At 34.0% G+C, this 57671-nt stretch carries 44 protein-coding genes, 1 other RNA gene, 1 pseudogene and 1 riboswitch (1 of these 47 running past the window's edge); of the genes and pseudogenes, 23 read left to right on the top strand and 23 right to left on the bottom strand.

Annotated elements, in window-relative coordinates; genetic code table 11:
- The first annotated feature begins 311 nt into the window (after positions 1–311).
- From ACIQXF_RS08250 to ACIQXF_RS08270, 5 genes are all read left to right on the top strand, one after another.
- Complete coding sequence (locus ACIQXF_RS08250; protein WP_402781305.1) at positions 312–752, top strand: cell wall hydrolase; 441 nt, start codon at positions 312–314, stop codon at positions 750–752.
- 546 nt (positions 753–1298) lie between these two features.
- A riboswitch (SAM riboswitch) is annotated at positions 1299–1406 on the top strand.
- Between the two features lie 109 nt (positions 1407–1515).
- Entirely contained in the window at positions 1516–2796 is a 1281-nt protein-coding gene (locus tag ACIQXF_RS08255; RefSeq protein ID WP_402781308.1) for a Na+/H+ antiporter NhaC family protein, read from the top strand.
- Between the two features lie 368 nt (positions 2797–3164).
- Positions 3165–3845, top strand: a complete 681-nt coding sequence (bshB2, locus tag ACIQXF_RS08260; RefSeq protein ID WP_402781311.1) for a bacillithiol biosynthesis deacetylase BshB2 — start codon at positions 3165–3167, stop codon at positions 3843–3845.
- A 193-nt stretch (positions 3846–4038) separates the two neighbouring features.
- Positions 4039–4677 carry a GntR family transcriptional regulator gene (locus tag ACIQXF_RS08265; RefSeq protein WP_402781314.1) on the top strand — a complete coding sequence of 213 codons (639 nt, stop codon included), beginning with the start codon at positions 4039–4041 and terminating at the stop codon, positions 4675–4677.
- 20 nt (positions 4678–4697) lie between these two features.
- Positions 4698–5747 carry a 2,3-butanediol dehydrogenase gene (locus ACIQXF_RS08270; RefSeq protein WP_402781317.1) on the top strand — a complete coding sequence of 350 codons (1050 nt, stop codon included), beginning with the start codon at positions 4698–4700 and terminating at the stop codon, positions 5745–5747.
- A 195-nt stretch (positions 5748–5942) separates the two neighbouring features.
- Here the strand turns inward: ACIQXF_RS08270 and ACIQXF_RS08275 are convergent, their stop codons facing one another.
- A complete protein-coding gene (locus ACIQXF_RS08275) occupies positions 5943–9677 on the bottom strand; it encodes a S8 family serine peptidase (protein WP_402781320.1) in 3735 nt (1244 codons plus the stop codon).
- Positions 9678–9989: 312 nt separating this feature from the next.
- Here ACIQXF_RS08275 and ACIQXF_RS08280 point away from each other — a divergent pair.
- From ACIQXF_RS08280 to ACIQXF_RS08290, 3 genes and pseudogenes are all read left to right on the top strand, one after another.
- Positions 9990–10145 (top strand): annotated as a pseudogene (locus ACIQXF_RS08280) (IS3 family transposase); the annotation flags it as partial.
- Between the two features lie 210 nt (positions 10146–10355).
- Complete coding sequence (locus tag ACIQXF_RS08285; RefSeq protein ID WP_402781323.1) at positions 10356–11372, top strand: hypothetical protein; 1017 nt, start codon at positions 10356–10358, stop codon at positions 11370–11372.
- Positions 11373–11656: 284 nt separating this feature from the next.
- Entirely contained in the window at positions 11657–12952 is a 1296-nt protein-coding gene (locus tag ACIQXF_RS08290) for an S-layer homology domain-containing protein (protein WP_402781326.1), read from the top strand.
- A 393-nt stretch (positions 12953–13345) separates the two neighbouring features.
- Here the strand turns inward: ACIQXF_RS08290 and ACIQXF_RS08295 are convergent, their stop codons facing one another.
- The 8 genes from ACIQXF_RS08295 to ACIQXF_RS08330 all read right to left on the bottom strand — a co-directional run bounded on the left by ACIQXF_RS08295 (position 13346) and on the right by ACIQXF_RS08330 (position 21869).
- Complete coding sequence (locus ACIQXF_RS08295; RefSeq protein ID WP_402781329.1) at positions 13346–14641, bottom strand: S-layer homology domain-containing protein; 1296 nt, start codon at positions 14639–14641, stop codon at positions 13346–13348.
- A gap of 804 nt (positions 14642–15445) precedes the next feature.
- Positions 15446–17413: a 7-cyano-7-deazaguanine synthase gene (locus ACIQXF_RS08300; protein WP_402781332.1), complete on the bottom strand. Its 1968-nt coding sequence runs from the start codon at positions 17411–17413 to the stop codon at positions 15446–15448.
- On the bottom strand, positions 17403–17759 hold the full coding sequence (locus ACIQXF_RS08305; protein ID WP_096364866.1) for a hypothetical protein: 357 nt from the start codon (positions 17757–17759) through the stop codon (positions 17403–17405). Before ACIQXF_RS08305 ends, ACIQXF_RS08300 begins: the two co-directional genes overlap by 11 nt.
- A gap of 619 nt (positions 17760–18378) precedes the next feature.
- Positions 18379–19353 (bottom strand): hypothetical protein, encoded by a 975-nt coding sequence (locus tag ACIQXF_RS08310; RefSeq protein WP_402781337.1) that lies wholly within the window; start codon positions 19351–19353, stop codon positions 18379–18381.
- A 380-nt stretch (positions 19354–19733) separates the two neighbouring features.
- Positions 19734–19859: a hypothetical protein gene (locus tag ACIQXF_RS08315; RefSeq protein ID WP_255250348.1), complete on the bottom strand. Its 126-nt coding sequence runs from the start codon at positions 19857–19859 to the stop codon at positions 19734–19736.
- Positions 19860–19879: 20 nt separating this feature from the next.
- A complete protein-coding gene (locus ACIQXF_RS08320; RefSeq protein ID WP_107925230.1) occupies positions 19880–20248 on the bottom strand; it encodes a hypothetical protein in 369 nt (122 codons plus the stop codon).
- A gap of 144 nt (positions 20249–20392) precedes the next feature.
- Positions 20393–20959, bottom strand: a complete 567-nt coding sequence (locus ACIQXF_RS08325) for an ArsR family transcriptional regulator (protein WP_096364860.1) — start codon at positions 20957–20959, stop codon at positions 20393–20395.
- A gap of 64 nt (positions 20960–21023) precedes the next feature.
- Entirely contained in the window at positions 21024–21869 is an 846-nt protein-coding gene (locus ACIQXF_RS08330; RefSeq protein ID WP_402781344.1) for an ATP-binding protein, read from the bottom strand.
- A gap of 1500 nt (positions 21870–23369) precedes the next feature.
- Between ACIQXF_RS08330 and ACIQXF_RS08335 the strand changes: the two genes are divergently transcribed.
- Both ACIQXF_RS08335 and ACIQXF_RS08340 read left to right on the top strand, forming a co-directional pair.
- Positions 23370–24368: a tyrosine-type recombinase/integrase gene (locus ACIQXF_RS08335; RefSeq protein WP_402781347.1), complete on the top strand. Its 999-nt coding sequence runs from the start codon at positions 23370–23372 to the stop codon at positions 24366–24368.
- A 63-nt stretch (positions 24369–24431) separates the two neighbouring features.
- On the top strand, positions 24432–24851 hold the full coding sequence (locus ACIQXF_RS08340) for a hypothetical protein (RefSeq protein WP_402781350.1): 420 nt from the start codon (positions 24432–24434) through the stop codon (positions 24849–24851).
- A 157-nt stretch (positions 24852–25008) separates the two neighbouring features.
- On the opposite strand, the gene ACIQXF_RS08345 is transcribed toward ACIQXF_RS08340, so the two are convergent.
- The 3 genes from ACIQXF_RS08345 to ACIQXF_RS08355 form a co-directional block, all read right to left on the bottom strand.
- Positions 25009–25986 carry a hypothetical protein gene (locus ACIQXF_RS08345; RefSeq protein WP_402781353.1) on the bottom strand — a complete coding sequence of 326 codons (978 nt, stop codon included), beginning with the start codon at positions 25984–25986 and terminating at the stop codon, positions 25009–25011.
- Positions 25987–26094: 108 nt separating this feature from the next.
- Entirely contained in the window at positions 26095–26394 is a 300-nt protein-coding gene (locus tag ACIQXF_RS08350) for a hypothetical protein (RefSeq protein WP_391539356.1), read from the bottom strand.
- Positions 26378–26689, bottom strand: coding sequence for a hypothetical protein (locus ACIQXF_RS08355; protein WP_259949745.1), 312 nt, complete (start codon positions 26687–26689; stop codon positions 26378–26380). The genes ACIQXF_RS08350 and ACIQXF_RS08355 overlap by 17 nt, the downstream gene beginning before the upstream one ends.
- Positions 26690–26808: 119 nt before the next feature.
- Here ACIQXF_RS08355 and ACIQXF_RS08360 point away from each other — a divergent pair, with 119 nt between their 5' ends.
- Positions 26809–27162 (top strand): helix-turn-helix domain-containing protein, encoded by a 354-nt coding sequence (locus tag ACIQXF_RS08360; RefSeq protein ID WP_391539357.1) that lies wholly within the window; start codon positions 26809–26811, stop codon positions 27160–27162.
- Between the two features lie 213 nt (positions 27163–27375).
- On the opposite strand, the gene ACIQXF_RS08365 is transcribed toward ACIQXF_RS08360, so the two are convergent.
- The 3 genes from ACIQXF_RS08365 to ACIQXF_RS08375 form a co-directional block, all read right to left on the bottom strand.
- Positions 27376–28203 (bottom strand): hypothetical protein, encoded by an 828-nt coding sequence (locus ACIQXF_RS08365; protein ID WP_391539358.1) that lies wholly within the window; start codon positions 28201–28203, stop codon positions 27376–27378.
- 287 nt (positions 28204–28490) lie between these two features.
- The gene (locus tag ACIQXF_RS08370; protein ID WP_312128506.1) at positions 28491–28829 is read right to left on the bottom strand and encodes a nucleotide pyrophosphohydrolase; all 339 of its coding nucleotides are present in this window, start codon (positions 28827–28829) and stop codon (positions 28491–28493) included.
- A gap of 1 nt (position 28830) precedes the next feature.
- Positions 28831–30468 (bottom strand): DNA/RNA helicase domain-containing protein, encoded by a 1638-nt coding sequence (locus ACIQXF_RS08375; protein WP_402781362.1) that lies wholly within the window; start codon positions 30466–30468, stop codon positions 28831–28833.
- 475 nt (positions 30469–30943) lie between these two features.
- Between ACIQXF_RS08375 and ACIQXF_RS08380 the strand changes: the two genes are divergently transcribed.
- The 4 genes from ACIQXF_RS08380 to ACIQXF_RS08395 all read left to right on the top strand — a co-directional run bounded on the left by ACIQXF_RS08380 (position 30944) and on the right by ACIQXF_RS08395 (position 35758).
- On the top strand, positions 30944–31102 hold the full coding sequence (locus ACIQXF_RS08380; protein ID WP_402781365.1) for a hypothetical protein: 159 nt from the start codon (positions 30944–30946) through the stop codon (positions 31100–31102).
- A 570-nt stretch (positions 31103–31672) separates the two neighbouring features.
- Positions 31673–33340 (top strand): hypothetical protein, encoded by a 1668-nt coding sequence (locus ACIQXF_RS08385; RefSeq protein ID WP_402781368.1) that lies wholly within the window; start codon positions 31673–31675, stop codon positions 33338–33340.
- A 1033-nt stretch (positions 33341–34373) separates the two neighbouring features.
- The gene (locus ACIQXF_RS08390) at positions 34374–34622 is read left to right on the top strand and encodes a helix-turn-helix domain-containing protein (protein WP_036145623.1); all 249 of its coding nucleotides are present in this window, start codon (positions 34374–34376) and stop codon (positions 34620–34622) included.
- Between the two features lie 17 nt (positions 34623–34639).
- The gene (locus ACIQXF_RS08395) at positions 34640–35758 is read left to right on the top strand and encodes a tyrosine-type recombinase/integrase (protein WP_402781371.1); all 1119 of its coding nucleotides are present in this window, start codon (positions 34640–34642) and stop codon (positions 35756–35758) included.
- A 164-nt stretch (positions 35759–35922) separates the two neighbouring features.
- Here the strand turns inward: ACIQXF_RS08395 and ACIQXF_RS08400 are convergent, their stop codons facing one another.
- On the bottom strand, positions 35923–39813 hold the full coding sequence (locus ACIQXF_RS08400; RefSeq protein ID WP_402781374.1) for an nSTAND3 domain-containing NTPase: 3891 nt from the start codon (positions 39811–39813) through the stop codon (positions 35923–35925).
- Between the two features lie 465 nt (positions 39814–40278).
- Here ACIQXF_RS08400 and ACIQXF_RS08405 point away from each other — a divergent pair, with 465 nt between their 5' ends.
- Positions 40279–41442, top strand: a complete 1164-nt coding sequence (locus ACIQXF_RS08405; protein WP_402781377.1) for a tyrosine-type recombinase/integrase — start codon at positions 40279–40281, stop codon at positions 41440–41442.
- Positions 41443–41588: 146 nt separating this feature from the next.
- Here ACIQXF_RS08405 and ssrA read toward each other — a convergent pair.
- The 6 genes from ssrA to secG form a co-directional block, all read right to left on the bottom strand.
- Positions 41589–41944: a transfer-messenger RNA gene (gene ssrA / locus ACIQXF_RS08410) on the bottom strand.
- A gap of 632 nt (positions 41945–42576) precedes the next feature.
- Positions 42577–42708: a hypothetical protein gene (locus ACIQXF_RS08415; RefSeq protein WP_402781380.1), complete on the bottom strand. Its 132-nt coding sequence runs from the start codon at positions 42706–42708 to the stop codon at positions 42577–42579.
- A 129-nt stretch (positions 42709–42837) separates the two neighbouring features.
- Complete coding sequence (gene smpB, locus ACIQXF_RS08420) at positions 42838–43302, bottom strand: SsrA-binding protein SmpB (RefSeq protein ID WP_289419470.1); 465 nt, start codon at positions 43300–43302, stop codon at positions 42838–42840.
- 116 nt (positions 43303–43418) lie between these two features.
- Positions 43419–45974 carry a ribonuclease R gene (gene rnr, locus ACIQXF_RS08425; protein ID WP_402781384.1) on the bottom strand — a complete coding sequence of 852 codons (2556 nt, stop codon included), beginning with the start codon at positions 45972–45974 and terminating at the stop codon, positions 43419–43421.
- A 36-nt stretch (positions 45975–46010) separates the two neighbouring features.
- Positions 46011–46757, bottom strand: a complete 747-nt coding sequence (locus ACIQXF_RS08430) for an alpha/beta hydrolase (RefSeq protein WP_402781387.1) — start codon at positions 46755–46757, stop codon at positions 46011–46013.
- A 485-nt stretch (positions 46758–47242) separates the two neighbouring features.
- On the bottom strand, positions 47243–47470 hold the full coding sequence (gene secG, locus ACIQXF_RS08435; RefSeq protein ID WP_402781390.1) for a preprotein translocase subunit SecG: 228 nt from the start codon (positions 47468–47470) through the stop codon (positions 47243–47245).
- A 190-nt stretch (positions 47471–47660) separates the two neighbouring features.
- Here secG and ACIQXF_RS08440 point away from each other — a divergent pair, with 190 nt between their 5' ends.
- From ACIQXF_RS08440 to dltD, 7 genes are all read left to right on the top strand, one after another.
- A complete protein-coding gene (locus ACIQXF_RS08440) occupies positions 47661–48896 on the top strand; it encodes a transglutaminase domain-containing protein (protein ID WP_402781393.1) in 1236 nt (411 codons plus the stop codon).
- Positions 48897–49030: 134 nt separating this feature from the next.
- Complete coding sequence (locus ACIQXF_RS08445; RefSeq protein ID WP_402781396.1) at positions 49031–50677, top strand: alkaline phosphatase; 1647 nt, start codon at positions 49031–49033, stop codon at positions 50675–50677.
- A gap of 595 nt (positions 50678–51272) precedes the next feature.
- Positions 51273–51410 carry a teichoic acid D-Ala incorporation-associated protein DltX gene (locus ACIQXF_RS08450; RefSeq protein WP_054770455.1) on the top strand — a complete coding sequence of 46 codons (138 nt, stop codon included), beginning with the start codon at positions 51273–51275 and terminating at the stop codon, positions 51408–51410.
- Between the two features lie 24 nt (positions 51411–51434).
- Entirely contained in the window at positions 51435–52907 is a 1473-nt protein-coding gene (gene dltA / locus ACIQXF_RS08455; protein ID WP_402781401.1) for a D-alanine--poly(phosphoribitol) ligase subunit DltA, read from the top strand.
- A complete protein-coding gene (dltB, locus tag ACIQXF_RS08460) occupies positions 52904–54067 on the top strand; it encodes a D-alanyl-lipoteichoic acid biosynthesis protein DltB (RefSeq protein WP_402781404.1) in 1164 nt (387 codons plus the stop codon). Before dltA ends, dltB begins: the two co-directional genes overlap by 4 nt.
- Before the next feature lie 86 nt (positions 54068–54153).
- Positions 54154–54387, top strand: a complete 234-nt coding sequence (gene dltC, locus ACIQXF_RS08465) for a D-alanine--poly(phosphoribitol) ligase subunit 2 (RefSeq protein ID WP_402781407.1) — start codon at positions 54154–54156, stop codon at positions 54385–54387.
- Complete coding sequence (gene dltD, locus ACIQXF_RS08470; protein WP_402781410.1) at positions 54384–55562, top strand: D-alanyl-lipoteichoic acid biosynthesis protein DltD; 1179 nt, start codon at positions 54384–54386, stop codon at positions 55560–55562. The genes dltC and dltD overlap by 4 nt, the downstream gene beginning before the upstream one ends.
- A gap of 935 nt (positions 55563–56497) precedes the next feature.
- On the opposite strand, the gene eno is transcribed toward dltD, so the two are convergent.
- On the bottom strand, positions 56498–57671 hold the 3' portion of the coding sequence (gene eno, locus ACIQXF_RS08475) for a phosphopyruvate hydratase (protein ID WP_402781413.1). 119 nt of this gene lie beyond the right edge of the window; the window shows 1174 of its 1293 coding nt (coding positions 120–1293); its start codon lies beyond the right edge, outside the window — the gene reads right to left on this strand; the stop codon is at positions 56498–56500.

The following is a 57671-nucleotide window of genomic DNA, read 5'->3' on the forward strand; positions in this document are numbered from 1 at the left end:
GAAGTTTTATTTCTAAATCTAGCGGTAAAACAACTTGATTCATGTTATAATTTTTAAACATAAGGACACTTCTTTCTGATTGGTTATGGTTTGGTCACTTTAATTTTATCAGAAGATGTCCTTTTCTTTTTATCAAAATTTTTATGTTTAAATACAAAGCCCGAGAAATTTTACTGTTCGTAAAATTTCTCGGGCTTCTTTGTTAATTATTGAGGTTTTGTCCCAGCCTCTTTTAAGTTGTTGCTGCGGTTAAAAGTTCAAATGGCAATAATGCAGGCTTTTTTTTCATACTATATCTTGGAGGTGAAAAAATGCCAAGAGTAAAATACATTGATAATGACATTTCCTTAGTGGCAAGGATGATGAGAGCTGAAGCGGTAGGTGAAGGAAACCAAGGAATGCTATATGTTGGCAATGTCATTGTGAATCGTGTTATAGCAGATTGTCCAGACTTTAAAGATTTAAGAACGATTAATGATGTCATTTATCAGGTACAGGGAGGAAATTATTCTTTTGAAGCTGTTCAAAAAGGGAATTTATTTTACCAAAGAGCTCGATCTTCCGAAAGAAGATTAGCCAAACTGACTTTGGATTATTGGAGACAGCATCCAGCGAAATATGCATTATGGTATTTCAATCCATACGCACCATGTCCTCCAACATGGTACGGTCAACCTTTTACTGGTCAATTTAAAAATCATTGCTTCTATGAACCAGCACCTGATACATGTGAAAGTGTTTATACTGGATAGGGAGCCATTTTGCATTTTTGGTAATAACCTTTATTAAAAGAGAAACTTATATTCTAGTCACTTTCCTTTCTTAAATAGAGGCTTGAACAATCTCTATTGTAGAACTGAAAGTGACTTTTTTTGTAAAGCAGCTAGGGCGTTTTCTTAGTTATATTGTAAGTTGAAATGAAATAAGTAGCTAACTATCATGCTTGTTGCATCCTCTTTTTATTTATAGGACCCACCCCCCTTTGTGAAGAACACTAATATAACAGACAAATGCTTCTATATCAGCATTTGTCTGTTATTTATTATCTCTAAATAAAAAAGGAAAGTATTAAAAATATCGTGCTTTGAGAAAAATTTATTGAACAGTATATTTACTCTAAGTCTTTCTCTTTTTTAACGCTATATTTAGTACTCCATGGATCGGTCCTCTCTTTTTTTCAGTGATGGCCTTAACGAGGACCTTTTTGTGAATTTTTTTACGGTTTACTTAAAACACATTGCAAATATAGATTATTTATTATAGGATAATACTATTGTGCAAAAAAATAATAGTTTTTCTTCTTATCAAGAGAGATGGAGGGACTGGCCCTACGAAATCTCGGCAGCGGAACTTAGTGACTAAGTTACTGTGCCAAATCCAGCAAGCAATGGCTTGATAGATAAGAGGAGTGTTTTATAGATATAAGACCTCTTCTTGTTGTTTCAAGATGAGGTCTTTTTTTAGAAAAAAATGGACAAACTATGCTGTCCATTTTTATTTTTTGGAGGTAGAACAATGAAGAAAGAGAATCCATGGGCGCTGATCCCATTTGTTGTTTTTTTAATTTTATTTATTGGTTCAGGGGTTATTACAGGTGATTTTTACGCCTTCCCCGTCATTGTTGCTATTGCCATTTCGGGCGCTGTAGCTCTGTCGATGAATCGAAAAGAATCGTTTTCGCGAAAGGTTGATATTTTTTGTAAAGGCGCAGGAAATTTAAATGTCATGCTGATGGTTGTTATTTTTCTCTTGGCTGGGGCCTTTTCAGAGGTAGCAAAAGGCATGGGGGCAGTGGACTCCACTGTTAACTTTGCTTTATCAGCCGTTCCGCCAAACCTGCTTGTCGTAGGCTTATTCATCATTGCCTGCTTTATCTCCCTGTCGATGGGGACATCGGTAGGAACGATAGTTGCGCTGGCGCCAATTGGAGTTGGGATAAGCGAATATACCGAATTTTCCATGGCTTTAGTAATGGCAGGGATTGTTGGTGGTTCAATGTTTGGCGATAATTTATCCTTTATATCAGATACAACCATTACTGCCGTTCGTTCACAAGGCGCACAAATGAAAGATAAATTTAAGATGAATTTTTGGATTGTGTTGCCTGCTGCGATTGTAACAAGCATTATTTTGGGGCTTATTACAATGGGTGGAACGGCACAAGTAGAACATTTAAGCTATAGTTGGATAAAAATTGTTCCCTATGTTTTCGTGATTGTTTTTGCGCTAGCAGGAATGAATGTTTTCCTTGTTCTGGCATTTGGCATTGTGCTAGCCGGGGTTGTTGGCTTAGCGGATGGTAGCTATCAATTAATGAGCCTTTTGCAAAAGATTGGCGAAGGAATGTCAGGTATGTATGAAATGGCATTTCTTGCAATATTAATAGCTGGCATGGTGGAAGTTATTAAGTTTAACGGAGGAATTGACTTCCTGCTTCGCCTTGCAACACGAAGAATTAAATCGAAAAAAGGTGCTGAATTTAGCATTGCCGGCCTTGTTGGCCTAACAAATTTATCTACGGCCAATAATACCATTGCTATTTTAATTGCTGGTCCGCTTGCAAAAAATATTGCTGACCAGTATGGAATTGAGCCAAGAAAGTCCGCAAGTATATTAGATATTTTCTCCTGCACGATCCAAGGTCTTCTACCATATGGAGCCCAATTCCTGGCAGCCGCAAGCGTAGCCGGAATATCGCCAGTGAGCATGTTGCAATACTCATTCTATCCAATCTTGATAGGAATTTGCGGAGTCATCGCCATTCTTATTGGATATCCGGCAAAAAAAACTGCATGAAATTACTGATTTTACATTGAAATAATCCAATTGTTTTGAAATGAAGATTTATCAAAACGATTGGATTTTTTATTTGAGATTATTCATTTTTTGTAAATATTAGTTAAATGGTTGGTAAAAGAATTGAATAAATGGATGATGATAAAATTAGGAGACCTATTATAATAATAATACACACCTTAATTTTCATTTGATGAAAATCTATAAGGGATGAACAAAAACAATGGATGCCGATTTTCAGTTTAAGGTGCTGAAAATCGTGTAGTGAAATGAATACAAGTTCATTTTGCTATTTTAGAAAAATTATAATTTATAGAGACAATGGAAAATAAAGAATCTAAGTTGAATGTATGTAGGAGTTGATATTAATGAAAAAAGAACGCCATGTCCTTGTTATATTCCCTCATCCTGATGATGAGTCATATTGTGTACCTGGTACTATTTCGTCCTATATTGAAAATGGAACCCCTCTTACCTATGTGTGCTTAACACTTGGTGAAATGGGACGTGGTCTGGGGAATCCTCCTTTTGCTACACGTGAATCTCTAAGTACCATTCGGGAACAAGAGTTGAAAGAAGCTGTCAAAATTTTAGGAATTAAAGATGTCCGTATGATGGGATATCGAGATAAGACCCTTGAATTTGAAACACCTGGAAAACTAAAAAAAATGGTACAACAACTTATAGAAGAATTGAATCCTACATTAATCATCTCTTTTTACCCTGGTTATGCCGTTCACCCGGATCATAATGCAACAGGTGAAGCAGTCGTAGAAGCACTAGCGGATATGCCAACAAGTAAACGACCAACGTTTCATGCATTTGCCTTCTCCAATAACCATGAAGCAGAGATTGGTCCTCCCGACATTTTAAATTCAGTCAAAAAATACGCTTCACGAAAACTTGATGCGCTTGGTGCACATGCATCTCAGTTTGGTGTAGCAGTTAAGGAGATGGAGAGAAAGTACCTAGAAGGTGTGCCTGAAATTGTAGAATGGTTAGAAATCGAGCCGTTATGGATATATCCATTTAAGGATGCTAATGAGTAACCGTGACTGCTATTCTCATGTACTGTTAAATTGTTGGAACTGGCAAACTAAAGCAAAATAATTGAAAGCAACGAAATTTCATATTAAAATAACATATAGATTATCGATAATCTATAATATATAACATTTTTACTAGCCACTCTATACACCCAGCTATTAAAATAAAGAGATATAAATTTATTGGAGTGGTTTGATGGGATTTAGTGAAAATTCAATTTCAAAAAAAACAATTGCAGAACAAATAGCAGAGCAATTATTATTTCGCATATTTTCAGGTCATTATGTACAAGGTCAGCGTTTGATAGAATCGGAAATCGCAAAAGAGCTACAAGTAAGTCATGCACCTGTCCGAGAGGCTCTATATCTTTTACAAAAAGATGGTGTAGTTGAAAAAATACAGCATAAAGGTGTAAGTGTTAAAATCATTTCGGATCAGGAATTGAAGGATTATTTAGAGACGCTTTATCACTTGTTGGATATTGCACTTACAAAGTGTGAACCAAAATGGAATGCCGATTTACAAAATGAACTATTACTTCGTTTTGAAACCATGAAACAAAGAAAGTCCGTTGAAAATATTTACGAATATGTTGTATCGTTTGCCCACTTGTTAGAATTGTTTTTTGTTATTACAGAAAATATTGCGATGTTACGTTTCTTTAAAGAAACCATATTTGTTACAAATGTAGCAGCACAAACTAAATGGAAAATGAATCTAGTTGAATCCTATCATATGTCCATTCATACGTTTATCAAGTGTATAGAAGCCTCGAATTTTGAACATGCACGAACGGCTATTAAAGGTGTTATTTTATGGCATCATTTTAATTAAATTGTTTGGGGGCAAGGTATATGAAAGCAGCAGTTTGGCATGGTGTAAAAGATATTAGAGTTGAAGATGTTGAATTACGAGCTTTAAGAGAAGATGAAGTGAAAGTAAAAGTAGCATGGGCCGGTATTTGTGGAAGTGATTTACATGAATATCAAGAAGGACCAGTATTCATACCTGTTGATCAAAAAGCGGATTTAACTAAAGAAATTGCACCGCTGACAATGGGGCATGAATTTGCTGGTGTAATCGAAGAAGTTGGTTCTATGGTTACAAACTATAAAGTAGGAGACCGTGTGGTAATCAATCCTACATTAACATATAGAAAGAAACATGAAGATCTAGATCGCTATGATGGATTTAATTTCATCGGATTACATGGAGATGGTGGGTTTGCAACATATGCTAACGTACCTGAATCAAATGTACATCGTTTAGCTGACAACCTAACATTACAAGATGGTGCTTTAGTAGAACCGATGGCTGTAGCTGTACAAGCTGTTAAAGATGCTGGAGTTACTTTAGGAGATTCAGTTGCAGTTTTCGGTGCTGGACCAATTGGATTATTAACAGTAATCGCTGCTAAAGCATCTGGTGCAAGTAAAGTCATCGTGTTGGATTTATCTGATGATCGATTAGAAAAAGCGAAAGAATTAGGTGCAACCCATATTATTAACTCTGGTAAAGAAGATCCTGTACAAGCAGTTCGAGCTATTGTACCAGATGGGGTGGATGTGTCCTTTGAAGTTGCTGGAGTTGCGCCTACTTTTAAACAAGCTATTGATGTAACAAAAGCACGTGGTAATATGATGATTATTTCTATTTTTGCGAGACCAATCGAGTGGAATCCAATTCATCTTACAAACACTGGAGTGAATGTCTTATCTTCAATTGTTTATACACCAACAATGTTCCAAAGAACAATTGATGCAATGAGCACTGGTCAACTAAATCCACAAGGAATAATCACAAGTCAAATAAAGTTAGATGAAATCGTTGAAAAAGGTTTTGAAGCGTTAACAAACGACAAAAACCAATCCAAAATTTTAGTCGAATTAAGTGGAGTAAAATAATCAACAATAGAGTAAATTTAAATCTAACCTTAAAAAAAGGAGTATGGCTTATATTTTAGCCATGCTCCCTTTTTTGTGATATTATGGCAGCTGCTCATATTGGAAAGTAACAATCAAGAACGAATATGTCACAGTTAGTTTAGTAGGAGATAATTTTTTTAAAGTGATTTCTCTTTTTGCTTGAACTAAAATTAATTATAACTCGACCTCGATTATTTCATTGCCATTGCCATTACCATTACCATTACCATTACCATTGCCATTGCCATTGCCATTGCCATTGCCGTTGCCGTTGCCGTTGCCATTGCCATTGTCATTCCCTGGCTTTACAACCAACACATCAAATGTTAGTGTGTGCTCACCATACGTTACCGTAATCGTCGTATTACCTTGACCTTTTCCTTTTACAGCCCCTGCTTTTACAGTAGCTATTTTATCATTCGCTACTTCGTAGGTTGCAAGCCTTGTAACATCTTTTTCTGTTGTTTTACCATCAAAAGTAGTTACTTCAGTAATCTTAACTGTAACTTCTTTACCTATTCTAGTTTCAACCTGAGCTTGGTCAATTACTAGTGTTACTATTGGTACTTCTACAACAGGTTCTTTAACTGTAACATTTATAGTAACTTCATTATCACCGTATGAAATAGTAATTGTAGTCGTGCCCTCACCTACTGCAGTTACTAATCCATTTACTATTGTTGCAACATTTTCATCTCCAACAACATAAGTAGCTTTTGAAGTTACGTCTTCCTCTGTTGCACCACCTTCTGCAGGTGTTGACGTTTCTGTTACCTTAAGTTGTGCAGATTCTCCAGCTGTTAGGTCTAGCTCAGTTGGATTTACAGAAAGTGCTACTACTGGTTCTACTACATCTTTTTTATAAATCATTGCTTCACCAACATTCCCGGCAGCGTCATTAATTATGACTGATACAGCATTAGTTTCTGCTGTTATTGGGAATGTGAAGCTACCGTCTTGATTTAATTCAAAAGCAACCGGCGCTTGTACTTCGCCATTTACCGTCGAAATATAGGAAGCTTTTAATTTATCATTTAAATTGTAATTTAAACCGTATAAATATAACTCTTTATTGTAGTCGATATACTTATCTGTTACCTGTCCTGTAGCGACACCTTTAGCTACTGAACCAGTAATTTCTGGTTTAGTCGTTTTCACGACAATTGGTCCAACATAATCGGAAACTACTCCTGTTGCTGCAAGACCGGTGAAGTCAATTGTATACAACCCATCTGGAATCGTTGTGGCAGGTTTTGTTCCCCATGGTTTGTACTGCCCGCCAATATTCAGCGTGTAAGAGCCTTTTCCTAGCGCAGTACCTGCATGTAGATAACCAATGTAACCATCTCCGTATTCCCCACCTTCAGGATTCATAATATCCCAAAGCTCGATATAGTTAGTTGTTACATCTCCAGTTAATGTGAATGAAAGTACAGCTGAGTCTTTCACTCCATCTCCGTTAAAGGATAAATCTGTTTCTGTAATCTTAAAATCTTTAAGTTCAGTTACTGCCGCGCCGCCAAAGTCAGCTGCAAATGGCAATGAAATTTCTGTAGCTCCGCCGTTGATGTAAATATACCCTAGTATTTCAGAGCCGTTTGGTGCCGTAGCTTGTGAAGCAGTTAATGTAATATTTAAAACTTGCTCGCCAACTAGATTAAACGTCGGCTGATCTACTGTAACAGTTGCATCACCGAATGTTTTTGTCACATCAATTGATACGTTATAATTGCCGCCGTTCCCTTTAATATCTTTTACTAAAACTTGTTTCGTTACAGAAATATCTCGGTCTTTAAGTGGTTGTGGACCGAAAGTAACTGTACCTTTCAAGTTTTCTGAAACTGCACCAGTTCCATCTAAAATTGCGCTATCAATTGCATAGGCAAGGATTTCCGGATGAACTGCTGCATAAGCATTTACACGCCCTGCACCCTGAGAAAACACATCGTATTTTGTTTTATCTAAAACCTTTGCTGTATTAGAAAGCGCCACTTTTACATCGAACGCGTTCCAATCAGGATTTGCTTGTTTAACTAATGCAACAATACCTGCAATATGCGGTGTTGCCATAGAAGTTCCTGTTTTACGACCATATGCTTCCCCATAATCTGCATCAGGGAAATCTTTTTTATACATTGGAATCGTTGACATAATGTTTGTTCCAGGTGCACTTACATCTGGTTTAATATCAAAGTTTGGTGTAGATGGTCCACGTGAACTTGAAGAGTATATGTCATCTCCCAGTGAATTTGTGGAAGCAAATTTACTAAAACTTACTTTTCCGGTTCCGCCTGCTAATGCAGCGCGAATTGTAGCGCCATCCGTTTGGGACATATCAAATGTTGGCAAAAATTCAAATGAATCGCCAAGGAATGTGCCTGAAATGTCCGGTGCATTCGTTCCACCAGCAAAGTTATGAATAATTGTTGCGACTGCTCCATTTGCCTTTGCATTCGCAATTTTATCAACGAATGCGATACTGCCACGAGAAATCAATGCCACTTTACCTTTTACATCAATTCCTTCAAAGTCTTTTACTTCCCCGTTTCCAGGAACAGCAACTAGGTCAAATTCTCCTTGAAGCTGTGTTGCTACGTTTTTCCCAAAAGTCGTTGCCATTAATGGAAGCTGTTTTGTTAAATTGTAATCGCCAACTGTAACATTCACTTCCCCGTTATACATTGTTTCAGGATACGTTGTGTTACCAACAGCAATTCCTAAACGAGAGGTTGCAGGCGTGCCCATTGTTCCGCGATTTGGACCATCGTTCCCTGTTGCAATTACTCCGATTGTTCCAGCCATCATTGCATTATTGATAGCAAATGAACCAGCATCCGTTTCAGAGTTAGCTCCCCCGCCAAGTGAAAGGTTGATAACGTCCATATTTTCTATAACAGCAGTTTCAATTGCTTTAACAATACCAGATGAAGCTCCACTTCCGTATGCCCCAAGAACACGGTAAGCATAAAGGTCTACTTTTGGAGCAATCCCTTTAATACCGAATTCGTTAGCTCCGATTGCTGCAATTGTTCCAGCAACATGTGTACCGTGAGACGTATAGAATGCGCTTCCCTTTTCATTAAATTCAGGTGTCCCGACTGGACGCTCCGAAGGCAATGTTTCCGATGCATCATCATCTGCTCGTGGCTTCGTGTAAGTTGCTGAATTCGGAATGAAATTTTTTCCGCCTTTGTAAATTCCAACGAACTCAGGGTGATCTACATCAATACCAGTATCTAATACTGCTACTTTTATTCCTTGTCCTTCAAATCCTTCCTTCCAAAGCTGTTCGATGCCAAGGAAAGAATTACTTGTATTCATTTGAGCTTCTAATGGATCTTCCTTAATAAGTTCCGATGATTTCATCGTATTATCTTCTGATGCGTAAACAATTGCATCAGGTTCGATTAATGTAATTCCTTCTACTGTAAGCAGTTTCGGGATATCATCTGCTTTCACAGTTGCCGCAAAACCGTTTAAAACAGTATCAAATGTGTATCCTTGAGTCATCTGAACTTTTTTAGTAGCTAACTCTTTTTTAACTTTTGCTTGTTGTGCTTTTACATTTGAACGAACTTCATTTGCTCGGGCATTAGAGAATCTTTGGCCTTTGACTTCACTTATTCCTTGCTCTAGTGCCACAGGCTTTTCAGATAAATGAACGATGACTGCAACATCTTGATTACCTGATACATTTTGTAAGCTTTCGTGAAGAGTTGGACCATCTTTAGACAAGCTTAACTGTTCAGCGATAGCCGCCTTTAGTTGAATCATACTTTCACTTTGACTATCCTGCTTGAATGGTTTCGATTCTTCAGCACTAGCACTTGACAATGGAACCAATAGAGAAAGCACCAAAACGAAAGCAAGAATACTACTTAAGAACTTCATAAGCTTAAACTTTTTCAAATCTCATCTCCCTCTCTGCCTTTAGTTGACACACTTTCTGTTCAGTGTGATATTTCCAATTTATCACAAATTAGCCAATACTAATATCAGAATATTCTAACATCCCAAAATATTGATAATTAGTATTAGTTTATCAAATATAGAATAAATCTATCTTCCTAGTAACTTAATAAAAAAGTAGCACTTTCAAATGAGAAATGACTGGCAGTAATTCATTAATTTCTTCAATTAATCCTGGTTTAGTAAAGGAGTTTAGTGAGAGATTTCGAAGTATCGATATAAAAGAAAATGTAAGTAGTATACATCATTTAGGCGATTTATGAAGAATAAAAGGGCCTTTTGGCTATCACTGTATTTGTGACGAGCTAGTTGAATCGTGAGCAAAATGTGAATCATAAAAAAGTGCAACGTATCACGAAAGAGCAGAGATTAAAGTGTGTTGTACGTATGAAAAAATATATATCCTTTAATAGATAAGATCTTAAGTCTACTAAATAATAATTTTGATATGTAAAAAAAACCACCTTTACTTTATTTATCCTACTCTATAGAATAAAATTCATAGATTATTGAATGATAACGAAGGAGAGATACAGCAGAATGTCCTATAAAAGATATATTAAATCCAGCCTAAAAGGTGTAGTAATGGGTTCGTTGGTTATAAGCTTATACTCACAAATGGATGAGAAGGTAGCAAAAGCAGAATCAAATGACTTTGTAGAAACCTTAACTTATTATGAGGGCACACAAGCAAAACAGGTAGCTGCTGTAAACACAAAGGTAAAAGCACCATTAAAGAACGTAAACAAAAGCAGTAACACCAAAAACCCAAACCAAGCACCGCCAAAATACGAGCACACAAAGTATGATTACTCAAACCTACACGGCAGGTTCGACACATCCAAGAAATTCGCATATAACGGCATCAAGGTATCCTACAAGAATCACACATACAACGTCAAAAACCAACAAGAGTACGATGAGGTCATGAACTTCGTCAACAAGATGCTAGCTGGTAAGACTCTCACTGACGTTTTAAAAACTAAAGTTGAATATTATAACTTGGACCTAGAATATGATTTACAAGTACTAGAGAAATACATGAACGGGGAAATTGAAATCATACGTGACCGCAACAACCCCGCAGCTCGAACGAAGGAAAATTCAACAGCTATCGGGTATAGTTCAGAATACAAGGAATTACTTGATAATGGTATTTCTTTCGAAACGCTTTCAAAATATATAGCAGCTTCATATTATGTTGAACACTTTATGACAGAGAGTTATAGCCTTGCAGGACCCCCTAATAGTGCACACGACTATTTCATCAAAAAGGATGTAGATTGTGACGCAACTGCTTATGCCCAGCAGGTTCTTTGGGACACCTTAGGGTACAATACGGCCGTTGTCACTTCACCTGCGCTACAACATGGGTTTTTAATTATTGAGTTAGATGGGGTATGGTACGCTGATGATTTCTATGGTGTATATAAATCGGGAGTAGCGGTTTTCGATAAAGTTTTCAAAGGAGACAGCGTCAGCTACGCCCCTTGGAATCCTGAATCGTTATCTGAATTAATGAAAATCAATGGGGTTCCTTCATCGAGTTACAAAAAATACATCATCAACGGAAAAGAATACACGTATGAAGAGGCAAAGGCTGCGGGGATTCTTGATCTTTGGGGTGGGAACTAAAATCCCAAAGTATTCCAAACCGACATAGGGGTACTCGTCCTTAGATACCTCATCAGGATCCTTTGACAAAAAGTCCAATGTCTTAAGTGTGAATAAGCACCCTAATATGGTATTAAACGCATTTTGAGAATTATCTAAACTACTGCTTCATTGTATTTTCGGTCATTTTCAACATGAACAATACGGCAAGTATATCAGCCTGCAACTCTTTCATTTATACCTGACCCACCATTAATGTTTATTTTATATTTTATTCTACACAATATTTTCTATCGGAGGATACTATGCTAAAAAAATTATTACCCGTTTTAATTTTAACAGTATTTATTTTTAACATCCCAGTTGCATTTGGTTCGACATTTAAAGATGTCCCTGCCACCCACCAAAATTACCAAGATATCGAATTTCTATCGAGCAATGGGATTATTAAAGGTTATTCAGACAACTCATTTAAACCCAATGGGACTGTAACAAGAGCTCAAGTTGCTATAATGATGGCACGAGCATTAGAGTTTCCCACATCTAAAGTGACCAATCCCGGTTATAAGGATGTTCCTGAAAATCATCCAGCTTATAAAGAAATATCTACAGCAACAAATTTAGGCCTATTTACAAAAAAACAATATTTTAAGCCAAATGACCCTATTACAAGAGGTGAAATGGCACAAATATTAGTAAATGGGTTTAATTTAACAGCATCAACTATTACCACTCCTTTTAGTGATGTTCCATCTTCCTATGAATATTCTAAGCATATTTCAATTTTATATTCTTTAGGCATTACAAAGGGGTATGAAAATAAAACGTTCAAACCAAAAAACTCATTAACTAGAGCGCAATTTAGCGCATTTTTAAATCGAGTTATGCAAAGCAATAATACTACAGAAATGATTGATAAAAATGATACTCAAAGCTCAGTAAAACCAAATAATCCTAATCTAAAAATCTTAAACGTTGAAACATTTAAAGAAGATTATTTACTTATATATTTTAATGAACCCAACTTTTCTCAATATAGCATTAAAATTGACGGAAAAACTGTTAATCATGTAACGCATACGGAACTTGAACCAATGACTGTTCATAAAGTATATTTGAATCAACGTTTTATTGGATCACATGAAATCCAAATAAACATATTAGAATCGGAAAAACCAAATTCATCTCATAATCAAAAGATTAATTTTAAAAAAGATTCAGCAAAGCCAGTAATTGAAAAAATGGAATTTCAAGAAAACCATCATGGGACAACATACTTAAGAATCTATTTTGATAAAGATATAAGTATTCCTGAAACATTACAAAATTTATCTTTTAAATTTAAAAAAACCGATAATATCGCAAGTAATATTAGAGGTAACGGATTGATGGATAAATCTGATATTGTTCCAATTGGAAACATGTTTAGTTTCGTGTTCGGAATAGGAAAAAATGAGTTACCTGTAGAGTACTCACTAATTGCTGAAGAGGATGTATTATGGACTGATTTATACGGAAACAAAGGGCCAAGAGAAATTCACATAAAATTTGATGCGAAAAGTTTAACAGAATTTACTTACGAAGTTGAAGAGGTATACTAGTTAAATCAAAGTTAGCAATTTAATGAGTGGGGTTATTCAATATAAAACCTCACCTAATAAAAATAAAAATGGGACAGACTTAGAATCATGAACTAAAACTAAGCTGTCCCTTTAAATATGAATGACTTCTACTGCTTCAATTTCTTTTACTTCATTACATAAAATCCTGCTAACGCTTCAAGCGCCACATACATATCTGCATGTACTTCGGTTTACAACCAACGATTTCTTGAGTCATCTTGATGTCGTCTATCAACTCAATAATTCTAACCACAAAAAAGACCTTCCTTTAATCATGTAATACATGGTTAAAGGAAAATCCTGTTTTGAAACGTAATTGTAGCAGTTGAAGAAGTAAATGCTTACTTAGACGACCTTCAAACCTTTTCCACTCTATTCAATTCTCTCAACAACCATCGCGTGACTTCCAAGTTCTTTATAGCTCTGAAAAAACTTATTGGCATTTAGTGAGACTCTTCCTTTTAGCGGGTTCATCACCTGAACGATATTATTGAACTCATTATAGCCAACTAGCACAACAGCATGTAGATTAATTGGTGCTTTAAAATATTCCTTTGTATCACTTAAGTACCAAGAATACGATACTTTCGGTGTACTTAAATCCAAGGTTACCCAAATGACTACTGGAACGTTATGATTAATTTTCTCATAGAAAAACTCTTTTCCCTTTCCACTTACATCAGTTGCTGTATATTTTGTCGTTCTTCCGACGAAAAGGTTTTCAGCAGCGGCAACAATCGGAGGTGCATACGAAAAGAAGCCTGTCCCTAAACGAGGGTCTCCTGCATACGCTTTATAAGGATTCGGACCGTATCTTTTATTATTCTGATAGGCAAATGATTCCTTCGGTAAATAATTATTGGCCATTTCCATTTTGCTTGTTGAAAATCCATAATAGTTTAAGACCGCTGTTAAAGAGGTTATTTCACAGCCATTTGGCAATTCTGGATTTTGCTTAACAATTGGAACCGTTATGTACATTTTATTTAGCTGAGGTTTCTTTTCTGGTTCTTTTACAGGGACTTGCGCTTTTGGCTCTGGTGCTACACGATACGTTTCATCTAATACCCTCGCCATCATCACTGCAAATTCTGCTCTCGTTAAAAAGCGTTCTGGTTGAAACGTCCCATCCGCAAAACCAAAAACAATTTCATTTTTCACTAATGCCTGAATAGACGAATATGCCCAATCGTTCGTTGTGACATCCTTAAATTCAACCGAAGAAATACCACTTAATTCAAAGGCTCTTGACAGAATCGATGACATTTCCGCCCTTGTCACAAATGCGTTCGGTTTAAATTTATGCCCCTTTACAACATCATCAAAAACCCCTTCAGCCATGGCTGCAGAAATGATATCGAAATGAACATCTTCATTTTTTACGTCAACCAACTGCGGGTCTGGTCGATCAATCACACTGTATCCCTTCGCTCTCGTAACCATTAACGCAATTTGTAAACGAGTTAATTGGTCATTAGGTGCAAAACCCCCATCTGGATCTCCTTGAATAATGTTTTGTTCATATAAGTATTGGATTTCCTTTGCTGCCCAATGCTTTTGATCCACATCTTTAAAAACTATTTCAGTTGCATAAACATTCTTTGCGAAGTAACTATTATTGATCGCAATAGTTAAAACAACTATTAGTAATAATAACTTTTTCTTCATGATTCTCCTTTTAAAAAAAACAATAATACTCCATTTGACAAATTAAAAATATACATTATAAAAAGGCCACCTTACTTAATAATAAAACCAAAGATAGGTTCCATTAATTTTATATTTTACCATGGAGCATGTGAATAAATACATAGTAAATTTGGAATAAACACATAACAATATTCCTAAACAAAAGCCAAAATACTCATACTATTTATTCAGATGCCTTTAAGGATTTATTTATCAATTTGTAAATGCTGACTAATGTTGAGTGTTGAGTTTCATGTTTTTTACCATATCATGAAGTTCTTGTGCGTGGATTTTAAGGTTTTTGACTTCTTCTGACATATCTTTGAATAACGGAAAGAATACCATATCAATCAGGCCACTTTAAATGCCATTGTTTAAATTTAAATACCACTCAATGAAATGGACAAAAATAAAAAACCCTTGATGTACAAGAGTTTTGACGTTCATTGAAACTTAATGAAATTGTATTATGTAGACGGCGGGTCTTGAAACGGAAAATATAAAAAGTGCTGAAATACCAGTGTTTTCAATGGTTTTTCAGCACCTGTTTTAAAGCCTGACCCACAGTTTGACCCCAAATGGAAAAACCTAAATTTAAGCTTACGGAGATAGGATTAAACTTCCCCCACTGTTGAATGTTTAGAATGTGAAAAACTACATGATTTAGATACATCGTTTTTCAAGTTCTATAAGGCGCTTTTAAAATATAAACTAATGTAATTTTCTCTTAAATATAATGAACCTTCATTCTCGGACTTGATTAGAAGTTTTATTAGCCTTCTATTAATGCTTAACTTGTACTTTAGAGAAATTAGATATAGCCTCCTCTCTATCAATACAGTTAGGGCATACTCCACATGGAACTTTACTATTTGTTTGGCAAGAATAGGTTATCGCCATTGGGACATTCAACTCCTTGCCTTTTAAAATCACATCATATTTCTCTAATTCTCTATATGGCAAAACAATTTTTACAGACCCGTATTCTGATAAAACCCCTTCTAATTTATCGAAAAACTCAGTCGAACAATCTATTTCCTTAGCATGATTTGAGTTAATAAATGCAGAGTATACTTCATCTATTTTTTCACTTTGAGCAATGGAACTCGCAATGGCTAAAAATAATAGATTACGATAAGGCAAATATAAGTCATCAGCACTAATTTCATTAATCCATAAATTTGCTTCTAAAATCATATTAGATGTGGAAAATTTGTAAATATCACTAATATTAATAATTCTCAAGTGTGCTTTTAATTTTTTGGGAATAACTTCTATTAAACTTGATAGTTCTCTATCTTTAAAATGCTGTCCATAATCAATGAATATAGGTAATACCTTTTTTCCTTTTGAAATTAAATCATAAGCCAAAGTTGTAGAATCTAGTCCACCTGACATTAATAACAACGAATCATAATAATTACTTGTCCTACCGTTATCTGTATTTAATAATTTAAATACTTGGTAAATTACCTCATCCATAGTTTTCACTATACATGTTACACTTTTCTTTAAAAACAGATTATGTGCAATATTAAACGGATCAAATAATATAATTGGTTTACCCTTTTTATTCATCCAGCCGATTTCCACTAGCGTCCCAGGATCGTTCTCTAGTAAAACCGCTATCATCAATTCTGACTTTTCCAACAATTCTAAATCTTTATTATAGATTTGTTGTTGCACATGATATTCTTCCTGTCCAGTGTACAATCCATTCTCAATAATTGGCCTATGAGGAACAAAGTTATGATATTTTAATGCCAGTTCTATTTCCTCAAAATAGCGTCTATCATTGTTAGGGAAATCTGGCCCTGCAATATAAATATGTTTTTCCTTCCTAATATCCCATGGAAGTCTAACACCCTTAAGAGATATAATTTCTGTTTTTGAAGTTAATCCAATATTTCTTTCAAAAAGCTCATAATCATAGGTAACAGCATATTCACTTGAGTAATATGAAGCTAGCTTCAATGCTTCAACATGCGAGTATTTATCATTCAAGCTTATGTATGCTACGTTGTAACAATCACCTATCCCTACAGAATGTTCATTAATCGCCAAATAAGCAGGTGCTTCAAAAATTTCTTGTGTAGAGGTATCGATTAATGTAGACCCGCCTCTATTTTCTTTTAGTAAAATGAAATTTGCTATATCAGATATTCTAGAAGTTATCAAATTTAATAAATTACTACCAACTTCTTCAAATAAATTAGATGAGGTTGATAAAATTATAGTCTCAATTTTTTGCTCAATGCTATTCAATAAATTCGAGAGGGATGATGAATATTGGAAATCTATATGGATCTTGAGTTTTTCCTTTTGTTGCATTAATAATTTCAATATACTCTGTAGATCATATTTTCCTGGATATATAACTATATCCGTCGGTTTAAATTCTAATATTTGGTCATTTAATTTCTCTAAATTCAATTTAATTTCAGCTTGATCTCGTAATATATCTTGGTATCCCTGAGAGCCAATCTCTTTAGATTCATTTATGTTTATTATATTTGGCGAATATTTTATTTCACCAATTACCTTTTTAGAACTTGCATTTAATTTATCACTGAAATGCTCAAAATCTTTTAATAAATAGGAGGGCAAAATCGCTGCCAAACCAAAATCTCCTTTTATTGCAGATAACATTCTTGCAGAGTGAAATATCCCTCCTAATCTAACTATATTTTGATCAATATGATTATCAGTATAAACTTCACCAATAACTAATATCCGCTTTTTATTTTGCATCCAAATTCACCACTATCTTTGGAAAATGACTATCTTCACTATATACTATGGTGCCTGAATATCTATGACCTTTACTTAAGCATGTTAACAAATAATTAAAGTCAGACGGTAATAAACCAATTTCACGTTCATCATCTGCAAGTAATACCTGTAAGCGCCCATTTTTAGTTTTTTCAGCAACATAAACAGCAGTAAAAATATTTGGAACTTCCCCTTCAGCAGTATAATATTCAGAATGTGCTACCTCTTGTAGTTCAATTTCTGGTAATTCTCTGAGACATCTTTCTTTATCATATCTTTTAGCATCACCAAATGTTCCAAATGCACCTGTACCTACACTCCCCATAAATAATCCTCCTTTGATTTAATATTGATTATTATTCAGTAGGTTTTATAGTAATTCCTCCCATATATGAAAATTCGCCAAAAAATTATCAAAATATTGTATATTTAAACTTTTTATTCATTTCTAATAAATTTTAAGTTCTTTAAAGGAATAAATGCAAAAGCCAGCCTCATACAAACTTTTTATCTTCACATTGATGTAACTGTTCTAATAATTCAATATCCCGAATTTACCGAATATAAATTTAAACATAAAAAGCATCTTCATCACTTTAGGTTTCGCAAATTCCAAGCCAACAACAGTATTCCGCTATAGTCCTTCGAACGCATAAACACTGTACTTTTTTAAAGTAGTTGCTTGTCTTTCAATACTTTGAAAGTGCAACTAGTTATCCCTCAGAATTAACAACCTTTTTTGTTTTTTCATTTAGAATTTCTTCTTAAATAGCTTTTAGAATCTCTTGCTAAAATTGACATATAAAAGGTTTAGTAAAATAGGTCTCTACATCTATTGAAACTCTCATCATTAAGTATTTAAACTTCAGGTAAGTACCTATTAGATTAATATTCAACTTTTAAATCAAAATAAAATAGCACCTTTAAAGGGTACTATTTCATAATTACCTAATAATTGTTTCCGATGGGAAATTCCCTAAAGACTCATTAATAATACGATCTATTTCGTCATCACTTAAAGCATTGTTTTCATTAGATCTTTGAGTATTTTTGATTCCTTGTCTAAAGCTATTTATAGCAGTTAAATCATCAATCGTATAATCTATAAGGTATTCTTTTAAACTCCTACCTTGAGACTCATGCTCCCAAATATCCTTTTTGTTAAGTTGACCTCTACTATTAGCCTTATTAATGTAGAGAGAGGTTCTATCTATCTTGTGAAAATCTTGCCTACTTCGGCTGACTATCTTTTCCCAATACTTTTCTGCATCATATAAGTACGAAGTCACTACATACCTTTTTGGTACAAGCACGACAGGAAAATCTCTCCCACCATGTCCTTTTATACTAGGCACGTATTCTGTAAATTCGTCCCATTGATGTGTATGGTGATTCCAATATTTTTTTGTTAACTTAAAATCTCTTTTTATATTATATTTCTCACTTTGTTGAACAGTATATTCAACTAATTCTTTCTTAATTAAACTTGCAATTAAATCAGACATTTTATCGCAACCAAATTTATCAATAAATACATGCAGGTCTTCTATACGACCAATTAATCCTTTTGAAATTAATTCTTTAATGTGAATATAGTTGAATATTTCAGCTAACTCTTCCTCACTATTGCCTGTACCTTGAGGAAATCCTTCAGTATATCCTAAAAACAATTCATTGGATTCACCAGAATACACCAAGTTACTCCTAGCTTCATCTATATTTTTTACTCCATATAAATCTAATACAGTATTGAAAAAGTCTAGAATAATACTGTCACATTCTGCTGAAAACGTATCTGTTTCAGCTTCAATACGAGTTGGGTCAATAAATAATTTATTATCCCAATCAACTCGAATATCTATAAAACTCAAATCTTTTTGTGATGAATTATTTAAACAAAAATACTTAGAAAACCTCATAATTCTACCCCCAATTTATTATAGGGCAGTAAACTGCCCTACGGATTAAGCCCAAATACAATGGTCATTAACAACCGTTGCTGCACGTTCATGTGGTCCTATCCATATTCTACCGTATCGAGTATTTCTAAAATGGCCTCTCACCATGTGCGCACAACGAAAATGAGGTGTTATTTTACACATCACGATCACTCCCTTATAAGATTTAATTAGGAGCATCACTCTAAATATGTAGTTGAATTTATTTAAAAAGAAAACTAAAATTATAAATACAGTTATAAAAACAACCCTTAGAGTGATATACCTTAATTGATTGCCGTCAATCAAGATAAAATTGCTCCATTCATTGAAAGCTTAAATGTTTGCCGGTATTTAAGCTTTTAATGTTTTTCATCTTGATGTTTCTTCAAGACTTTAGCAGCTCCGCTTTTTTGTTTTTTTGAACTTTTTTTGCTGCTTAACGTTCTTCCGGCTTTTCCCACTTTCCCACCTGAATGTCTTTTCATCTCTGCACCCCCTCAAATTATCACTTTTTGTTATCTCCAATTAATAATGCTATTCCTACTACAGCAATTAATAAGATTCCAATAACTGCTTTTAATGCATAGAAAATTGTTGCAAAAGCTCCTGCAAATACTATGATTGATATTACAACATGTAATCCAATACTATATTCATAGTACGAATATTTAATAGACTCCCAAGTCACTTTTAACATTAATATTACTCCTGATAATTCTAGTGCTGCTCCCAGTAGTGTTAAAAACCAAAATATTGACAATTCCTTAGCATTTTCACTAAAAATTATTTCAATTGCTCTTTGAACATTTTCAGCATGCACATTTGCAAAATACTGATTAGAAAAAAGTAAAATTAGCATTCCGGTAATTACCAAAACTATTGCCCCGTATGATTTGTTGTTGATACTTATCTTACTCACCCCCTTTCATTTTCAAAAAAAAAATTGAAACCGATATTTTAAAAATGATTTCAATTTAAAAATTGAAACCTATAGAGATTTTTAAGGAAGTTTCCTTCCCTAAAAAATACTTTTATATACAAATTGTCTTCCACCCTCTATCAAAGGTTCCTCAACTCGTTTAACTAATCTTTGCTTGTAGAGTGAATTTAGATGTGTACTAATTAAATTCGGTTGTTTGTTTAGTAAATCAGCTATATCTCTAGCAGTAGTCATTTTTAGTAAGTATACCTGGTCTAAAATTTTACTATGCGTGTCAGAAATATCACCGATAAAGTTCGCTTTTCCATTGGCGTCTTTTTCAACAATCGCTAATTTTGTGCCGTGTAAAGTTGTTTCAATATTATAAGCATGCTCATGATCCTGATTATTAAGATTGATAAAATAAAGATATTTATCTTTTTCATATTCACATAAATGCTTAATTACTTTACTAACCAATTCATCTACTCCAGAGCTATTTATAGCTTGAACATCCTTAAAATCATAGTAAAAAACTGTATTGGTATCTGCATGTGAAATTATTTTAATAATTTCCTCTTTAATTGGTGCTACTTTTATTCTACTAATAAGGTGCTTATTACTTATTAACTCCGGACAAAGTGATACCGCATTAATAATAATCACCTCCCTGATTTCAATTTTAAATTTGAAAACGTTAAATTAACCTTATTCTACTTTTCAATAATTGTCAAGCTACTTCTATACAAAAATCGTAGTAAGTACCTGGATATGTTGATGTCGTTTTAAAAATATGAATATCTCGACTTAAAATATCGTATATATTATTACCTGTCTTCAATAACAGCCTAGTACTTTTAAAACTATCAGCAAAAGAATTTATTCGCATATTATTCAATCCCATACCACCGGAAGATTCTCTTGTACTTTCGTTTACCATAAAAGCCTTTCTTAAAATCTCGTGTTGAGCAACGGAGGAATTTGCCTTAGTTTTGAATTTTTGTATAATACCAACTCCATCATCGGCAATGCCTATACGAATTTTATTAGTAGTCTTATATAATTGAATTGTTACATACCCATTCCCCTCACTATGATGAAGAATGTTTGTACCTAGTTCCGTTGTAATGTTCATTATATTATTAGCAATTTTTTTTGATAAATTATTTTGAGTAAATATTTTAAAAATAGAGTCTGTCATACATTCAATATCCTCTTCTGTTTTTAATGGTAAAATTTCCAATAAAATTGAGCTTGTATCATTTCTATTCCTTAACTCGAATTCCTCTATATGATAATCTCTTAATATATTTGGAGGTAAATTTTTAAAAAAATTTAACCTTTCAAGATATGATACATTCTGGCAGCCGTTTAGATCTAAATGTACATCCATAAATTTATTTAAATTTTGTATAGCAAGTACCAAGCTCACCATTCCTAATGGAGTTATAAAAGTTAAGTTTGAAGCATTAATTTTTATATTTTTATATTTTTTATCAATTGCTGCATATACTTGCTGATTGAAACTATCAATACTAGCAATTGAGCTTACTATATTCGGCAATAATATTTCCAAACTCTTAGCCCCCCAAATGAGATAGTGATACCATCATAACAGTCAATAGTTCAATTCAACAAACATTAAGTAATGAAATTCAAAAAAATACAATTTTTGTGTTTATATCTTGGAAAATTAATAAAAAAAATCTCTAATCACTTTATGAACCGAATTCTGAAGGATCGACAATCTAGTTGAAATAATTAGGAATTCCTCGATTTTGCAATGAAATCCCCCTTGCTTTGAAATAGTTCTATCTTTAAGCGAAATTTATGTATCAGTGATAATTTAAAAAAGGAAATTTAGAAAACGGAGGATTGCATTATAACATTAGCAGTGGATACAAGATCATTTTAATATAATGTAAGGCTGGTCATTTTCTCCTACTCATAATCTGGTTTCTAATATGAGTAACTAATATTAATGTCGATTAAACGTAACAAACCTATAGACTGTTCGTAGCCTCATATACAACCCCTGTATTGATGTGACCACCAAATAGCATATAAAGATTTTTTGTGTTGGTTACTTTTAATGGTTACCATTTTTATATTTGATATAGTGATTTGAAGGTATTGTTGAATTAAATGAAAATAAACTAATCTAATAAACAATAAATCTGAATTTTTTTCCGGAAATCCCCTTATATCTATTCGAATAGAATAAACCAACTGCTATCATATATATATAAATCCATCTTTTATTCATTTATTTTTATCTATCAAAAAAATTATACGGTCTCTTGGACTGAAAACCACTTTTTTTTATCCTTTTATTTAAAACTCAATTTTTTTTGAACGTCCTTTAAAAATATCCTCATGCTCACTTTTCAGCATATTTCTATATATCGAACAATCCACTTATCTTTTCTAGTTAGCATTTCCCCCCACCAATCTTTGTAATATAGAGCAAAAAAGATACGCTGATTTTTTGCTCTAACAGAATCAACACAGCGTTTTATATAAAGAAAAAATCCAATTTCAGATCGTGCTGTTGTCTACCTCTGATTTGGTCTGGATCACATAGCTGTTGCTCGATACCAGTTGTTTCAAAAACCTTATCTCAAATTTGGCTTGGAGATAAATATTAAATGGTGATAGTACACCTAAAAATATAAGGAGCTAACACTCAATGGGCAGGAGTGACGGAAATATCGCCAAGTGCATTAGCGACTACTATTTAAAGTAGGTTACTTGTTACATTAGTCATCGGATTTTTTGTCTGCGGACATTGACCTCACTTCTCACTCCTTTCGGTGAATCTTGCTTTAGGGCAAGTATAAGTGAGTTGCACCCGCTAATTTTGCGTTAAGCATTCATGCTTAAAGTTGTGCAAATTTATTACTTAACACTTTCATTATCATTATGAAAATTAAAAATTTATATAGCACCATATAGACAGTATGGGTTATGAGGGAAGACGCTTGTTATTTCAGGCTTTTCCAACGCCCATCTATATAAATTTCATAAAGATAAGCTAATTTCACATATGGGTGGGGTCTGCCCTTTTTATACAGCTATGAAGAAAGGAATGTTTGTTATCGGAAATCGAGGATGGATTAAAGCAGAAAGAGAGATTCGTACGGCCGTATCTACTAATGAAGATGTGAGCAATAAAGGGGCCTATTTTAACTTGATGTTGCAATTAAATAAAATTGCTAGACATGCAAAAGGTGTTAGTGTGAATAAAACACTACCTCAATACTACAATCATATGGACTTATTTTGCCGCTTCGTAGCGGACAACTATAATTTAAAAACACTTGCTAACATTCAAAATAAGCATCTCGTAGATTATGTAAGTGAACGACAAAGCGAGGGCAAATCCGCTTCTACAATTAAAAATGATTTAGCTGCTATCAGATATTTTCATGATCAAATCCCTAATCCTCGTTATCAGCTGAGTAGCAATCAAATTTTAAGCGAAAATTATAATGAATTCCATTTAGAAAGAAGGCGCTTTGGTGGAGTTGATCGTCGTCCTACCGAACTGGAATATCAAGCCTTAGTAACATTGGCACAACAATCTAATTCTCCTTCCCTCGCACTTATTATTATGCTGTGTCGTGAACAGGGCTTACGTGTACATGAAGCGGTTAGATTAAGCCGTGTGGATGCTGAAAAAGCATTACGTGAAGGCTTTCTAACTGTTAAAGGAAAAGGTGGATTAATACGACAAATCCCCTTACAAACACAATCCTTTAGCGTTTTACAAGATGCAATGCAACAGGTCAATCGCGGAGAGAAACTTTTTATTTTGCGAGATCAGAAAGCACATCAAGTAATTCAACGTGTGCAAGATTTTATTAGGAATAATCGCCAAAAAGTATTAGACCCACTCAACACTCGGCCAAAGGGTGTTGAAATTACAATGCATAGTTTTAGACATGCCTATGCAAAAGAACAATATGAACTATTTATTGAAAAAGGTTATACAGAAGGAGATGCACGATTAGCAGTCTCTAAATTAATCGGTCACAACCGTGAGGATGTTACACGAATTTATTTAGCTGAATAAAATTTGTAATTACTCTAGTAATATCATTTTTTGCAGATATAATGTTTTAAAATATCAAAGGATGTGGTTAAAATACAAAATCAACATGAAGAAAATGAACAAATTGTAGAACTAGAAAAAAAAATTAATTCATTGGAACGCTTATTAAAAATTGAAACATATCGATTAAAAGAAGCAATTGGAGCATGGAGACGTAAAATTGAAGGAAGAGGGTTACGTAAAGACTCTATTAGAGAAGGTTTCAATGCTGAAAGAGGAACACATTATAAAGTATTTGTCTTAGATTTACCTGGGGATTTAGAGATTGAGTTTGTGTTAGATATTATTAAAAATGAAATGTTAGAAGACTTATATCCCTTTACTTTTCGAAAGGTTGATTTTTCACGCCGCTATAAAGGTTGGTTAATGGAAGTAGAAAGAACTTTAAATAAAGAAATGCAACTAGAAACAGACTTTTTAATGAAATACTATAGTCAAAATTAATAACCCTTTTTCCATAAAATCAAAACAGAATAATACAAAACACAAAGAAAGATTATTCCTTCTCTTTATGTTTTGTATTATTTAGTCATAAATAAGGTATAAGCCTTTCCATCTTTAAACCCCATCAAAATATTACTCTCTATTAATCCGGATATCTCTAAGTAGATTTTAAATTCAATATAAAAGTATTTATAAACTCTCTATTTCTTTCAGTAAACTCCATTTTCTTAGTAGTTTCTCTCTCAATTTCTTTATATAGTAGAAATAGTTCTTTTTCTAAATTACTTTTACGTTCTTGTTCAACAATAATTTCGTTTTTTAAATCTTGGATTTGTTTACTTAAATTTGTACATTCACTATCTCTTACATCCAATGGACTGTTATTTAATAACCTTTTAAATAAGCCTTTCTTTGTTTGCTTTATAAAATCTTTATGCTCATGAACTTTCGAACAATAGTCATTTTTCAACAACAAAATATTAAAATCACTTTCAAGGTAAAGTAACTTTCTCAAACAAATATTTATCTCGTCGTTTATCCTAAAAGCTTTCTGATTCAATATATATAAGGACTGTTCTATTCTAAATATTTCTTCTTGATTTTCGTTCCAAGACAATATTACTTTTTCAATTATCTTCATTTTTTTATATAATACTTGGACTTCTTCATTGGTTTGCATATTCCCTTTTTCAAACTTAAAAAGGAAGCCAATATATTGATCTTGTCTTTTTATGGCATTCTTTATTAATTTAATTTCTTTTTGATAACTATCAACGCTTTCATCTAACAATAGCTTAACATTATTCAAATTTTTACCTTGCCTCTTTAAAAACTGCTGCACTAAATACAATTTATAAATACTTATATAATTAAACTTATAATTTCTCCCCTCTCTTACATTCTCAAGATACTCAAATTTACAAAGGTTTGTAACATAATAGCGGAAACTACTAACATTCATATTAAGCATTGTAGAGACTTCTAATGAAGTATAAAGCCTTTTAGCATTTAAAGTTTTAATAAACTCAGGAAAAAGCACCTCTTCCTTATAACCATACTTTTTTAGTGCATTATAGATTTTATCTTCTAAAAATAAAGATTTAAATTTCTCAATTTCTATGTTGTCATTATTCAATTACGTCACCTCTTGTATACAAGGATTTCCAAATTGAATTTACAAGTTACAAAAAGAGCAGTTTTTTAGAAGATTTTACTTACCAAAAAACTGCACCTTAAATGCCATTTAAAAGGTTATATTTGTTATAGTCCCTTTTCCACGAATATATATTTCTCTATTTTTAGCTTCTTTAATAGCTTTATTTATTATTGATTCATATTGTGTAGTAGGTACACCCTCATATTCTAAATTTATCCCCACGTAAGGAACGCGATAGCCTTTTGCTTCGACTAATGTCCTTAGTTCTTTTAACAATTCAGATGTAATATCTTCATGTGCAAAATTTCGTGTAGCTTCTTCATCCCCTAAACTCTCTACAATTTTATATACATCCATCGTGAGTTGACCTTTAAAAAGTGCTTTCATCGTTTATCGATCCCCCTGATATTTTTTCTCTCAGTACAATCCCATCTAAAAAGCCTTGCTTGTATATATCTTGAAATAATAAGTGCTGATAATTAAGAATTGATATCTGTATCGACTCAGAAATCTCTTTAACTTCAATTTCACTTATGCCTGAAAGAGTTTTGGATAATTTCTGTTTAACATCTTTAACCATTTCATTTTGGTGATTCCTAAAAACTTTATTATGATAAAGCACATCAATCCTTTCATCTATTAATAAAATAAGTGCTGATTCAAAGTTTCCGATGACGTTCAACCCCATTCGTTACTCATTATGTATATTTACGTTTTAAGTATAATTTATTTTCTATTGATTGTAAAATACAATAACTGTACGATTAATTAAACGATAAAAGTGGAGTTGAAATAACATATATGAATAACTTGCAAATAGGACAGTTAATACGTTCATTACGCAAAGAAAATAATTTAAGTATGAGTGATCTTGCTCAAAAATTAGATATTTCTCAAGCATCTATTTCACGAATAGAAAGTGGCATTCAGGAAGCGAATTATACACTGTTAGGTGAAATTTGCGAGCAATTTGGACTAACGCTTAGCTCATTCTTTTTATTACTGGAAAACAAAGTTGATACAGCTATTAAGATTCCACAAGATAAATTTCTACAAAGTGAAAATATAGATGACGAATTATTTAATATTATTAAAAATTTATCAAAGGAACAAAAAAAGGGATTATATGTACTATTACTTCCCTATATCAGATAAATTTCCATAAGAAAAACCTTGGTTTTTCGTATAACGGTAACCAAGGTTTTTTTATAGCTATTCAAATTTGATAAAAATCATCGGTGAATTAAAATTAATATTTGTATTTCATCTATTTACTATATTTTTCTACGTATCGTGTAGTTGATTATAAAAAAACGGCTAACAAACATCCATTTTTTATTAATAAATGCTTTTAATATTCAACACTATCTATTTTATTTTTCCTAATTTCCTTCTTAGTTTTATTACACTTTGCACCCATGGGTCATTCCATACATTAAAATGCCTTTCGAATGCATAATCATAGCTATAAAAGTTACTATTTTTAGGTTGGAAATCCAAAGGGAAATCATATTCAGTTAAGTAATGGCTATCACTTTTTCTTAAATTTTCTGACTTAAAGTTACCTTTAGGCTGTGTTATTCTACCAAATAAGTTATTGTTAATTACCCATACCTCATGTTCTTTTTCTTCCCCTGTTGTTCCATCTGGATAATAAATACAATCATAATGCATAAGTATTTGGTCAAATGAAACATCCATTTTTAAAAATACATTACTACCATAAGATCCAAGGAAGTTCTTGTCTGCAAAAGAAAGAATGATGTTAGTTTCAAATTGAATATGGTCATCATCTTTAACATTTTTGTCAAGCAATCGGTTAGTAACTTGTTTTACCTCCTCATAATTCAATGATCTACCTAAAATTACAGAATTTTTTGATGGGAATTTTTCTTTTAAATAAGTCTGTGTATGAATATACAGTTTTTCTAATTCATCTTTTGCTTCTTGTATATCCTCCAAAGTCAATTCCATAAATGCTTTTCTAAGATGATAACCATTTGTAGACAGATAATATTCATCAAAGCCTGGAAATCTGTGAATCGAAAATATTTCTTTAGTTAAATATGTTAATACAGCTCTAGATTTAGCATAATCATCATTGTTTATATACCCATTACATAAATGCCCTCCAAAAAAGGCCATATTTAATAAATTACTTTTTATATGAAAAAGGTGGCTTTCTAATTTTTCCATAAATACCTCCGATGTTATTTTTGTTTTAGAGTAACTGTTGTCTGATCTATTGCTAAGCTAAACATTTTTTTGTGTAAAGTTAAGAAATGCACAATTCCATTTCATAAAGCGTAGGTTTTCTATCATAAATATCAGAATACGTTAGGTAAACTCCCATTAGATCATATGTTTTAAGAAATGCAGCATTCATTTTAAATCACACATCCTTAAATAAAAAAATATTGATGAAGCGGTAACTTTAATCCAAAAATCATATCAATTTTTCAAGCAAATATTTGTATTAATATTTATATCTCATTGTATTTAGTATTTTTTCCAGCAAATTTTTCAATTGGATATTTTTCATTATTTTTTTGAAGTTTATTATTTATTATTTTTACTAAGTCCAAATCCGTTTCATTCGCAAACAATATCGCATAAATCAAAACATCCGCTAGCTCCTCCTTCATCTTATCTAAATTCTTTTCAACTGCTTCCTCACTCGTTTTCCATTGAAATAGCTCTAATAATTCACTTGCTTCTAATGATAAGGAGAGTGCTAGATCCTTAGGATTATGGAATTGCTGCCAGTTACGTTGGTCTCGGAATTGCAAAATACTTTTACGTAGTTGTTCTAACTCACTCATACTATTCACCTGCTTTTTGATATTCTAAAAGTTTATTGCGCAACGCTTCATCACTTGAATAAATGTACAGACCCCTAATTCCACGCTTCATCAAGATATTGATTGAATTTAGGACGATTTTTTCCTTTGCTTCATTTACATTTTCAATTCCGTCCATACCTGTATATGCACCTTTATCCATATACTTACTCGTATCAATGCTGATTTCATCTTTAGCAGCGTCATATTGAACAGATGGCCCAAGCACGACACCAACATAATTTAAATCAAAGCCCTGTATTGTATAAATTGATCCAGCCTCGTGAACGGTTTCTGCTTTTTCTGCCCATGTATATTTCGTACTTGTTGTATTCCATGGCATTTGGTATTCACCATTTGATTCTTTCACGTAGTAGGTCCCACCATCTTTTTTATGTATGTAATCAAACGTTGATACAACACGACTTAAACCGCGCTGAGTATTTTGGGATTTAATTTCATCATGCATGTCCTTCAAAGATTCAAATACTTTAAATTCATAGTTTTTATCTTTAGGAAGCGGCAATAATTTTTTTCGCTTGAATTCGTTTATCCAATTGATTACGTCATCATTTGCTTGCATGCGGAATTGATTTGTTAACTGGTATTCTTCGTGAAAAGTACTTAATTTCTTAAGCCCTTCTAGTGTTGCTGTTCCCCATAGACTCTTCAGTTTTAATACTTGATCTTGATCATAAATAATGACAACTACCTTTGCTAGCTTCAAAAACTCCTCTAAATGATTATTGCCGTGGAAGCCATTATAAGTATCTGGCTTTGTTAGCAATAAATGTGCTTCATCTACGAAAATGATATCAGCCTTTTTTCCCTCTTTTTGCAACATATTAATCAGAGATGTAGGTTTTGCAAAGTTTTTGCCTTTTAAATGTTTCACTTGTTTTGCTATGTTTTTATATGTTTTAAACATTTCCTCATGGTTCACAGCTAAATAATTTTCTGTACGATATAAATTTGAAGATGCTTCTTCTACTCTTTCTTGAATCGTATTGAAAATAGAACTTAACACAACGCTCTTTCCAACGCCCGCTTCACCTTCAATAACTAATAGACTTCCATATTCACTTGAGTTTTGAGTAACTCGTTTCTCACAAAACTCTAGTACTTTATCTTTTAATTCAAGTTGTTCTAAAGATAAATCTTTGAAAGGAGATAATTTAAAAATATCTTTGTTTTCAATTACATGTAACTCATTGTCGACAAGCTTTTGTTCATATAGTTTTTGCCAAAGTTCTTTAAATAGTTGTTGGTCGTAATAAGGTTTATTGTAGTAGTTATGAGTAAAATCGTTAGCCGTCTTACTTTTATTTTGAAGCGTATATTTTTCATCACCAAGGAAGTAGTTAATCAGCTTTGTCTCTAGATGAAAGGTTGCTGAACGATTAAAGTGTTCGTGTTTAATCAAATTTACTTGTTTAATATTTTTACGTGCTTTTAAATGAGCTTTCATACGATTTTTAAAATAAACCGTTTCACCAATATAAGCTTCTTTATTGCCATTCAAAACATAAATAACTGGATAATTTAAATACTGCTCTTTGTTGTTAATTTGATTGATGCTTTCTTGTATAAAAGGCCATGATAGTATTTCGATAGCTGTCATTTCTTTTCTCCTTATCACAATACTCTGGTTAAAACGTATATATAATTTAACTAGTCATAATTTATGTTACTATTTTATCATAATTATCCCTTTTTACTTGTAATAGACTGCTCTGATCAAATGGAAGCTAATATATTCGCATAAATTACATACTAGGGGTTAACTTAGCATATCTTACAGGTACATAAACACCCTATCCTTCAGCTATCACCTTCAGTTACTAGAACCCTCTTTAATGGTATTGAAATGTTTGTTAATACTGCAGATCGCAATGGTGAGAATACATCACCTATCACACATTTTTATTTACGTGTAAACCCTGCAAAAAAGCCATTTGATGGGGAAAAGTTAATTTCCGTGTTTTACGATTTGTTAATTAAAAAATACTATAGAAATTGATGGATAAATCATTTGCTGTTTATTTCCTAAAAAAAAGATATAATACTAGTAAAGAAAGGCAAACGGAGGGATTTTTATGACAAGATTTTCAAAATCGTTAGAAGCCCGTATGAAAGAACCAGAGCTTAATCTTAATTTTTCAAAGACCGTTCAACCTAACATAAAACTAATTAAGAAAAATGAAGCTGCCTACAACCAGGCAAAAGAAAATTTTTATTTGGCACAAGACAAATAAAATAAATTCATTCCTTACCCTCTAAATAGGTAAGGGTTTTTTTATTTCAGAAATAATATTAATCTAGAAGTTATTCTGAACATTTACGAGGAAGTATATCGAGATCTTCACAAGTGCCATCTTGTTCGTGCTGTAATCCAAGCTCACTAGAGTCCTGGTTTTTTCATATTTTTTAAATATACCTCTTTAAGATCTTTACTTAATTAATTGTATTATTACCTTTTTAGGTTTGTAGTATTGAAGTAATAGAGGCTTTGTTAAATGCTTTTGATCTTCCACAGCCTGGCGCTTTTGTGTAATAAGGAAAACGTCTTTATTCATGGAAAGGGCCAGATTGTTGTATAAGCATTTATTATGTTTTTCACTTAGACTAATGGTACAGGTTGCTGGTATAATAGTTATTGGAAAAATATAGCTTGATAATAGGCAGAAAATAATAGTAATGAGGAACAAATTAGGAGCTCAAATGATTATTATTTTAAATTAGTGAATAATTTGATTATTATTATTCTATGAGAATGTGAAATTTCTTAATAAAAGCAACGGTTGTTGGTAGGGAGTAGAAGTTTATTGGAGAATAAAAAGAAAAAATATAATTACGGTGCTATTGCAAAAGCAGCAAAACCATTTATGACTTTTGAGCAAATCTTCGGTAGAGAACCAATTAAAGAACAAATAATTGACTCAATAAAGTCTCTAAACTTAAAGAAGACGTTAATTTTAGTATCACAATTTGCTGCAATGGAAAAAAACGCCGCAGAGTATCTTAAAAATTCTTATCTTGGCTCATTTAGTAACATATTAGGAATAAATACAGAAAAAAATAAAGACGAAGTATTATTTGCTTCGCAGGCAATATTAAATTTGTATAAATGGTTATTAGCGTATGGGCAAGAATCAACATTAAATGAAGAAATCAAAGAGGAAGATATTTTTAATACAATAAATTTGTTCTTGAAAGTATCAGATTTTTTACCAAAACACATAGAACCAGATGATTTTTTATTACAAGTACTTTCTTTTTCAAAACACACCAATTTAGGAAATGAATTAGCGAGAGCTTTCTTTATCTACTCTGAATTATCAAAACAGCAGGAGCTATACAAAGAAAAAGAGTTTTTAGATATAAATAGTGATTTCGTTAATTTCTATGGTTATTCAATTGAACAGTATTTAGCTGTTAATTTTGCCTTGTTGACTTTGGTGCTGCCACAGAGGGTTTCATTTTCAACAACTTGGGTAAAAAATAAAAATGAGTTTTTTAAAAATACTGAGTTAAAGCATATAGCACCAAAAATTATTGATGATTTATCCATAAATATTACTGAGGCACAAAAATGGGCTAGCTCTACTATAGATAACAGCTGGAATTATCTAAAACTCCAAGAGCTTCCTTTACTAAAATTAAATTCGGATGAATTTATTCCTTTTAACTATGATATTCTTTCAAATGGGATCTTTGATGGTTTATATCACAGAATAAGAGGGTGTTACCCTGAAAAAGATAGAAGATTTCTTACCTTTTTTGGACGTCCCTTCGAAAAATATATCGACCTTATATTGAAAGAAGCTATTCAAAATTCTAGGTTTGATTATGAGTATATTGAGGAGTTTGATTATGGAACAAAAAGTCCGTCCCTTTCTTCTGATTTTTATTTGAGATTGAATGAGGATTTAATTATTATTGAAGCTAAAGGTGCGAGACCTACAGTGAATTCAAGTATTAATGCTGACAAAGAATCTATCAAAAAGGACCTTAAAAAGTTATTTATTGATCCAATTATACAAGCGGATAAAGCATATCAGAATATACTAAATTCGAGTTTCTCCAATAAGTTTAAGGGTGTACAAAATATTTATATAATATCTGTTAACATAAATAACTTCCCTTCTGTTCCATCCTTTTACGAGGAAGTGGATGAAACATTAAAAGAATCCCTTAGTGATAAAGTAAAAGGTTATTTCAACTTTAGCATCACAGATATTGAAGCAATGTGTTATTTAATATCCCGTAAAGGAAAGAAACCACCAATTTTCAAATACTTAAAAAATAAATTCGAATCATCAGATATTCAATCATTCACATGGTTTCTTGAGCATTCTAATATTCCTATAAAAAGAGGTATATGGATTAATGAACAATTGTATAACAGTTATAAGAAGATATACGAGATGTCATTTGAAAATCCGGAAAAGTCTTTGATGTTTTTAGAGAAAAAGTTACTGAAGAAAAAATAATTTTAATGTGATCTTTTAATAAAGATTGATAATTTATAATTAAGTTCGATTATTTATAATAAGTTTTGATAAAAACCTGTATGGAATACAGGTTTTTTACTTATTCAACAATAGGGCGCGAATCTGTAACAAGGATCAGCGCTTGTTTTTTATTAAAGGGCCATATTCTTGCATGATGATTTAAGGCTATATTAGATAATTATGTTAAAATTTAGAGAATGGAAATTAAGGAAGGGAACAAAACTGTCCGTTTGTTATAGGAGTAAATCCATTCTAATTCAACAATCGGGCGCTATTGTGAAGGAACACATGAAACTGAAATTTAAATCTATTGGGTAAGAATCCATTTTGTTTAATCTTTTTTTCAAAATGGCTTCTTGTTATTTATACTATCATGAGGTATTTTTGATCCTAGTTTCAAAGCAAAATCATTGGAGTTTATACATATCCTATAAAAGCTAATTTAAATACATATCCACAAATAAAGATAATTTTCCATTAGAAAAACCTTAGTTTCTGCATTAAACAGAAAACTAAGGTTTTTGTATTTCAGGTATTAAAAACTGAGAGATGAATTTAAATTCAGTTTACATTGTACTTCATCTATTTACTAAATCTTTCAAAGTCTTATCGTATAATCAGTAAATAACAGACATAATTTCCTCGTCTATTTCACTAACAAATCCAACTACTTGTTCGGTCTCAATGCTTTCTACACCTTTTTCCAGTGAAAACACCACCTCTTATATGAGAACTATTTATATTTCATCACAGTTATGCGCTGTTCCATTTTTAAAAATAAAAATTAAAATGCGTCTCATAAATATGACCCCCTAATTCAAACTTTTGGCGCAATAGGAGGTCATTTGATAAATATTCAGTTCTGTTAAAACTAGGTTTTGTAAATCTTAGCATACCGTCTTTAATTTTTCAAACTTCTATCAAATAAAAGAAAAAATAAATAAAAAATACTCTTAAAAAAATAAAATCTGGCGGGTATATTGTTTAGACAAAGAGCAAAGGAGCCATCAAAATGACAGAACGAGAATTTAAACAATATCTAGAAGAGTTGAAAAATGAAATAATAACAGCTATTACTAAGCAAATATCCAAACCTGAGAAACAGTTACTAACTATTAGAGAAGCGGCTGAATATTTAGGAGTATCGTATAACACCTTTCAAAAATTTAAATGTGAAGGGCTAAAAGTATTTGAAATCGATGGTACTAAACGAATCTATAAACACGAATTAGATAAATTTATAGAAAAAAATAGCTACTAGCAAACGGAGAAGTTATTATGGCAAAAATTAAAGCAATTAAATCATATAAGTTAGTATCAGGGGAAACAAGATATAAATTCAAGATTTATCTAGGAACCGCTTCTACCGGTAAACGAATTGAAACTACTCGACGTGGCTTTAAAACAATAACAGCTGCAACAAATGAATATTTACGACTGAAAATAAAATTTAAAGAAGGCTATCGCCCTGAAAAAAAGACATATAGTGATATTTATAATGAATGGTTATCAATTTATCAAAAATCCGTTAAACCTTCTACCTATCATAAAACAAAGCAACTTTTTCTGGATCATATTCTGCCTTTTTTAGGTCCCATTAAAATGCAATCTATTACTTACAAACATTGTGAAAATGCAGCATACATTTGGTATGATCAATTAAAAAAACATAAAACAGTTGAACATTATGCAGCCAAAGTATTTGATTATGCGATGAAATTAGATGTTATTGAAAGAAATCCCATGAAGGCAGTTACGACACCCATTAAAAAGCAAAAAGAATCCACCAAAGACTACTATAGCCGTGAAGAACTAATAGAGTTTTTAGAAGCTACTAAAAATGAAGATATAAAAAAATATGCATATTTACGGCTTCTATGCTATACAGGTATTAGGCGTGGAGAAGGTTTTGCTTTACAATGGAGTGACATCAATTTTGATAAAAAGGAAATTACAATAAACAAAGCTGTTACCTATGATAAAAATGGGAAACTAATAATTTCTTCCACTAAAACATCTGATCATAGACTATTAAAGATTGATGATCACACACTTGAAATTTTAAATGAGTGGAAATCAATTCAATCCGTTTTGCATTATAATTTAAGTTCCGATAGCCTTGTATTTTCTGATAAGAAAAATAATATTACTTATCCATCTAAGGCTTGGGACTGGTGCAATAATATCCAAGAAAAATATAAACTCAAAAAGATTTCACCTCATGATTTAAGACGGACACATGCTACAATGTATTATATAAGTGGTGCAACACATTACGAAATAAAGAAGCGGCTGGGTCATAGCTTTAAGGACATTACATCAGATGTTTATATTATTGAAACAGAGGAAATCAAAGCCAGTGCATTTGAGAATTTTATTAAATATATCAACTATTAAAACGTGTCACTTTTTTTCATGTTCTTTTTATTAGTCTTCAAACGCAGACACAATATAATGGTACTATTCTTCCTTACACTCTGTTTCTAAAGCAAATTGTCAACTTCTTGGTATACCAAGAAGTTGACAATTTTCTCTAATAGATACTTTTAAAATAAAAGTATCTATTCTATCCAATTCTTTAATTTATATTGTTCTTTAAAAACCCTAGAATTATTACTTCCTTTAGTAATATAGCTTCGCCTATTATCTTCAAAAATAACTTCAAGTTCTTCATCTATCAGTTCTAATGACTCTAATTCATGCTTAATAATTTTATTAACTAAACTTAATTTTGGTGGTTCGTAATTTAATTTTATTTTTAGCCAATCCAATGTTCTAATTTCAGTACCATCATTCATTTTAAGTACAAAATGACCTTTTTTTAGCAAATTGATAATTTTTAATAAATGATTATCACTTTCTATATTCAATATAATATTATTTAAGATGTAATCCCAATCAAAATATTCCATCAAATCTCTATCTGAGAGTTGTTGGTATTGTAAAGCCTCTATATTTTCTAAGATTAAATCAATATAGAATGGATCTTCTTTGGAAAATAATTTTTGAGTAAATCTGTCCCACAATTTTTTATTTGATTGATTTTGAGTAGCTGATACTAACAATAATTTTTCAAATACTAATTTTACCTTACTTTCAGATTTTAAAAGCGCATCATATAGCTCCAAATCCTCATCAAATCTACTAGAATAATTATACAAACAATCCATATATTCTTTTAAAGCTAATTTAAAAGTTTGATTTACTTCTCCACCTTCTAAAATTGCATGAATTATTTTGTCCCAGAATTTTCTGTTTTTATGATGATACCCATTCCACCATAACGGCTGTGGAAATCCTGTATATATATTCAAGCAAGGTTCTAATAAATCTTTATTAATAAATTCTTGTATTATCGAATTAGTATCATATTCTAATATATTTTCCCCAAAAATATCTACAACCACTTCCTTGGGTATAAAACTCCCGGTTAAAAGTATTGCTTTTATCCAAATATTATCTTCTCTACAACTATTAGTTATACTTATAATTAAATCCTTCTCTTCTTGACTTAGCAATTCCCAATAATCTATAAAGTGGCTTAAATGTGTAGTTATTAAGCTAGTTTCATCATCATTTATTAAAGTTTTAAAAACCTCTTTTCTTGCTTCGCTGTCATTCTTAGTCCCTTCCATTAAATATGCTGCTACACTCATACCGTAATCATCAGGATAACTTCTATTAAGAGATTTCAACCACTTATGCCAATTAGAGGAGAAATTAACAATTAAATTTGCATCACGGACATATTTTAAGGAGTCCTCAGTAACTGCTACTAAATGTGCTTCATGTATTCTTTTGAAATCAAATGGAAAATAATAAAAAACTTGATTAAATAATTCGTACCATACTTCCCATAGCTCTTTTTTTTGAGAATGGTTTAATTCTGACCACGGAATCCCATCTGTTATATATTCATCTTGAAAATTTTCCAAAAACCTTAAGAATCTTATTGATACTGGAGGCTCTTTCAAATATTCTTTTAATTTCGTAATTAAGTATTCCTTTGATTCAGCCGAATAATTACCCCAATTATGGAAGGCACCTAAATAACTTTTATATATGATATTAGGATGCTCATTATAAATCAATAATTTACTTAAGTTTATATCTTCATGTACAAAAAATTTAAATAGATTATAATATGCTTTCTCCTTAATAAATACCTCGTCAAGGAAGATAGCTCCCTTCAAAACCTCTAAGTAAGGAGATTTTATCTCTTCATTATATTCTATCCTTAAGCACTCCCAGACCTCTTTTGAAGATAGAGATTCTTTAGAAAGAAGATCTAAATTATTGCTTCTTTGTGTTAAAAGATTTTCAAGATATCTAGACATTGTTAATTCATTTTCAAAAATATATGGTTCATCATTATGCCATTTGATTATTTCTTTATTATCTTTATTTAACATTATAGTATCAATTAATATTTTTTGGTTATTTTTATCGAATCCACTAAAATGCTCTAGAAGAAAAGATATACTCCTATCTATAACTGAAGGAAAAATAGATTTAAAAGCCATGTACAACAGCTCTAAAACCCTGTTGTTATTCTGCAAATTTAAATATAAATATTCTAAAACTCTTATAGTTGAATTACCAGTAAACTTAGAAGTAGTAGCTATTCCTTTTTTCAACATTTCATATATGGCTTCATCTGCATAATACTCTATTTCAAGATCCTTAAGTATAATTATATAGCCTACATGTTGATAAATTGGATGATTAAATATTATGCCATCACTAGTAATATTTATATAACCACATTTCCTAAAATAAATTATGGCTTGTTTAAAATTTTCATTTGATATTTTTTCAAATTCTTTACTATAATCCCAAATAATATTATTATTTTCTTCATTTTCTGTTAAACTAAATGATCCCCCCCCTATAACATCCAGCTCTTTTCTTATAGAAAAGTAATCTGAAACTTCACTTAATATATAATGTAGATGTCTAGGTTCAATAGGTTTTGTTGTATTACATGCTAAAGTCAATGCTATAAACACCTTTTTATAAACATCACTTAAGTCATTAATAATAAAATTAGCTATATCATGTGAGTTAACACGAGCTAGATCAACAACTGTAGAGGTTTCCATTTCTGGTAGTGCATCAATCGGTGTAGTATTTAATAAATGGTTTAATTCTCCTATTTGCAAATAATTATCTATACTGTGCTTTTTCAAATAGTTTATTATTTCATCTATAACATTTGAAAAATTTTCATTCGTAATTTTCATTTTCCAATACTCTTGCAAAAAGTTTGTATCCTTATTAGTTAAATCAAACCATGAAACTTCACCAATATTACAAGAAGCTAATGAATTAACATTAAAGACATTTAATAAAATATCTTTTCTAGATGTAATAATTATCTTTTTATTCACATTGCTATTTGTACATATAATATTTAATTTCCGAATTATTTCAGAAACCCTTTGCTCAGGAGTTATTGCCCCAAAAGGGTCTTCAAGAATTAAAAACTTATCTTCCATATCATTTTTTGAAACAAAGTTCATTGCCTCATCAACTTCTGAAGTGATCAAACAATAATAGCCCTTTTGTTGATATTTACTCGCTAGTCTTTTAGCATAAAATGACTTACCACATAACGGGACTCCGGAAAGTAATAGGAAATGACTTTCTCCTAAAGTGTCCTCTAAAACAGAAAAGTCTTTATTTTCAATAAACAAAGTATCCACAGGGAGAACTAACGATTCACTATATAAATCAATTTTTGAAATTATTTCTTCTATTATTGATTGATTATTTCCTTTATAACTTTTTACTGTATCTAGCATTTCAAATATCAGTTTGTTAACTTTACTCTTGGGAACAAGATATTTTTTATTTAAAAGATTCTCCAGCTGTTCTTTAACTAATTCTTCACTTTTCAATTCCCAAATTTTAATTTTTTTAAATATATATCTAAATATATTACTTGTCGAATCCGTGCAAAAATTATCTATTTCTTCTTTTCTTTTGATTGCTAGCGGCGTAGATTCTTTAAATACATTTTTAATGTCTACTTTAATCTGATCAATCAGTGTGTAATTAAAACCTTTACTATTTGTTAAATGCAATAAACCTTTTTCATCCATAACAAAATTTATTAAATTATTTTCAACCCTATTGTTGGTTACAAAAAGTAAAAATCTATTTCTATCTTCATTTAGTTTTTTTAATAAATGCATATCTGAACTATATTTCTCAAAATGACTTATCCACTCACTAAATTCCTCGATTTCAATGAAATTTGTTCTATTTTTCACTTGTACATCAATTACATATTCTTCATTTTCGTATATGTATCTTATTTCACAGTCTTCCCCATCGAAATTTTCGATTTTACATTGAATACCCTCTAGTTCACTTAATAAAATACTTATATATAGACATATTAGATCTTGATAATCATATCCAGCAGCCCCTGCTATTTCTACAGACATTAGAACATCACCTTTCCCTAACTTCCTTTTAACTCTCTATAAAAGAACCCATAATTTAAAACAAGATCAATACTATCAGAGAAATTATCCTTGTTTCGTTTATTACGATTAATTATTTTGTCGAACAATCCCATCATAGTATCCCCCCTATTAAAGCTAATTACATTTATATATTTTATCAAAAATTCCAAATTACCGGAATTCATTTCGACAAAATAAAAAGATCCCAATCTGGAATTGTATTTTTCATTATATTTTCATTTTCCCTATATACTCCGAATGATTATAAAACACGAAGTCTAATAAATTCATGTCCAAAATTGCCTACTAATTAATACTGCATGTCAATTTTATTTATTTCTAAATTCTAATTTGTCTTCAAACGCAATACATAATATGATATGTATGTAAGGTACTACTCACCTTACGCTCTGTCTCCGTAAGCAGTACAGAGGAGGAATTACTTTGGCGAGAAATCCCCAAATCAAAGAGTACACATTAAAAAATGGCGAAAAGCGTTTTATGTTTAAGTTTTACCTTGGTACAGATTCATTAACTGGAAAGCCTATAACTACTACTCGACGTGGCTTTAAATCACGTAAAGAGGCGCAAGATGCTATGAATCAGTTACAGCTCGAGGTATACAGTGGCACATATAAAAAACAACAATATGAAACGTATCAAGATATTTATAACATGTGGGTTGAGCAGTACGAAAACAGCGTTGAAGAAAGTACATTTGTAAAAACTATCGGTATTTTTAAAAATCACATTTTGCCTGCTATGGGTTCTTATAAAGTTGACAAGATTGATATTGCAACTTGCCAAAAGCATGTAAATCAGTGGGCTAAGAAGCTAAAGCGGTTTCGCATGGTTAAGTCCTATGCTGCAAAAGTTCTCGATTATGCGATTAAACATGGCTACATTGATAAAAATCCTTTTACATTGGTTGAAATGCCTAAAAAGCGCAAGCAATTCGTTTTAGATGAGGCAGAATTTGAAAACTTTTACGAACGAGAACAATTAATAAAACTGCTTCAAAGCTTTGAACAGCAAGATAATCTAATGGTTTTTACAATATTTCATGTATTAAGCTATTCAGGTATGCGTAAAGGTGAGGTATTAGCACTGATGTGGAATGATATCAACTTTGAACGAAGTGAAATTCGTATTAACAAAGCGATTTCACGCGGTAAGGATTGTCAATTGTACCTGAAGACAACTAAAAATGGTGTAGTACGAACGATCAAAATGGATCAAACTTCAATGTCTTTACTATCAAAGTGGAAGTTACAACAAAGTAAGAATTATTTAGCAAAAGGCATTAATACATCTAATAAAAAGCAACTCGTATTTAGCAATAAATATAACCGCTTCATCCAACCTGTTCAAACGCAAAAGTGGCTCCAAAAAGTAATTGATAAATACAAGCTTCAGCCTATTACTACACATGGTTTACGCCATACCCATTGCTCACTATTATTTGAAGCGGGTGCAAGTATTAAAGAAGTGCAAGAGAGGCTAGGACATACAGATGTAAAAACGACAATGGACATTTATACGCATGTGACCAAGAAAACCAAAGCTAGCACCATTGAAAAATTTGATGCATACATCAATTCACGCTAATTCTTTGACCCAATTTTGACCTAGTTTGACCCAAAAAATGACCCAAAACCATTTGATATTAGTTGAATGTTTTTGAAATAAAAAAAGCGCCAAACCCCTGATATATCAAGGAATTTGACACTTTTTGAAACTATATTGTTTCCAATGTATGGAGACGGCGGGAGTCGAACCCGCGTCCAGAAACTCCAATACTTCAGCTTCTACGCGTGTAGTTTGCCTATTTACGATTCACGTAACATTATGCCGACAAACAGGCGTCCTGTACGCTAACCTGGAAATCTCTTGTCGGTGACTCAGGTGGCACCATCGACCGTATCCCACTAAAGTTGGGCCCCACGTTCTCTACATGGGCGATAGAGAGGCAGAGCGCTTAAGAGCTTACGCTGCGAAAGCTAAGTTTTGTTGTTTGCCAGTTATTATATAACTTCCGTTGATGACGGAGCCGAGACCTCCGACGCGCGACCAAAGCTTGAACCATCCCTGTCGAATCCGTAACGTCCCCTTGAATATGAATCGAAGCATATAGCCTCGTTCAAGCAAAGGAGCTAGAATTTCTTCTAGTACGGTGGGAGCTAAAAGTACACTTCCATGTAATCTGGCATTCAGTAATACATATTATAAAACAAATCTAGCTATAGTTCAAGTGTCCCGCTATAGTAGAAAAAATTGGCTGGCTTACAACGACTCCCTCATTCCATTATCTTACATTTTAAATCTCTTAAAAGCAAAATAAGCTTTCCTAATCTAGAATCTGTGAGATAACCATAATAGACCTCTACCTCTTGCTCGCCAAAGCCGAGCTTGAATTCATTAATTTCCTCCTTGTTCGTTCTACCTTCGCTTTGCTAGTTCCTTCCGTCATTCCCGCCTTTCTACCTTCGCTTTGCAGGTTCTTTCCATCATTCCCGCATTTCTACCGTCACTTTGCTAGTTCTTTCCTTCATTCCCGCCTTTCCATCCATTGCATGCTCTTTCCGTCATTCCCGCCTTTCCATCCGTCGTTTGCAGGTTCTTTCCGTCAGTCCCACCTTTCTTTCCGTCGCTTTACAAGTTCTTTCCGTCGATCTCGCTTTCTACCGTCGCTTTGCAGGTTCTTCCGTCGATTCCCGCCTTTCTACCTTCGCTTTGCAGGTTCTATCCATCATTCCCGCCTTTCTTCCGTCGCTTTGCAAGTCTTTCCGTCATTTCAGCCTTTTCATCCGTCGCTTTACAAGTTCTTTCCGTCGATTCCGCCTTTCCATCCGTCGCTTTGCAGGTTCTATCCATCACTCCCGCCTTTCTTCCGTCGCTTGATCAGTTCTTTCCGTCGATCTCTCCTTTCCATCCGTCGTCTTACCGCTATCAAAACCAAAAAGCTCACCATCCGAAAATAGTGAGCTTTCTAACAATCTATTATTATTGATTTTTTGATTTGAAGGCACGTTCCATGTCGCGTTTTGCTTCTTTTTTGCGCATGTCGTTGCGTTTGTCGTAATCCTTTTTCCCTTTGCCGACGCCGATTAATAGCTTGGCATAGCCGTCTTTAATGTACATTTTTAATGGGACGATTGTGTAGCCGTCACGTTTTACGGCACCGACTAGCTCGCCGATTTGCTTTTTGTGTAGTAGCAATTTGCGGGCGCGCAGTGGGTCGTGGTTAAAGCGGTTGCCTTGTTCGAATGAGCTGACGTGCATATTGTTGATCCATGCTTCACCGCTGCGGATTTGTACATAGGATTCTTTTAGTTGGACCCTTCCTGCACGGATGGATTTAATTTCTGTGCCTGTTAGCACCATACCCGCTTCGATCGTGTCTTCAATGAAGTAGTCGTGCCCGGCTTTTTTGTTTTGTGCTAATACTTTCCCAGTACCTTTTGCCATATTATTCACCCTCTACTTAAAGGATAGCAGGGTCAACCTGCTTTTATTGATAAAGTGAAAGCACCCGCTTCAAATTGCTTTAAAGCGCTAATGGTGCCTTCACCTATACTTTTACGTTATTTACGTTTTGATTTTTTCTTTTTGTTTTTCTTAGCAACGCCCTCGTAGAACTTTTGCTTTTGCTTCACGCCTTTTTTAGGGCCTGGGCTTGAGCCATCTTTGCGGCTGCCTCGTGGATCACGGTCGTTTTCACGACGTTCTCCGCTACTGCCTCGTCCGACTCTTTCTTCCTCGTTGCGACCACCTCTGTGATTACTACGACTGCTTCTTTCTTCTTCGTTGCGACCGCCTCTGTGACTGCCACGACTACCTCTTTCTTCCTCGTTTCGTCCGCCTCTGCGACTGCCACGTCCGCCTCTTTCTTCTTCGTTGCGACCACCTTTGCGGCCATTACGACCATCTTTGTTTTCGCTATAATTTTTGCGTGCGTGAATAACAGTAGGTGCTGCTTTTCGAGTTCGTCCATAAGAAGTTACCATTCCGACAATTTCAAAGTCAATGGATGACTCCTCAATAATAACATTTGCTACACGTACCGTAACTTCATCTCCAATGCGGAATTGACGATTTGTACGTTCACCAATCATAATCATTTGACGATCGTCAAAACGGTAGTAGTCATCTGTCATATTGCTGATATGGACAAGACCCTCGATAGTATTTGGTAGCTCCACGAAAATTCCGAAGTTTGTAATAGATGAGACGATCCCCTCGAATTCCTCACCAATTTTATCGGACATATATTGTGCCTTTTTCAGCGAATCCGTATCGCGTTCTGCATCAACAGCACGGCGTTCACGTTCTGACGTATGGTCAGCAATTTCATCCATCGCCATACTCCACTGTGCAATTGTTTCTTTCGAAGTATCCTTATTAATTAAATACGTTCGAATTAAACGGTGCACGATTAAGTCAGGATAACGACGAATTGGTGACGTAAAGTGTGTATAGAAATCCGTTGATAAGCCAAAGTGACCTATACTTTCAGGATAATATTTTGCCTGCTGCATTGAGCGTAGAAGCATCGTTGAAATCACTGGCTCCTCTGGCATACCGTCAATCGCCTTTAACACATCCTGTAATGCTTTAGGATGTACCGTATTGCCTGTACCTTTAATTAAAATACCGAAGTTCGTAACGAATTCAAAGAAGCGTTGTAGCTTTTCTGGCTTTGGATCCTCGTGAATACGATATAGGAACGGTACATTCATCCAATGGAAGTGCTCTGCTACAGTTTCATTGGCAGCAAGCATGAAATCTTCAATTAATTTTTCTGCCACTGTACGTTCACGTAATTCAATATCTACTGGCCATCCATCTTCGTCCACGATTACTTTTGATTCTTTAAAGTCAAAATCAATGGCACCACGCATTTCACGTTTATGACGTAAAATATTAGATAGCTCAGCCATATGTTTAAACATTGGTACTAGTGGCTCGTAGCGGGCAATTAAATCTTTGTCCTGCTCCTCTAAAATTTTGTAAACGTCCTTATATGTCATACGTTCTGTTGTTTTAATGACACTTTGGAAAATTTCATGTGAAATCACATTACCATTGGCATCAATAATCATTTCACAGGACAATGTAAGTCGATCCACCTGTGGATTTAATGAACATATGCCATTTGATAGACGATGTGGAATCATCGGAATCACGCGGTCTGTTAAATATACACTCGTCGCACGATCATAAGCTTCAATGTCAATTACTGAGCCTTGAGTTACATAATAACTAACATCTGCAATATGTACGCCAAGTTTATAAGTTCCATCGACATTTTTCGTTACGGTAACAGCATCATCCAAATCTTTTGCATCAGCTCCATCGATTGTGACAATCGTTTCATGGCGTAAATCACGGCGGCCCTCTATATCTGCCTCAGTAATTTCATCTGGCACTCTTTGTGCAGCAGCAATCACTTCTTCTGGGAATTCAGGTGGAATGTCGTGCTTATATAAAATAGATAGAATGTCCACACCTGGATCATTTTTGTGTCCTAAAATTTTAGTGATATAGCCTGTAGCCGATTTTAAATCTTCTGGCCAAGTAGCGACCTCAACGACAACTTTGTGTCCATCAACAGCGCCTAATGTATCTCCCTTAGCAATAAAAATGTCCATCGGTAGTTTTTTATCGTCTAAGACAACAAAGCCAAAGCCTCTGTTTGCTTGGAAGGTTCCGACAAAGCTTGTTTGCCCGCGCTCTACTACCTTTGTTACTGTTCCTTCACGACGATCACCGAATGATTCCTTTAACACACGGATAAGGACGATATCGCCGTTAATAGCACCGTTTACTTCATGCGGTGGAATGAAAACATCATCCATCCCCTCAATATCTGGTGACACAAAGCCGAAGCCCTTCGCATGGCCGATAAATTTACCTCTCAGTAAATTCATGCGCTCTGGCAAGCCATAACGATTGGAGCGAGAACGAACAACTAAGCCTTGCCCCTCCATACGTACTAACGTTTTCACTAGCTCTTTAAATTCGTCAGCATCCTCAAAGCCAAATACCTCCTCGATTTCGCCAACTGTTAACGGTTTATATTCTGCTTCACCGAAAAAGTCGAGTAAACGACTTTGTAGTGAATCTTTTTGGTCTTTCATAATTTCCCTCCTTCATGAGAAAATAAGTATTGTGTTTTATTGTGCCCAATTTAGGCTTTCTAAAAAGTGATAAATATCTTCATGTAACTGATCTTTTTCCTGATCTAACGTAATAACATGTTTTGAGTTCTCATACCACTTGATATGTTTTTCAAGTGACTCAGTTTGATTATATATAATGTTGGCAGATTCTGTCTCAATTACCTCATCATTTGTCGCTTGAACGACAAAAATTGGTGCATAAATCATGTCAATTTCTTTACGTGTTTGAGCAATAAATTCTCGCAACTCTTGTAGAGATGGCATGCCCTTTTGAGCAATTAACGAAACTTCAGCTTCGATTTGCTCCTCGTCTTTACCTTGGAACTTTTTGTAGTCCCTCGCATATTTCAATACACCTTCAAACATGACGTCGGTCGTGCGCATCGTCATTGGTGCACACATTGTCACTATGCCTTTAACTGGATTATTAAGCGCAACGTTTAAAGCCATCACACCACCTAATGACAAGCCAGCAACAGCAATTTCCTGATAACCTTCATCCTGTAGCTGTTTATAGGCTGCTACGACATCCTGCCACCAATCAGCAGGACCTGTTGTGATAAGTTCTTCAGGTTCCACACCGTGACCTTTATAATGAGGTGCTAATGTAGTATACCCTTTTTTCTCTAAAAATCTCCCAAGCATTCGCACATCTGCTGAACTTCCTGTAAACCCATGCAATAATAATACTGCTCTGGGTCCAGCTTGAAAGAAAAACGGCTGTGATAATGATTTTTTCATTGCGAGCGCTCCTTCATCCAATACATACTATTACCATTATATCCATACTAAAGCTTCCACAAAAGCTTTGGCGATTGTTACTTTTTTTATGAGGTATTATCGGATAATTTGATGGGTCTTTTCAGTAATTTAATGGCCTTCTGGAATTTTGAGGATTCTATCCAGCACTTTGAGGATCCTATCCACCATTTTGGCTATTCTATCCAAGACTTTGAGAATTCCCATAGGTCATTTTGCGTTTCGCGGGTATTCGCTTTGCTTCCGCGGGTATTCGCTTCGCTTCCGCGGGTATTTCCCTGCTCCGCGCGGGTATTCACTTCGCTTCCGCGGGTATTTCCTTACTCCGCGCGGGTATTCGCTTTGCTTCCGCGGGTATTTCCTTACTCCGCGCGCTTCACTGAACTAACTATGTATTGATGGCCAAATAATTAGTACTATAAAAGAAAACGCCCAACCAGTAAGGTTAGGCGATGTATCTTCAACTTTTAGATTTTTGTAATAGCGATTGCTAAAATAAAAAATAATGCTGCTAACACAATTGTTGCACGGTGAAGGATTAAATCCATACCACGTGCTTTTTGCTTTCCAAATAGTTGTTCAGCCCCACCCGAGATGGCACCTGACAAGCCTGCACTTTTACTTGATTGAAGTAATACTACAACGATTAACGCTAATGATACGATAACTAATGAAACTAATACTACTGTATGCATCCACTGCACCTCCCGAACTTTGAAACATCACAACGAACTTCATTATAACAAAAAAAGGTTGTCTTGACAAACCGAGATGAATAAATATTCTTATTTTTCCATATAAGTTAGGCCTATACCAAATTATGATAACACTACAAGAACGTGTTATCCTATAATAATTTAAAATAGGATCATAATGGAGGACATCATGAAAAAAATAATATGGCTGATCTTTTTATTTATTCTTTTATTTATGCTTTCTGCTTGTTCAGCTGTCATAAAAGCAGTATTAGAAGAGGAAGCAGAATCGAGTGAAGAAGTTTCTTTGGAGGTCAAGCAGCCTACTAGCAAAGTACAATCAGACAATTTTTCAGTACAAGATCTTTTTTCAACGACATTGTTTAAAGAAGACCCTGCTTTACTACAATTTTCAAGGAAAATCGAAAAACGTATAGCAGAATTTGATCCAAACTTTAAAGTATTGTATAGAGGAAAATTAGACTGGGATACATTTTTAGTCCAGCTAAATGATATCCATAACCTAATTTCCTTTGTTAACCCATATACAGCAGGATATATCCTAGATTTTGATTGGGAAGCAAAGAAAAAAGATAACGGTTATCTGGTTGAATTTACTTTTACATATTTAACAAGCGCTGAGCAGGAGAAGAAAATCGATGCTTATGTTCAAGAATTCGCTAATTCGTATATAACAGATGAGATGGATGACTTTAAACGTGCTAAAACCGTCAATGATTATATCGTACAATTAGCTACTTATTCTAAAGAAGATGTGGCAATGGGCCAAGCAGTTAATGAATTAATCAATGAACAAACTGGTGTTTGTCAAGCTTATGCCTTATTAGCCTACCGATTATTTTTGGCTGCTGGTCTCGATGCACAATATGTATATGGCTACAGCTATAATCAGCTGCATGCATGGAATTTAGTAAGTGTTGACGGACATTGGTATCATATCGATACAACCTGGAATGATGTCGACCCAAATGAACCTTACGCTATTTCCTACGAATATTTTTTAGTAAATGACGAAAAACTAAGTAAAGATCATTTATGGGTCAAAGAAAACTATTTTGCTGCAACAAGCAATGCTTACGATTTCATGCATGATATGTGGTATGCAGATACTGTAGGCAACGTGATTTATTATAATAGCATTAACGATAGTATGGTATACGCTTTTGACTTAGCAACAAAACAAACTACACAAATTTCAGAAACATCTTGTTACTACTTAGCTGCTTTTGACGATGCGGTTTATTGCAGTGATTATGATAATGCAGGCTATTTAACAAAAATTGATGTAAACGATGGCTCAGAAAAAGTGTTATTAGAGGAAGAGGTTCTAAACTTGTTCATTGATGATAATGGTGTTTTATTTTACGAAACAATTGATGGTGAAGAATATTCACAAACTCTATAGTCAAGTCATACATGTTTAAGGAATCTGCGTTCTGCCACCAATGAAAAGTAAGTAGATTATATTTTTCCCTTCCATATAATCTGTTAGTCATTAAAGGTAGCTTTACTTTTGAATACACCTAGAGGAGGATTATCATGACATACTCAAAAAAATGGAGCTCATTGTTTTTAGCAAGTGTTATTACTTTATTGTCGATTAGTATTCATCAACCGCACGCACAAGCAACTAAAGTCAATAAGCCAACAAATGTTATTATGTTCGTGATGGATGGAAGTAGTAATAATGCCGTTACACTTTCTCGGTGGTACAAAGGTGAAAGTCTAGCAATGGACGAAATTTTAACTGGTGCTGTGCGCACTTACTCTGCTGAATCAGCCATTACAGACTCTGCCCCTGCCGCTACTGCATTAGCAACTGGGCATAAATCAAATGCTAAATTGGTCGGTGTGTTACCATCTGTTGTTAATACACCGGGCTTAGCGCAAATTGCCAAAGAGGATGCCTTTAGACCTGTAGCCAATATTTTAGAAGGGGCAAAACAACAGGGCAAGGCTACCGGATTGATAGCTACATCCGAAATTCAACATGCGACACCAGCTGGCTTTTCTGCACATGTTACTGATCGACGCCAATTTGATGACATAGCTGAGCAGCAAGTCTATCAAAACATAGATGTCGTATTAGGTGGCGGGTTTGAATCTTTAGTACCGGGTACAAGCAAAAATGCCCGTCAAGATGGCGAAAACTTAGTGGATGTCCTAAAAGAAAAAAATTATGACATTGTAAAAACGCGTAATGAGCTTTTCAAAAGTACATCGTCAAAGATTTGGGGAAGCTTTGCTCCGAGTGCTCTTGCCTATGATTTTGATCGTGCCTCCACAAAATCATCTGAGCCTACTCTTTCTGAGATGACAAGTAAAGCGATTAATACGCTCAAAAAGGATGAGAACGGCTTCTTCTTATTTGTAGAAGGCAGTAAGGTGGATTGGGCAGCTCATACTAATGATACAATAGGCATTATTAGTGAGATTCTATCGTTTGATAGTGCAGTTAAAGAAGCCATTGATTTTGCCAAAGAAGATGGCAATACCATGGTTATTGCTGTTACAGACCATGGTAATAGTGGCATTTCAATGGGTAATGTCAACACTACAAGCACTTACTTCAGCATACCTGTATCTGCTTATATCAATCCCCTAAAGAAGGCTAAAATGACTATTGAAGGTGCGCTAAGCCAATTAAAAAAAGACAAATCAAATATTGCCGAAGTAGCTGCACTTTATGGGTTAGACGATTTATCAAAGACCGAGCTTTCAACATTAAAATCCGCTGAAGACCTGGGCAAAGAAATGGTTAAAATGCTAGCAAATCGTGCAAACATTGGCTATACAACTGGTGGGCATACTGGTGAGGATGTCTTCCTATATTCATATGGACCTTCTAAAATCACAGGCCTTGTAGAAAACACAGATGTAGCACATTCGATGGCACAGTTTATGGGCTTTGATTTAAATAAGCTTACAGAAGATTTATACATCCCTGCTACGAAAGCATTCACAGAAAAAGGCTTCACAACAAGGATTGACCTAACTGATGAGGAAAACCCTAAATTTATTGCACAAAAAAATGATATAACGGTAACAATTCCAGTAAATAAAAACATTTTAATCTATGAGCAGGCTTCAACCAATACTACAAAGATTTATACATTCGACACAATCAATGTATACAACGGCACTGAGTTTTACGTTTCAAAAAAAGTTTTAAATACCGTTAAATAACGTGCAACTTAAGCAATGGAGTTTTCTTATACGGGCTGTTCTTCTTTACTATCCCAGAATTTTGAGGTGGGAGTCTTGTACCTGACGCTTCGCTTTCGGTACAGATAAATGGGTGCTCGTTTATGCGGGATAAAAATATAGGCGTCATCATAAGTTGAGTTGATTAACTTATGGTGGCGCTTTTCGTATTGCTTAAAATGGACTTCAACAATTTTTCCCATCATTTTTCATTGGCTTTACTTTGATTTTACTTTAGTTTTTTAAACTTAGTGTAACATGATTTGAAATAAATAACGTGTAGTCAACGTTAAAGAGGAGGGGGTTTTAAGTTCAAGAGAAGCATGAAAAAAGGCGCTAAAAAAGCAATCTTCTAGCTTTACTTCTAGTCACCCTCTCAAAACCTTAATTTAATCTTAAATTTATCTTATGTTTTACTGAATATACAAAAATTCAGCAACATTTTTTTCTTATATCCGTCAAAACAGTGGTAAAAAAAATTATAATAAGGATTATAAAAACAACTTGTAAAAATATCTAGTTATTTAGTATATTTACAAAGCTACAAGCTTTTTCATTTTCAATTGGAGGTGGACTTATGCAATCCATCAAAAACAATGAACTATTACGTTTCATAGGCTTCACATTATTTTATTTCATCATTTTGGTGCTTCTGTTTATTATTCATGGCTTCCATGATATGAACGCTGGACCATTTATATATACGGAATTTTAATTTTAGAAAAAGGAGATATTGCCTATGTTAAGTATATTAACAGCTATTCAGAATGTGGCACTCCAATATCCACATCGAACTGCATATCAAACAAATAATGATTCCTTAACGTATGAAGAGCTTTGGCATCTATCTGATCGTGTTGCGCAATATTTAATGGGTCTAGACTTAGAAAGACAACTACCTATTGTCGTCTACGGTCATATGTCACCTATGCAAATCGTTGCCTTTTTAGGTGCTGTAAAGGCTGGGCATCCATATGTACCTGTGGACTCTTCTACACCGTCAGAAAGGCTACAGCTTATCATAGAAGCATCTCAAGCTTGTTTACTACTAAAGACAGAAACATTAAATACGCACCTGTCAGTACCTGTAGTGACTGTCAGCGATGTAGTGGCACAAACTGCTAATATTGCGACAGAGTCTACAACATGGGTTCAAGATCAAGAAATCCATTATATTATTTACACATCTGGTTCAACTGGTAAACCTAAAGGTGTGCAAATTACAGCTAATAACTTAGCACATTTTGTGGACTGGATGCATGAGCACTTCCCTTTACAGGAATCTGGCGTGTTTCTAAACCAAGCACCTTATTCCTTTGATTTATCTGTCATGGATTTATATCCTGCACTCGTTAGTGGACAGACGCTTTACGCTATTACTCAAGAGCAAATTGCAAATCCAAAGTCGTTGTTCGATTCATTAGCTACATCAGGTATTCGAGTTTGGACTTCTACACCTTCCTTTGCGAAGATGTGTTTAATGAACAAGGAGTGGCATCAGGAGTTAATGCCAGCTTTGGATACGTTTTTATTTTGCGGAGAGGTTTTGCCAATATCCGTAGTAAAAGAATTAATGCAACGCTTCCCACAAGCATCCATCTATAATTTATACGGTCCTACTGAAACAACCGTTGCCGTATCTTATGTGGAGGTAACAACGGAGCTTATAGAACAATTTGATCAATTACCAATTGCCCCAATATCCGAGCCTAATTTATCTTTACTAGAAGATGGGGAAATCATTATATCTGGGCCAACTGTTAGTGCAGGTTATCTTGGAGCACCTGACTTAACACTTAAAGCCTTTCCTTTAATAGGAGATCAACGAATTTATAAAACTGGGGACATTGGTTATGCAAGAGACGGCTATCTGTTCTTTTCTGGACGAAAGGATTTTCAGGTAAAACTTCACGGTTATCGTTTAGAAATTGAAGAAATTGAAAAACAAATTGGCAATCACCCACCTGTTTCTAGCTGTGTTGTGATACCTATTTTAAAAGATGATGAGATTGTTTCACTTAGTGCGTATGTTGTTCTTCGTGAGCCATTATTGGACTCTGCCTTCAAAATGACGAAGCAACTTAAAGCATTGTTATCGGATTATTTACCATCTTATATGATTCCGAAAACATTCAAATACATTGACACAATACCTTTAAATACGAATGGTAAAGTTGATCGTACAGGATTGGCGGTTATGGAAACAGTATGACGCCTTACGGAAATATATTTTTTTTCATCATCATTGGTATTTTGTTATTACCAACAATTATTTTAGGATTACGTGGAAAGCCAGCTAAAAACTATAATATCTTTATTTCGATTATTATCTTGGCTCTTATTTTTGGTAATTCTCTTAACGGCACAATTTCTCTTATACTATTTGCAGTATTCCAGCTATTATTAATCATTGCTTACCAAAAATATCGCTTACAGAAGAATAGTAGTTCAGTATTCGTTTTCGCTGTACTACTGTCAATTTTGCCACTTGTGTTGGTGAAGGTTCTTCCAATTCTCGGACTTCATCATTTATTCGGTTTCTTAGGAGTATCCTACATTACCTTTAAATCCGTTCAAATGATTTTGGAAACACGTGATGGCTTAATTAAGGATAAAATTTCACCAACCGAGCTTGCCTATTTCTTACTGTTCTTTCCAACTGTATCATCGGGACCAATTGATCGCTGGCGACGCTTTTATAAAGATTTGCATACAGTGCCGTCTAGTCAAGACTATCAAAAGCTGTTATTGAGTGGCATAAATTATATTTTTGTAGGCTTTTTATATAAATTCATTTTCGCTTATTTAATATACAATTACACACTTATGTATTTACCAAATCATACATATAACTATTTGACACCTTTTCAAGGGCAAATCGCGTATATGTATATGTATAGCTTTTATTTATTTTTCGATTTTGCTGGCTATAGTGCTTTTGCTGTCGGAGTTAGCCGCATCATGGGTATTCAAACGCCAATTAACTTTAACCGACCGTTTTCGAGTCGCAACATTAAAGACTTTTGGAATCGTTGGCATATGAGCTTATCATTCTGGTTTAGAGATTATGTCTATATGCGCTTCGTGCTTTGGATGACTAAGAAAAAATGGATTAAAAACAAATTTACAGTTTCGTATATCGGCTTCTTTTTATTGTTCTTTTTAATGGGTATTTGGCATGGATTAGAATGGCATTTTGTAGTATACGGTCTTTACCATGCCTTATTAATCATTAGCTTCGATAAATTTGAACGCTGGAATAAAAAGCATAAGCTTTGGCCGAAAAATAAGTGGACGCATGCAATAGGAGTGTTTATCACGTTTAACGCAGTTTGCTTCGGCTTCTATATTTTTTCAGGAAAGTTATTTTAAACATTGGCTTTGTTAAATCAATTTTGCCTTGGTGTAATAAATGAAGGACGAATAGCACTGCCTAATTAAAAAGGAGAATTTTAAATATGGAGAAACAACAAGTTTTAGAAATGCTAGTGGAATTATGCGAAGACGATATCATTGTAGAAAACCCAGATATCGATTTATTTGAGGAAGGACTTCTTGATTCATTCGGTACAATTAATCTATTAGTCGAAATTGAAAGCCGCTTTAACATCTCAGTGCCAATTACTGATTTCAATCGTGAGGAATGGAACACGCCAAATCGTATTGTAGCGAAATTAGCTGAAAGACAATGATCAAGAAAGGCTTTCTATCACTTTTAATTGCCTTTGCTCTTTTTGGAGCCTTTGTGTTCTTCCCAAACTCCTGGATAAAAGCTTGGATTTCAGATGAAGATGTAGAAATGGCAAGAACGAACATGTCACCGCTAGTGTTCCAAGGCACGTACTTACAGGAGCGGATGTTGCAGGATTCTAATTCAATGCCTTTATATGGCTCTTCAGAATTAAATCGTTTTGATCCCTTCCATCCCTATAATTATACGAGAGCTACAGATGCTCCATATTCGACATTTATGATTGGGCGAGGTGGTATGCAATCTATTACACACTTTTTAAATTTTGCTGCGCAGGAGAAGAATTTAAAGGATAAAAAAATTGTCTTCATTGTTTCTCCACAATGGTTTACAGAGAAAGGTACGAGTGAATTAACTTTTTCACCTAACTACTCCATGTTACATGCCTATGATCTAGCATACAATAAGGACATTGATGTAGAGCTTCGAAATCGAGCAATGAAACGCCTTCTTGAATTCGATACTGTAAATCGAGATCAACTGCTAAATACAATTTATGAATATAAATTATCTGGCGGTAAGAAAAGACCAGTTTTAGGGCGACTTGCCATAATGGCAGGCCATGTCCAAAAAGGACTTTTAGAGAAAAAAGATTTGTATTACTCCTTGTTCCCTCGGGGATCACACAAGTTAAAAAATAATGACAAACTCGTTACCGATCAAACATTTGAACAACAATTGCAAAACGCTGAAGATTACGGTAAGAAGCGTGTATCCAATGATTTAATGATTGAAAATAAATTTTACAAGCGACTTGTAAATGCTAATTTGTCAAAATTTAAAGGAATACGTAAAAACGAAGATTATACTATTTCACCAGAATATCAGGATTTTCAGTTAGTCCTTGATGTTTTAAAGGATGCTGGCGCAAAGCCACTATTCATTTCTATTCCAGTTAACGGGTATTGGTATGATTACAATGAATATCCTCAAGAACGACGACAAAAATATTATGAAAAGATGGAGCAAGTATTAACAGATGCTGATGTTCAGTATGTTGATTTCTCTGCTCATGAATATGATCCTTATTTTATCATGGATACGATTCATATCGCATGGAAGGGCTGGGTATATGTAGACCAAGAGCTGGACAAATACTGGGCTCAGCAGCAATAAAAAATATTGTTTCACATTTACTGAACGAAGGGACAGTCTAAAGTGTTAATCACTCAAGACTGTCTCTTTTTATGTGGGGTGGATTCTTCGAAGGTCAATTAAACCGCGATTCTTGGATTCTTTTATGTTTCCTCTCGTTCAATTGATTTCAATACCTTCTTAATCCGTTATTCATATTTCATAACCCAATATTTTTTTTTTCTCCTTCTAGGGGGTACACGAGCACTTTTCCACCTTACCTGAGCAGTTTCTGGGGATACCCTGAGCAGTTTCCAGGGATACACGAGCACTTTTTACTCCTACCTGAGCAGTTCCCAGGGATACACGAGCACTTTTCCACCCTACCTGAGCAGTTCCCGGGGATACCTGAGCACTTTTCATTCCTACCTGAGCAGTTCCCGGGGATACCCGAGCACTTTTCACTCCTACCTGAGCAGTTCCCGGGGGCACCTGAGCACTTTTCACTCCTACCTGAGCAGTTTCCGGGGATACCTGAGCACTTTTCACTCCTACCTGAGCAGTTCCCGGGGATACCCGAGCACTTTTCACTCCTACCTGAGCAGTTTCCGGGGATACCTGAGCACTTTTCACTCCTACCTGAGCAGTTCCCGGGGGCACCTGAGCACTTTTCATTCCTACCTGAGCAGTTCCCGAGGGCACCTGAGCACTTTTCACTCCTACCTGAGCAGTTTCCGGGGGTACCTGAGCACTTTTCACTCCTACCTGAGCAGTTCCCGGGGATACCTGAGCACTTTTCATTCCTACCTGAGCACTTTTTACTCCTACCTGATCACTTTTCACCTTTACCTGAGCTAGGCTACACGATCACTTTGCCAAAGGCTGCCTCCCAATAACCCGAGCACCAACAAAAAAATCGCCTCAAAAGTATTTACATACCTTTGAGGCGATATTACTGAAGCTACTTAAGTAATAGCTTATTTTAAATTATAGAATGAATTTAAACCAAGGTACTCAGCTGTTGAACCAAGTTGGTCTTCGATGCGAAGAAGTTGGTTGTATTTAGCTACGCGGTCTGTACGAGATGGAGCACCTGTTTTAATTTGACCAGCGTTTGTTGCAACTGCGATATCAGCAATTGTTGCATCCTCTGATTCACCAGAACGGTGAGAGATAACTGCTGTGTAACCAGCACGTTTTGCCATTTCGATCGCTTCAAATGTTTCAGTTAACGTACCGATTTGGTTTACTTTGATAAGGATTGCATTACCAACACCTTGCTCAATACCAGCTGCTAGTTTTTTTGTATTCGTTACGAATAGGTCATCACCTACTAATTGTACGCGAGAACCAATACGGTCTGTTAATAATTTGTGTCCTGCCCAGTCGTTTTCATCTAAGCCATCTTCAATTGAAATGATTGGGTATTTATTTGTTAGTTCTTCGTACCAATCAACCATTTCTTCAGATGTTTTGACAACACCTTCACCGTCTAAGTGATATTTGCCATCCTCTTTATTGAATAATTCTGATGAAGCTACGTCCATAGCAAGTTTTACTTCTTCACCTGGTTTGTAGCCTGCTTTTTCGATTGCTTCTAAAATTACAGTAATAGCTTCTTCGTTAGAACCAAGGTTTGGTGCAAAACCACCTTCATCACCTACAGCTGTATTATAGCCTTTTGCTTTAAGTACTGCTTTTAAGCTGTGGAAGATTTCGGCACCCATACGTAATGCATGACGGAAAGATTCTGCTCCTACAGGCATTACCATGAATTCTTGAATGTCTACGTTGTTGTCAGCGTGAGCACCACCATTTAAGATGTTCATCATTGGTACTGGTAGTTGTTTTGAGTTAAATCCACCAAGATATTGATAAAGAGGTACATCTAAATAATCTGCCGCAGCGTGTGCAACTGCCATCGATACACCTAGAATTGCGTTGGCACCTAGTTTACCTTTGTTTTCTGTGCCATCTAGCTCGATTAAAGCTTTGTCGATTACTACTTGATCAAGAACTGAGTAGTTACCTTCTAGCTCTTGAGCAATAATTGTGTTAACATTTTCAACTGCTTTTAATACACCTTTGCCTAGGTAACGAGATTTGTCACCATCGCGTAATTCTACTGCCTCGTATTCACCTGTTGATGCA

The sequence above is a fragment of the Lysinibacillus sp. NPDC097231 genome (assembly GCF_044761885.1).
In the GTDB taxonomy this organism is placed as follows: Bacteria; Bacillota; Bacilli; order Bacillales_A; family Planococcaceae; genus Lysinibacillus.

Bases quoted from the DNA above. Each gene is read 5' to 3' on its own strand.
- ACIQXF_RS08250 (WP_402781305.1), top strand. From the start codon at position 312: ATGCCAAGAGTAAAATACATTGATAATGACATTTCCTTAGTGGCAAGG.
- ACIQXF_RS08255 (WP_402781308.1), top strand. From the start codon at position 1,516: ATGAAGAAAGAGAATCCATGGGCGCTGATCCCATTTGTTGTTTTTTTA.
- bshB2 (WP_402781311.1), top strand. From the start codon at position 3,165: ATGAAAAAAGAACGCCATGTCCTTGTTATATTCCCTCATCCTGATGAT.
- ACIQXF_RS08265 (WP_402781314.1), top strand. From the start codon at position 4,039: ATGGGATTTAGTGAAAATTCAATTTCAAAAAAAACAATTGCAGAACAA.
- ACIQXF_RS08270 (WP_402781317.1), top strand. From the start codon at position 4,698: ATGAAAGCAGCAGTTTGGCATGGTGTAAAAGATATTAGAGTTGAAGAT.
- ACIQXF_RS08285 (WP_402781323.1), top strand. From the start codon at position 10,356: ATGGATGAGAAGGTAGCAAAAGCAGAATCAAATGACTTTGTAGAAACC.
- ACIQXF_RS08290 (WP_402781326.1), top strand. From the start codon at position 11,657: ATGCTAAAAAAATTATTACCCGTTTTAATTTTAACAGTATTTATTTTT.
- ACIQXF_RS08295 (WP_402781329.1), bottom strand. From the start codon at position 14,641: ATGAAGAAAAAGTTATTATTACTAATAGTTGTTTTAACTATTGCGATC.
- ACIQXF_RS08300 (WP_402781332.1), bottom strand. From the start codon at position 17,413: ATGCAAAATAAAAAGCGGATATTAGTTATTGGTGAAGTTTATACTGAT.
- ACIQXF_RS08305 (WP_096364866.1), bottom strand. From the start codon at position 17,759: ATGGGGAGTGTAGGTACAGGTGCATTTGGAACATTTGGTGATGCTAAA.
- ACIQXF_RS08310 (WP_402781337.1), bottom strand. From the start codon at position 19,353: ATGAGGTTTTCTAAGTATTTTTGTTTAAATAATTCATCACAAAAAGAT.
- ACIQXF_RS08315 (WP_255250348.1), bottom strand. From the start codon at position 19,859: ATGAAAAGACATTCAGGTGGGAAAGTGGGAAAAGCCGGAAGAACGTTA.
- ACIQXF_RS08335 (WP_402781347.1), top strand. From the start codon at position 23,370: ATGAAGAAAGGAATGTTTGTTATCGGAAATCGAGGATGGATTAAAGCA.
- ACIQXF_RS08350 (WP_391539356.1), bottom strand. From the start codon at position 26,394: ATGAAAGCACTTTTTAAAGGTCAACTCACGATGGATGTATATAAAATT.
- ACIQXF_RS08360 (WP_391539357.1), top strand. From the start codon at position 26,809: ATGAATAACTTGCAAATAGGACAGTTAATACGTTCATTACGCAAAGAA.
- ACIQXF_RS08365 (WP_391539358.1), bottom strand. From the start codon at position 28,203: ATGGAAAAATTAGAAAGCCACCTTTTTCATATAAAAAGTAATTTATTA.
- ACIQXF_RS08370 (WP_312128506.1), bottom strand. From the start codon at position 28,829: ATGAGTGAGTTAGAACAACTACGTAAAAGTATTTTGCAATTCCGAGAC.
- ACIQXF_RS08375 (WP_402781362.1), bottom strand. From the start codon at position 30,468: ATGACAGCTATCGAAATACTATCATGGCCTTTTATACAAGAAAGCATC.
- ACIQXF_RS08380 (WP_402781365.1), top strand. From the start codon at position 30,944: ATGACAAGATTTTCAAAATCGTTAGAAGCCCGTATGAAAGAACCAGAG.
- ACIQXF_RS08390 (WP_036145623.1), top strand. From the start codon at position 34,374: ATGACAGAACGAGAATTTAAACAATATCTAGAAGAGTTGAAAAATGAA.
- ACIQXF_RS08395 (WP_402781371.1), top strand. From the start codon at position 34,640: ATGGCAAAAATTAAAGCAATTAAATCATATAAGTTAGTATCAGGGGAA.
- ACIQXF_RS08400 (WP_402781374.1), bottom strand. From the start codon at position 39,813: ATGTCTGTAGAAATAGCAGGGGCTGCTGGATATGATTATCAAGATCTA.
- ACIQXF_RS08415 (WP_402781380.1), bottom strand. From the start codon at position 42,708: ATGGATAGAACCTGCAAAGCGACGGATGGAAAGGCGGAATCGACGGAA.
- smpB (WP_289419470.1), bottom strand. From the start codon at position 43,302: ATGGCAAAAGGTACTGGGAAAGTATTAGCACAAAACAAAAAAGCCGGG.
- rnr (WP_402781384.1), bottom strand. From the start codon at position 45,974: ATGAAAGACCAAAAAGATTCACTACAAAGTCGTTTACTCGACTTTTTC.
- ACIQXF_RS08430 (WP_402781387.1), bottom strand. From the start codon at position 46,757: ATGAAAAAATCATTATCACAGCCGTTTTTCTTTCAAGCTGGACCCAGA.
- secG (WP_402781390.1), bottom strand. From the start codon at position 47,470: ATGCATACAGTAGTATTAGTTTCATTAGTTATCGTATCATTAGCGTTA.
- ACIQXF_RS08440 (WP_402781393.1), top strand. From the start codon at position 47,661: ATGAAAAAAATAATATGGCTGATCTTTTTATTTATTCTTTTATTTATG.
- ACIQXF_RS08445 (WP_402781396.1), top strand. From the start codon at position 49,031: ATGACATACTCAAAAAAATGGAGCTCATTGTTTTTAGCAAGTGTTATT.
- ACIQXF_RS08450 (WP_054770455.1), top strand. From the start codon at position 51,273: ATGCAATCCATCAAAAACAATGAACTATTACGTTTCATAGGCTTCACA.
- dltA (WP_402781401.1), top strand. From the start codon at position 51,435: ATGTTAAGTATATTAACAGCTATTCAGAATGTGGCACTCCAATATCCA.
- dltB (WP_402781404.1), top strand. From the start codon at position 52,904: ATGACGCCTTACGGAAATATATTTTTTTTCATCATCATTGGTATTTTG.
- dltC (WP_402781407.1), top strand. From the start codon at position 54,154: ATGGAGAAACAACAAGTTTTAGAAATGCTAGTGGAATTATGCGAAGAC.
- dltD (WP_402781410.1), top strand. From the start codon at position 54,384: ATGATCAAGAAAGGCTTTCTATCACTTTTAATTGCCTTTGCTCTTTTT.